Genomic DNA, 55,838 nt, shown 5'->3' with positions numbered 1-55,838 from the left:
AGTATCTCGAACGCTACCTGGGCGACGCCTACAAGGCCGAGTTGCTGCAACTCGTCGCCGATGCCGCGAAGACGGGCGTTCCGGTGATCGGGAGCATCAACTGCGTGGGTTCGGGCGATGCGTGGATCGACTATGCGACGTCGATGCAGGCCGCCGGGGCTTCGGCGCTGGAACTGAACATCTTCCTGCTTCCGACCGACCGCCGGGCTTCGGCCGCGGAGATCGAGCAGCACTATGCGGACATCGTGCGCAAGGTGTGTGCGGCGGTTACGATTCCGGTGTCGGTGAAGCTGCCGATGCGCCTGACGAACGTACTCTCGACGTGCGACACGCTGCTGGCCCGCGGTGCGAAGGGCGTTGTGCTGTTCAACCGCTTTTTCGAGCCGGACATCGACATCGAGAAACTGACGTTCCAGCCGGCGGATCCGTTCAGCCAGCCGACGGAGTTGCGTCACGTGCTGCGCAGCACGGCCCTTTGTTCGCATGCCCTTCCGCAGCTGGACATCTCGGTCTCGACGGGCGTGCACGACGGAGCGGCAGCGGTCAAGGCGCTGCTGTGCGGCGCTTCGGCGGTTCAGCTCTGCACGGCGATCCACAAACACGGCTACGAGGTGATCGGCCAGATCGGGTCGTTCATCGACGAGTGGGCCGCGCGCCACGGCTTCGATACGCTGTCGTCGTTCCGCGGACGCATGGACTACGGCTCTTCGGAAGGCGAATTCTACCAGCGTGTGCAGTACATGAAGTACTTCCCGCACGACGCCGAGTAAAGATTGAAGGCGCGTTGGCGCAATAGATGCAAAGCCCCCGATTCCTGCAAGAAGTCGGGGACTTTCGTTGTGTCCGTGTGATGACGGGCGGCCTTGCGTGCAGCCCGGTGCTATCGTTTTTCAGGCTCCGGGAGGGGCGGTTTCGCGGTTTCGGCATCGAATGCTTCGTCGAAAGCCTTGCGGATCCGTTCCGGGTCGCGGATCACCTCACGCAGGGCTTCCAACCGCCGGGCATTCTCCGATTCGGGAATCCAGAGTTTCAGATAGCCGCCTTCGGCGTATTTGTTGTGCAGGTGTTCGAGGCAGCGCGCGAAATGTCCCTCGCGATCGAGTTCGGGGCAGTGGTCCAGTCCGTACTGCACCGTGCGTCGGATGATCGTCGCCGGATCAATGACCCGGTCGGCTTCGGCAACGATCCGTCCGTAGATCGACCGCGGGGCGTTCTTCGACGAGGCGCGGTGGTCCTCCACCGCCTCGCGCATCGTCCGGATCTGCTCCTCCGAGAACCAGCGGCGCAGTTCGCGGTCCGCAGCGAGGATCCGTCCGGCATCGAGGTGGTGGTTCTCGCGTCCGTTGACCAGTCCCGTGTCGTGGTAGGCCGCGATCGCGTAGACCATGTCGGCGTCGACTTCGTATCGGGCCGCCAGTTCGAGACTGCGGGCGATGACCGTGCGGACGTGTCCGACGTCGTGTGCCCGGTCGAAGTGTTCGTAACGCGGAATGATCTCCCGTTCGATATAGCGTTTGAGTCCCGGATTCATGGGCGCTTGTTCGGAAAAAATCCTCCGGGGAATTCCCGGAGGATTTCGTTGGGATGCTGTTTGCCGCTTCTCCGTACCTTATTTTGCGTAGGCGACGGCGCGGGTTTCGCGGATGACGGTGATCTTCACCTGTCCGGGATAGGTCATCTCGTCCTGGATCTTTTTGGCAATGTCGTGCGAAAGTCCCTCCGACTCCTGGTCCGAGAGTTTGTCGGCGCCGACGATCACGCGCAGCTCGCGCCCGGCCTGGATGGCGTAGGTCTTCACGACGCCGGGGTACGACAGCGCGATGTCCTCCATCTCTTTGAGCCGCTTGATGTAGCTCTCGACGACCTCGCGGCGTGCTCCGGGGCGTGCTCCGGAGATGGCATCGCAGACCTGGATGATCGGCGCGATGAGCGACGACATCTCCACCTCGTCGTGGTGCGCTCCGATGGCGTTGCAGACTTCGGGCTTCTCCTTGTATTTCTCGGCGAGTTTCATGCCGATGATTGCGTGCGGGAGTTCGGGTTCGTCGTCGGGCACCTTGCCGATGTCGTGCAGCAGACCGGCCCGCCGTGCGATCTTGGGGTTGAGTCCCAGCTCGGCGGCCATGATCCCTGCGAGATTTGCCGTTTCGCGGGCGTGTTGCAGAAGGTTCTGTCCGTAGGAGGAGCGGTATTTCATCTTGCCGATGAGCCGGATCATTTCGGGATGTAGTCCGTGGATTCCGAGGTCGATGGCTGTGCGCTTCCCGACCTCGACGATCTCCTCCTCGATCTGCTTCTGGACCTTTGCCACGACCTCCTCGATGCGTGCGGGATGGATGCGGCCGTCGGTGACGAGCTGGTGGAGTGCCAGTCGCGCGATTTCGCGGCGCACGGGGTCGAATCCCGAGAGGATGATCGCCTCGGGGGTGTCGTCGACGATGATCTCGATGCCGGTTGCGGCTTCCAGCGCGCGGATGTTGCGGCCTTCGCGACCGATGATGCGTCCCTTGACCTCGTCGCTCTCGATGTTGAAGACGGTTACGGCATTCTCGATGGCTGTTTCCGTCGCAACGCGCTGGATCGAGGCCACGATGATTCGTTTGGCCTCTTTCGTGGCGGTCATCTTGGCCTCCTCGATGGTTTCGTTGATATAGGCGGCGGCTTCGGTCTTGGCTTCGGCCTTCATGTTCTCCATGAGGATGTTCTTGGCCTCTTCGGCGCTCATTCCGGAGATCTGTTCGAGCCGTACGTTCTGTTCGCGGCGCACCTGGTCGATCTCCTCCTTCTTGTGTTCGAGCAGCTGCAACTGGTTCTGCATGTGTTCCTTGACCCGGTCGTTCTCGCGGATCTTGTTATCCAGTTCGCGTTCCTTGTTCTGGAGGTTCTGTTCGAGCTGTTTGGCGCGCTGTTCGCTCTGGTTGAGTTTCTGGTTGCGTTCGTTGACCTGCCGGTCGTATTCGCTTTTGAGCTGGATGAATTTCTCCTTGGCCTGAAGGATTCTCTCCTTCTTGATCATCTCGGCCTCTGCTTCGGCCTCTTTGAGTGCGGTTTCGCGCCGTTTCCGGATCGAGTTCTTGACCACGAAGTTGGTGACGAGCGCGTAAACCACCACGGCAACCACCGCAGAGATGCAGGCAATAAGAATGGTGGTATACATTGTTTTCTACGGTTTTTTTAATGGTTAATATAATATATCAGAGTATTGTTGTATCAAAAAAAACCGCATAGGATTCCTTATTCTTGTTTGACGAATCTGCAAGATCAGTCATGTGTGGGGTCTCGGACAATCGCAATCTTCCAACGGTGCACCGGAGCGCACTCCCCATTGCGGGTAGTAAGGCCTGATTTTGAAGCGCCACAAGTTGCCCCAATTTAAAAAGTGTTCAGTTTCGCAAAGCTGTAAGGAATCTATGCGGGTAGATTCTGTGTATGTATAAAGAACGTCGATATCGTAACAAGGGGTTCGGGGTGTTTTCGTCTCTCCTTCGTCTCTTCCTTCGTCTCTTCCTTCTCGTCTTCCTTCTCGTCTCCCTCCTTGTCTCTCCCTCGTCTCCTCCTTACTTCCTCTCTCTTGCCCCCCCCCGTCAGGGTTTCAGGGTGTTGAGGTATTCATCTATTTCCGTGCCGATTTTTTCGAGCTGCTTCATATCTTCGCTGTCGATCTCGCGGCTTTGCCTCATTCCGACGTTGGCGATTGCGAACTTCAACGCGGCCATGGCCAGATAGTCCTGGTCGTTCCAGTTCTTGATATGCTGCTGTTTAATCAGCGCGAGGTAGCTGTTTACCTCTCTTTCGGCCAAACGGTATATCTCCTCTTTTCCGCTTTCGATGTTGAAAGGATAGCTTTTACCGGCTATTTTGAGGGTAATTGCCTGTTTCGCCATTTTCGTTCGTTTCGTTTATCTCTGTAACATCCCGTATCCGTCCCGTCGTCGCGACACTTATTTTCCGGAGGGTTCGGAATCTGTCTGCGACGGATTTCCCACGAGTGCGATACATTTGTCGACCTCCCGCATCAGTCGGTTGACGCGCGCCCGTGCCTTGTCCCGATTCGTTCTGCCTCCGGCGAGCCCGTCGACGAGTTGGAGTTTCGCCACTTCGGCTTCGAGGTCCCTGACCTGTTCCTGAAGGGCTCTTTTTTCCCGTTGCAGGGCGTCGCGCTGCTGCGCGAGCTCTGTGCAAAGACCCGACAGCCTTTTGTGGTCGTCGATCAACAGCCTTACGCGGGCTTCGATGTTCGTTATCACACTCTTTTCGGCCATCGTTCCGGAGAAAGAAACGTTTCGCTTTTCAAAGGTACGAAAAAAAGGTGAAAACACAAAATTTATTTTGGAACGACCTCTCCGTAGAGATCGTACTCCTCGGCGGCCGTAACCCGCACGGTGTAAAAATGGCCTTTCAACAGCCGCTTCGGCGCCGCGGGGATGAGGATCTCCTGATCGACCTCCGGGGAGTCGTACTGCGTGCGTCCGACATACCAGTCTCCCTGGCGGGAGTCGATCAGCACACGCTCGATACGTCCGACCCTGCGTGCGTTGTTCTCGGTCGCGATGCGGTTCTGCAAGGCCATGACGCGGTCCACACGCCGCTGCTTGACCTCCTCCGGGACGTCGTCTTTCAGTTTCTCGGCCGAATGGGTCCCCTCCTCCTCGGAGTAGGCGAAGACGCCGAGCCGCTCGAAGCGCACTTCGCGCACGAAGTCGAGCAGCTCCTCGAAATCGGCTTCGCTCTCACCCGGATATCCGACCAGCAGCGTGGTCCGCAGCGCCAGGTCGGGAATCGCCTCCCGCAGCTTGCGGATCAGCTCCATGGCCTCGGCCTTGGTGTGGCGGCGCAGCATGGCTGCGAGCTGGGCGTCGGAGATGTGCTGGAAGGGGATGTCGAGGTATTTGCAGATCTTCGGTTCTGCGGCCATCACCCCGATGAGCTCTTCCGGGAACGCCGCGGGATAGGCGTAGTGCAGCCGGATCCACTCGATCCCGTCGATGCGGCACAGACGCCGCAGGAGCTCGGCAATCTGCCGCTTCCCGTAGAGGTCGAGCCCGTAGTAGGTGGAGTCCTGCGCGATGACGATCAGTTCGCGGACGCCCTGCGCCGCCAGCTTGCGGGCCTCCTCCTCCAACACCTCCATGGGCACCGAGACATGGGGCCCGCGGATGAGCGGGATGGCGCAGTAGCCGCACTTCCAGTTGCATCCCTCGGAGATTTTCAGGTAGGCATAGTGCTTCGGCGTGGTGAGAAGCCGTTCGGTGTCCAGCGCATGGTCCCCGGCAGCCCCGAGCGTCCGGATGATTCCGTCCCAGGTGCGTGCCCCGAAGTATTCGTCGACCTCGGGAATCTCCGTGCGCAGCTCGTCGGCGTAGCGCTCCGAGAGGCATCCGATGACGAACAGATGTTCGATCTTCCCGGCCTTCTTGGCCTCGGCGGCGCGGAGGATCATCTCGACGGACTCCTGCTTGGCATCGCCGATGAACCCGCAGGTGTTGATGACGACGGTCTTGGCGTCGGTTCGGTCGCTGTCGAAGTGGACCTCGTAACCGGCGGCCGCGAGCCGTGCCATGAGGTGCTCGCTGTCGACGGTGTTCTTCGAACAGCCGAGTGTGATGACGTTAATCTTTTTCATCTCCGAACAGGGCGTTTACGAATTCCCGGCGGTCGAAGATGCGCAGCTGGTCGATCCCCTCGCCGATGCCGATGTAGCGGACCGGAATGTGGAACTGGTCGCTGATGCCGATCACCACACCCCCTTTGGCCGTGCCGTCGAGCTTGGTGATCGCGAGCGAGGTGACCTGCGTGGCCTGCGTGAACTGGCGGGCCTGCTCGAAGGCGTTCTGCCCGGTCGAGCCGTCCAGCACGAGCATCACCTCGTGGGGCGCTCCGGGAATCACCTTCGACATGACGTTGCGGATCTTCGTCAGCTCGTTCATCAGGTTGATCTTGTTGTGCAGACGCCCGGCGGTGTCGATCAGCACGACGTCGGCGCCGTTGGCACGGGCCGAGGTCAGCGTGTCGAAGGCAACCGACGCGGGATCGGAACCCATCTGCTGACGGATCATCGTGGCGCCGGCGCGGTCGGCCCAGACCTGCAACTGGTCGATGGCCGCGGCGCGGAATGTGTCGGCGGCGCCGATCCAGACCTTCTTCCCGGCCTTGACGAGCTGTGCGGCGAGCTTCCCGATGGTGGTGGTCTTCCCGGCGCCGTTCACGCCGACGACCATCACCACGTAGGGCTCACCCTCGCGGGCGTCCAGTCCGAAGTGCTCGGCCGATCCGTGGGCCTGTTCGAGCAGTTCGGCAACCTCGCTGCGCAGGATCGACTGCAACTCCGAGGTGTTCATGTATTTGTCGCGTGCGACGCGCTCCTCGATGCGGCGGATGATCTTCACGGTGGTCTCCACGCCGACGTCCGACGTGATGAGAACCTCTTCGAGTTCGTCGAGCACTTCGGCATCGACGGTCGTGCGGCCGGCCACGGCGCGTGCGAGTTTCGAGAAGAGCCCCTGTTTGGTCTTCTCCAATCCGGCGTTGAGCTCCTGTCGCTGCTGCCGGGCCTGCTCCTCGGAGACGGGGGTCTCCTGCTGTTTCTTGCGGAAAATATCGAAAAATGCCATGTGCAAAGAATTAATCTTGGGACAAAGATAACAAGAATGTTTGGAAAAGCGTTATCTTTGCGGAACAACCCGTTTTAAGTGAAATGAAAAAATACATGTTGCTGCTGACGGCCGCCGTTTTCGGGGTTTTGTCGGCCACGGCCCAGGAGTTGATCGTCAAGACGGACTCCACGAAAATCGAAGCCAAGGTGATCGAAATCACGCCGGAGAACGTGCGCTACAAGCGCTTCTCGAATCCCGACGGTCCGACCTATGTCCTGCCCGTTGCGGATATCCACTACATCCGCTATGCCAACGGCGAGATGGAGTACTATACGCGGAGCATCCCGGCTACGCCACTTGTTCCGGCGACTCCGGTTGCCTCGGAACCTGCGGTGCAGATCCCCGACGACCGCTACGTGCTCAAAACGTACGAGATCGGGGAACTTTACGACCGGAACGGCGTGAAGGGTGTCGTGTGCCTGCTGACGGAGGACAAGCAGCACGGACTGGTGATCTCGCTCGACGAGCTTTACCTGCCGTGGAGCGAGTTCCGGAAGCCGGATCTGTGCGTGGTCGGTGCCGATGACCGCACGGACGGCACGGTGAACATGGAGAAGGTGGCACAATATATCGAGGCAAACGACCTTACGTGGAATTCGTTTCCGGCCTTCAAGTGGTGCCGGGAAAAGGGCGAGGGATGGTACCTCCCGGCGATCGACGAACTGCTGACGATCGGTCACAACTACAACGGCGGGACGCGGATCCGGAACGACCGTCAGGCGCGGAACAAGTTCAACGATGCGTTGAAGGGTGCCGGTGGCGAGCGCATGGACCGGATGGTTTACTACTTCTCCTCGACGGAGATGGACGAGAAGAACGCCTATACGTCGCACATGAGCATGGAACCTCCCTACGTGGTCGAGATTCCGAAATACAACAGGTTCCTCGTGCGCGCCGTGCACAAGTTCTGACCGCCGGGGTGCCGCGAACGAAAAAGGCCGGGCTTGCTGATCGCATGCCCGGCCTTTCGTCGTTCGGGAAACGCTCGAAAGTTTTCGATAAGCCGGTGCTGTTTGTCGGTTCGGGTGTCGTTCAGAGGCTCTCGATGAGCCGGCGCAGCTTGCCGATGATGAGCTCCCAGCCATAGTTCTCCCGGACATAGCGCGGGCCTCTCTCCGCCATGGATTGCCGCAACGCCGGATCGGAGAGGAGCCGGTGGAGCTTTTTGCGGAAGTCGCGCCCGTTGTCGTACCAGAGTGCCGCGCCGCTGAACTTGCAGTGGTCCTTCATCACCTCGCAACGGCCGTTCACGAGCATCGGAATCCCGTTGTCGAGCGCTTCGAGCAGCAGCAGCGAGAGACTCTCCACCAGCGATGGATTCACCATGAGCGTCGCATGGCGGATGATCGCCCGTTTCTCTTCGTCGCTGACGCTTCCCGTGACGATGATCTCCGACCGGTCGATCTTTCCGCTGTCGGCGTCGGCGGGCCCGACCAGCACCAGGCGGATCTCTCCGCCGTATTGCTGCTTGTAGCGGAGGAAGTCGGGGATCAGCGATCCGATCTTCTGGGGGTGCATCCGTCCCACATACAGCAGGTAGTCGTCGGGAAGTCCGTACCGGGCCTTGACCTCCTCCCACCGTACGGGCGCGGCCTTTTCGATGCTGCATCCCACGATGCTGTTGGGCGCCAGCGCGGGCCCGAATACCCGCCGGCAGAGCCGCTGCTCGGCCGGGGTGTTGAAGGCGATGTGCCGCACGCGGGTGAAAACCCGGGTGAAGAGGCTGAAATAGAGCGACCGCACGGGATGGGCCGTAGGGATCAGAATGCACCGTTCCGGGGCTTCCAGGGCGGCGGTGAGCGTGGAGGTGAAGTTGAATCCGACGGGCAGGATGGCGGCATACTCCTCCTTGTGCTCGCGGATGAAATCCGCCAGCGTCGGAGCATACTCTTCGTGGGTGGCGAAGAAGCGCCGTTCGGCCTCTTCGTTGAGCGTCCAGAGGGGATGGAGGGCCGCCAGCGGGGTGAGCAGCCGCCATTGGTCGAGCAGGTAGCGAAGCCTCCGGGCCTTGCTGGCCTCGCGGCGCCGTTCGTTGGTGTGCTCCCTGTCGGGTTCCGCACGGAAGCGTCGGACGAGAATTCCGTTTTCCAGCCGCTCACCGGCGGGGAAGTCCTCCTCCGAGGCGGTCGGGTGGCGGAGCGTGGAGGTCAGCACCTCTACCTCGTAATAGGGTTTCAGCCGTTCGGCAAGCATCCGGCAATGGATCTCCGTGCCGCCGAAAATCCCCTCTCCGTACCGGAAGGCGGTGAATGCGATTTTTTTCTTCATACTACTCATTGGAGTTCATCGAACAGCCGGAGCCACTCCGCTCCGATGGCCCGGGGGTCGTACCGCCGGGCTGCGGTCCGGTTTTCCCGGCTCATCGTCTCCTGCCATGCGGAGTCTTCCAGCGCATCGCCCAGCTTGTCTGCATATTCCCGCTGGTCGAACGGCGGGACGACGATTCCGCATACTTGTTTTTTGTATGTATTTTTGTCAGATCGAGTCTATTATTTCACGAAGTTTTCCGATAATGATCTTCCATTCGTAATGATCCTGGACGTATCGTGGGCCTTTTTCCGTCATGGATTGCCGTAATTCGGAATCAAAGAGGAGTCTATGAAGTTTTTTACGGAAATCGCGCCAGTTGTTGTACCAGAGAGCTGCTCCGCTGATCTTGCAGTGATCTTTCATGACCTTGCTTTTCCCGTTGACCAATACCGGAATGCGATTCTGCATGGCTTCGAGCATTAGCAGCGAGAGGCTTTCCAGATGCGAAGGATTGACCATGACGGAAGCATGTCGAATGATGGCACTTTTTTCTGCTTCGCTTACAAATCCCGTTAAAATAACTTCATTGGATGCCGGATGTCTGATCGTCTTGTCGTCAATGCCTCCGACCAATACCAGTTTGACATCTCCGCCGTACTGTTGTTTGTACTTTAAAAATTCAGGAATGATTCGGTTGATCTTTGGACCTGTGACACGTCCCAGATAAAGGACATATCGTTCGGGCAGCATGTAGCGTTTCTTGACTTCTTCCCAGTCTGCGGGTTCAGCCTCTTCAATGCCGCATCCTACCAGACTGCAAGGTGCCATTGAGCGTCCGAAAATTCGTCGGCAGAGTTGCTCTTCGGCTGATGTGTTGAAGGCAATATGCCGTACACGAGTGAACATCGGAACATTGATTCCGTAGTAAAGCGGATTTTCAGGATGTGCCAATGGGATGAGAATGCTCTTTTCAGGAGCGATGGCAGCGCCGAGTATGGTTTGACTGGAATAAAAATTCATGAAGATGAAAGCGTGGTACAGGTCTCGATGTCGACGAATAAAATCAAACATCTCGGGAGTATGGCTTGGTTGCGATTCGATCGTGCGGCGTTCAGCCTCAACGCCGAGGCTCCAATGGGGATGTAATGAGGAGAAAAGACGCAAGATCCCCAAACGATGTAGGCGACTCCGTATCCGACGTGCCAGTTTCCCGTGTTTGTAGTAGTCGTTATGTAATTCAGCGTTGACGGGCCGGGGTTTGAATCGGCGGATCAAGACTCCGTTTTCGGTTGAAGCTCCCTCTTTGAAGTCCTGTGTCGGATCATTGAATATGCGGATGGTTGTCGTGAGGACCTCAACTTCGTAGTAGGGAGTTAAACGCTCGGCCAACATCCGGCAATGTGCTTCGGCGCCACCATTGACATCTTTGCCGTAACGGATAATGATGAAAGCGATTCTCTTCATGTTTTAATCTAAATCCTTAAAGAGTTGGAGCCATTGGGATCCAATTAGTTCCAATTTGTATTCGGACGCCTGTTGATAGCATTTTTCCCGCATTCGGATTTGACATTCCCGGTCAAGCATGGCGGCTTTCAGACGTTTGGCGTATTGCCGTTTGCTGAACGGGGGGACAAGTATGCCAGCCTCTCCGTTGCGGGTGATTGTCCGGATCCCGGCGTAGGAATCGAATGAGACGGGAATAGCTCCGTATTGTTGTCCTTCAGCGAAGCACATGCCGAAGCCTTCGAAGTCTGATGTCAGGCAGACGAAGGTGGCCCGGCGATAGAATGAGGCTACGTCGGATTGGTATCCGGTAAATTCGATGTTTTTGAGTTTTAGCGTTTTTGCAAGTTTATGCAGATTCTCTTTTTCGGGGCCGTCTCCGACCAGGATCAATCTCCAACCGGGTACAGAATCCTCGATCTGGTGCCAGATTTTCAGCAGACGATCTATTCGTTTGTCGCAATGGGAGAATCGTCCGACAAAAAGAACGATCTTTTCCTTCGGGCAATGAGTCGGCTCTTGGGGCGGAAGTAACGGATTGGAAATCGCTGCGAATTTCTTTTGATCGGGATGATGATCGTATTTTTGCAGATCACGAAACAATTGTCGATAATATTCAGGAAAGAGTGTTACAAACCGGTCTGTATTGTGATGTATTTTTGAGTAGAGTTTCAAATATCTTCGTTTTAACTTGTCGGTGAACCGATAGACCGGTTTGCGCAGAAAGATGAACTCCATTCTTCGAATGAATGTCGGATTGGATAATTGACAGCTTTTCAAGTTCCTCAAATCATAGATCTCCCATAAAGGGATGCTGTGCAAACAATAGATTAACCGGGTTTTGCCGATGTGATAAAGTTTTTCAAAGGGGAAAACCGTAGATCCTTGGATCATCAGGACATCGACTTGCTCTTCGTTAAGAGAGTTGCGTAGAAACTCTACGTTTATCGGGAGACATTCGTTGTTGGCATCCGGAAGGATTTTTATTGTAAAATCTTCGAGTTCCTTTGCGGTGAGCAGTTCTCTCTTGAACAGGGATGTATAAATAATGATTCGGAGTCCCTGTGATTTGAAGTAGTGCGCTAAATTCCTGGTAACTGTTTCTGCTCCGCCCTCGGGAAATGGTCTGTTATAGAAAGCGATTGTTCGGATGTCCATGGTAGTCGGTTGACAATAAACTGCAATAAAAATAGTTTTTTTTATCGAAACAGCCAAATTCATTCACACACAAAGGGCACCTCTTGATGAGATGCCCTTTGTATTTAAGAGACGACTCTTAAAATACGTTATTTCTTCTCGTCGAAGAAATCCTTCACCTGGTCGTTTGCAATAACGCCCTCCTTGAACATGTAGGCGCCGGTTTTCTCCGACTTGACCATCTTGATGCACTTGGTGAACTGCTTGCCGGTACCGGTTTTCAGCGTTGCGACTACTTTCTTTGCCATAGGTCTGCTCTAACTATTTGATTTCACGGTGTACGGTGACACGTTTCAGGAACGGGTTGTACTTCTTGCGTTCGAGCCGTTCGGGCGTGTTCTTCTTGTTTTTCGTGGTGATGTAACGGGACATTCCCGCAACTCCGCTCTCTTTCTGTTCGGTGCACTCGAGGATGACCTGAACTCTGTTGCCTTTCTTTGCCATGGATTACTCGTTGATTTTAGTACACGCTTTTGGGAGCGGCAGCTTCGCGCAGGGCGACTGCGAGTCCCTTCTTGTTGATGGTTTTCATGCCGGCGGCCGACACCTTGATGGTGATCCAGCGGCCCTCCTGCTCGGACCAGAAACGCTTGGTTTTCAGATTGGGGCTGAATTTGCGTTTGGTCTTGTGGTGGGAGTGCGAGACGTTGTTGCCCACGACAGCCACCTTGCCTGTGATTTCGCAAACTTTCATTTTGTACTTTGTTTTTTGTTTAAGCCCGTTTGGGGCCTGCAAATATACAACCTTTTCGTCAAAACACAAAGTGCGCCGGCTTTTTTTGTACGCCGGCCGGTGCTATTCGGCGTTGAGCTCGTCTTTGAGCATGCCGATGGCGAAGGCGCTGGCCCGGGAGATGATCTGCCCGCGGTCGGCTCCGCACTGCCGGCATTCGGCGATGGTGCGGTCGGGGGTCGCCACGGCGATCCAGACGGTTCCGACGGGTTTTTCGGGGCTTCCGCCCGTGGGGCCGGCGATTCCCGTGGTGGCGACGGCGAAGTCGGCGTGCGCGATGCGTCGGGCACCTTCGGCCATCTGGCGGGCGACCTGTTCGCTGACGGCGCCGTAACGGGCGATGTCGGCGGCATGGACGCCCAGCACGTCGGCTTTGGACTCGTTGCTGTATGCGACCACGCCGCAGCGGAAGTAGGCCGAAGCCCCGGGCTGGGCGGTGAAACGCGAGGCGATGACGCCGCCGGTGCAGCTTTCGGCCGTGGCGAGGCTCTGCCCGCGTCGGGTAAGGGTTTCGTGGACGAGCTCCTCGACGGAGGCGGTTTCGAACCCGACGATGTACTCGGGGATGAGCTCCCGCAGCGCCTCGAACTGCCGGTCGATTTCGCGGGCGACGCTTTCGCCCTCGACTTCGTAGGCCGACAGCCGCAGCCGCACGGCTCCCGGATTGGGCAGGTAGGCGAGTTTGAGGTAGGGCGGGAGTGCGTTTTCCCAGCTCTCGATGCGCTTGGCAAGCATCGACTCGGCGAGTCCGGCGGTGATCATCGTGCGGTGTACGATCTGCCGCAGGGCGAAATGGGCTTTGAGCCGGGGGATGACCTCGTCCTGCATGAGGTGCTCCATCTCATAGGGGACGCCGGGCAGCGAGACGACGACATGTCCGTCGCATTCGAACCACATGCCGGGGGCCGTTCCGTAGGCGTTGAAGAGCACCGTGCAGGCCTCCGGGACGAGGGCCTGCGAGCGGTTCAGGTCGTTGAATTCGATGCCGCGCGCCGTGAGCATCTTCTCGACGTGTGCGGCGACGGTTTCGTCGTAGCGCATCTCGCTGTGGAAGAGTTCGGCGAGCGTCTTCTTGGTGATGTCGTCCTTCGTGGGGCCGAGTCCGCCGGTGATGATCGTCACCTGGTTGTTCTCCCGGGCGCGGTCGACCGTGTCGATGATCTGCTGGCGGTCGTCGCCGATGGAGATTTTTTCGCGGACGACGATCCCGATTCCGTTCAGGTGCCTGGCGATGGATACCGAGTTGGTGTCGACGATCTGTCCGATGAGGATCTCGTCGCCGATGGTGATGATCGAAGCTTTCATGGGTTTATGATTGTTCTGCGGCGGCTTCGGACGCAGCGGACGGTTTCTCACCGTCCGTTTCGGGGGAGACCGTCGGATCGGTTTCGGGGTGTTGCTCTTCCGCCTGCGGGGGTTCGGCGGTCGGGGCCGGGATTTCGCGGGCCTCGTCCTGCGGCTGTCCGGCGTTGCCCTGCGGCTGGCGGGCGTCGTCGATCAGCGCGCGGCAGATTTCGCCGACGAGCCCGGGGCCTTCGTAGATGTAGCCGGTGTAGAGCTGGACGAGGTCGGCGCCGGCGTCGAGCATGGCGCGCACGTCGTCGGGCGTCATCAGCCCGCCCACGCCGATGATGGGGTAGTTTCCGCCCGAGCGGGCGTGGACCCTGCGGACGATCTCCACGGCCCGGCGGGTCAGGGGGGCTCCTCCGAGGCGTCCGGTCCCGATCTTGTCGAGCGACGTGCGGCTGGTCCGGAGTCCTTCGCGGAGATGCGTGCCGTTCGTGGCGACGATGCCGTCGAGGGGCGTTTCGAGCAGGATGTCGGTCACGCGGTCGATCACCTCGTCGGGCATGTCGGGGGATATTTTGAGCATGATCGGGCGGTACTGGTTCTGCCCGCGGCGGAAGTCGAACAGCGGTTCGAGGATCCGGAGAATGTGTTCGCGGGCGTGGGTCGCTCCCTCCCGGCAGGCATTGTCGCAGCTGATGTTGACGGTGAAGTAGTCCGCATACTGATAGAGGTTGCGGAAGAGTTTCAGATAGTCGGCCGCGGCGTTCTCGACGGGTGTGGCGGTGTTTTTCCCGATGTTGCACCCCACGATAACCCCCTCGTGGGGGCGGCGGAGGTGGCGGATGGCGGTTTCGAGTCCCCGGTTTGCGATTCCGATGCGGCTGATGATCGCCTTGTCCTTCGGGAGCCGGAAGACGCGCGGGCGGGGATTCCCGGGCTGCGGTTGCGGCGTGACGGTTCCGATCTCGACGAATCCGAATCCCATGGCGGCGAGTTCGCGGTAGGCTTCGCCGTTGCGGTCGAATCCGGCGGCGAGCCCCACGGGGTTGCGGAACTTCATGCCGAAGACCTCGCGTTCGAGCGCCGGGTGCTCGACGGCGTAGCTCTTGTGCAGCAGCCAGCGTCCTCCGGGGATGAACCCGATGATGCGCAGAAGCAGCAGGGCGATCCGGTGGGCCCGTTCGATGGGGAGCGAGAAGAGGATGGGCTTTATGATTCTCCGATACATAGTTGCGCGCAAAGGTAATGAAAAAACGGCAAGTTAAAAATATTCCTGCCGATAGTCGTAGCGGTCGCGCAGGGATTCGAACGCGGAGGGCTGCTGTTTCAGACGCCGGCTCTCGGCCTCGATGTCGTATGCGCCGACGATGGTGCGGACAAGCTCCTGCCAGGAGATCGCGTGGGGTTGCGAGGGGGTCACCTCCGGCGGGTACCACCCCTCGACCGGGAGTCCGAACTTCCGGGCGAGGGCCGCGACGGCGAGGGCCGTGGCGTTGGCCTTTCCCTGCAAGGAGTATCCGGCGATGTGGGGCGTGGCGACCAGCGCCCGGCGCAGGAGCTCCGGATTGAGTTCCGGCTCATGTTCCCAGACGTCGAGCGCCCATTCCAACTCACTCCGCAGCAGGGCCTCTCCGTCGACGACCTCTCCGCGCGAGGAGTTGAGGAGTACGGCCCCGGGCTTCATCATGCGGAAGAGTCGCCCGCCGGCCATGTGGCGGGTCGAGTCGTCGAGCGGCGTGTGGAAGGTGAGGATGTCGGCCTGGCGCGCCACCTCTTCGAGGGGCAGGAATCCGCACCGTTCCCGCTCTTCGCGCGGGGGGTCGCAGCAGAGCACGCGGAATCCCCACGCTTCGGCATAGTTTTTGACCAGCGATCCGACGTGTCCCACGCCGACGACGCCCAGGGTCCGCTGTCCGGGCGTCCACCCCTGCCGCCGGGCGAGGAGGGCGAGCACGGCGGCGACCCATTGCAGGACGCCGCGGGCGTTGCATCCGGCGGCCGTGGCTACCTCGATGCCGTTCCGCCGGCACCATGCAAGGTCGATGTGGTCGAATCCGATGGTGGCCGTGGCGATCATCCGCACGCGCGATCCGGCAAGGAGCGTTTCGTCGCAGCGGGTTCGGGTCCGGATCACCAGCGCATCGGCGTCGCGGACGTCCTCTGCGGAGATCTTCCGCCCGGGGCGGCGGCACACTTCGGCGAAGGGTTCCAGAACCCCGTCCAGAAAAGGAATGGCATTATCGGCTACAATCTTCATGATATTCGGAACTTTCCCGCGCTTATCTTCCGGCGGATGCGCAAATATAGGTAAAAATTAGTACCTTTGTCCGTTAAAAGGAGGATATGTTTCAAGAGAACGCTATGGAAGAGCGAACATTCGACCCGGATGGAGTGGGCGTGGCCAACGGAAGCTATTTCGGACTGCCGTTCGAGCCGGAGGAGGCGGAACTGGTGCTGATCTCGGCGCCGTGGGACGTGACGGTCTCCTACGGGGCCGGTACGGCGTATGCGCCGGATGCGATCATCGAGGCCTCCACGCAACTGGATTTCCACGATCCGCTGGCACCCGGCGCCTGGCGTCGGGGCATTGCCACGGCCGACGTGGACTATACCTTGCAGGAGCAGTCGCAGCGCCTTCGCGGCGATGCCGAACGGGTGATCGACCATCTGGAAGGGGGCGGGAACCCGGATGACGATTCGGTCATCCGCAAGATCCGGCGCGTGAACGAAGGCTGCCGGGCGATGAACGCCAACATCGAGGCGCAGGCATCGCGCTGGCTCGATGCGGGTCGGCTCGTGGGCCTCGTGGGCGGCGACCACTCGACCCCCTACGGCCTGCTCCGGGCGCTGGGGGCGCGGCATGCGTCGTTCGGGATCCTGCACGTCGACGCGCACTGCGACCTGCGCGAGGCCTACGAGGGCTTCGAGTATTCGCACGCCTCGATCATGTACAACGTGCTGCGCGATATCCCGCAGGTGACCCGGATCGTGCAGGTCGGGGTCCGGGATTTCAGCGAGGGGGAGGCGCGGCTGGCCGCCGCAACGGAGCGGGTCGTCATGTTCGACGACCTCACGCTGGCCGGGGCTTCGTTCCGGGGCGAGACGTGGGACGCCCAGTGCCGGAAGATCGTCGCGGCGCTCCCCGCGGAGGTCTACGTGAGCTTCGACATCGACGGCCTGACGTTCGACAACTGCCCCCATACGGGGACGCCGGTGACGGGAGGCCTGACCTTCAACGAGGCGGTCTGGCTGCTCAAAACGCTGGCCGACTCCGGACGCCGGATCATCGGATTCGACATGGTGGAGGTGTGCCCCTCCCCGGAGGAGCGGATCGACGCCATTACGGGGGCCCGCATGCTGTGGAAACTCTGCGGACTGACACTTGAATCCAATCAACAATCAAACAAAAAATAGATATGCGACTCTTTTCCATGTACCGCTGGGTTCGCGGTCGACACATGATCGGCCTCCGCGGTCGCAATTTCATCGAAACCCCCTGGGCCGGTGGTGTCGTGCTGGTGGTCTGCGTCATCATCGCGATGCTGCTGGCCAATCTCCCGATCACGAAAACCTACTACCACGACCTGCTCGAAACGGATCTTTCGCTGATGATCCATTCTCCGGAGGGGCTGATCGACTGGATGTTCCCGCGGGGAATGACCGTTGAGACGTTCGTGAACGACTGCCTGATGGTGATCTTCTTCTTCACCGTGGGGCTTGAAATCAAGCGCGAGATCGTCAACGGACAACTCTCGTCGGTCCGCCGGGCGATCCTTCCGGTACTGGCGGCTGCGGGAGGCATGCTGGCTCCGGCGGTCATCTTCACGCTGTTCAACCACGGCACGGGAGCGGCGAACGGATGGGGAATCCCGACGGCGACGGACATCGCCTTCGCCATCGGCATCCTGTCGATCCTGGGCGACCGGGTTCCGATCTCGCTGAAAATTTTTCTCACGGCGCTGGCCGTGGCCGACGATCTGGGTGCGATTCTGGTGATTGCGCTCTTCTACGGCGGGCAGGTGCGGATCGGGCTGCTGGCGCTGGCGCTGCTGATCATGCTCGGGGTCTATTTCATGAACCGGATGGGCGAGAAACGCCTGGCCTGCTACCTCTTCCCCGCAGTTGTGGTGTGGGGGCTGTTCTACTATTCGGGGGTTCATTCGACCATTTCGGGCGTGGCGATGGCGCTGTTGATCCCGATGGAGCCGCGTTACAGCAAGGAGTATTACGTATATAAGATGCGCTGGTTGAAGTCGCTGATGTTGCAGGCCGGGAACGAGGAGCCGTTCCCGAACGAGACGCAGCGTTTCTACCTGCGCAGGATGTCCCATCTGACGGCGAACTCGGTGGGGATGAGCTATCGTCTGGAACACGCCCTGACACCGTATGTCACGTTCCTGATCATGCCGATCTTCGCATTGGCGAACGCCGGAGTGGAGATCGGGTCGCTCGAATACCTCAATATCTTCCACTATTCGCCCGAGATCGGGTCGATCGGCATGGGCGTCTTCTTCGGATTGCTGGTCGGCAAGCCGCTGGGAATCTTTCTGGCGAGCTGGGCTGCGGTCCGTTCGGGCCTTGCGGAGATGCCGGCGGGGGCTTCGTGGCGGATGTTGTTCGGCGTAGCCTGTCTGGGCGGTATCGGTTTCACGATGTCGCTGTTCGTGGACTCGCTGGCCTACACCGATCCGGATCTGGTCGACCGGGGCAAGATCGCCATTCTGATGGGATCGGTGGCTGCCGCTCTTTTCGGGAGTCTGCTGATCCTGCTCTTCTCGAAAAAAAGTCAAGAATCATGAAACGACTCTTCCTATATCTCATTCCGGTCGTGTCGGCGGCCGGAGCCTGCTCGCACGGTTCGGGCGGGGGCGTGAAGCTGAAAACCGATCTGGATTCGGTGGCGTATGTCATCGGGATGAACGTGGGGCTGAATCTGCAACGTATGGACTCGACGCTCAATGCGGAGGCCGTGTGCGAGGGGATCCGGGACGTCTTCCGGGGAAAGACACGGATGACGATGGACGATGCTGAGACCTTCTATTTGAGTTACGTGAACTATGCGCTGCCGGAGAAGGCCCGGGCCTATGAGGAGCAGTTTCTGGAAGATATCGCCCGGTCGAACCGTTCGTATGCGCGAACCTCGTCGGGCGTGACCTATACGGTCGAGGAGGTGGGGGATCAGGACCTGATCCCGACGTCGGACCGGGACAGCGTGGCGCTGCGGTGGGTGATCCGCACGGCGGACGGCGAGGAGGTGACCTCTTCGTACGAACGGGGTGACACGGTGCGCTCGACGCTCCGGAATCTGCGCAGCGGCGTCCGGGAGAGCGTGAAACTGATCGGCCGCGGGGGTAAGATCCTGTCGTGGCTCCCGGCTTCGGAAGCCTATGGCGCCGAGGGAGACAAGGAACTGGGCATCGCGCCGAATTCGACGCTCTACTACGAGATCGAGCTGCTCGAAGTGGACAAATATGCGAATCGTTACCGCCGTCGATAATTTAGTCGATAAAATCGGTCATTCATACAATATTTTACTATCTTTGCGCGTACGAAAAGAAGCAAACATCAAACATATTCAAAAACAACCATGAAAAAACTCTATTTTGCAGCGGCGCTTGCGGGGGCCGCGATGCTCGCTTCCTGCGGGGGCGGCAAGACCGGAGTGTCGATGGGCAGCCTGTCGGAGTTCGACTCGCTGTCGTATGCTCTGGGCGCCAATATCGGCTACGGCATGAGCTATGAGATGAAGGACATTCCGTTCGACTTCAAGGCCATGGATCAGGGTATCAAGGAGGGTGCGCTCGACAAGGCTTCGCAGCCGCACGACGAGTCGCTGAACATGCTCCGCGAGTACTTCATGTCGAAGCGTGCGACGCGGGCGCGTGCCATTGCGGAGAAGCGTGCCGAGGCGGACAGCATCCGTCTGGCGGGCGGCGATTCCACGAAGGTGGAGTATCCGGCAGCCGATCCGGAGATGTTCGAGTCGGAGGAGGAGCGTACGGAGCTTTCGTATGCGTTCGGCAACGACATCGGCTACAACATCGCGCAGAGCGGTATTCCGGTGCAGCTGGTATGGATCTGCGAGGCCATGCAGAACGTGCGCGACAACAACGCCAAGATGAACGAGGATGAGGTGAACAAGTACTTGCAGTACTATTTCATGGTGAAGCGCCCTGCGGAGAATGCCGAGGCTTCGAAGGCCTGGTTGGAGAAGATCGAGAAGAAGTCGGGTGTGAAGAAGACGGAGTCGGGTCTGCTCTACAAGGTGAACAAGATGGGCGACACGACGGTCATGGCAAAGGATGTGCGCGACGTGGTGAAGGTCCACTATACGGGCCGCACGCGTGAGGGCAAGGTCTTCGACACGTCGAAATTCGCCAACCGCACGAAGGAGCAGCAGGAGATGATCAAGAAGCAGCGTCCGGACGACTACGACAAGGACGAGCCGGTCGAGTTCCCGCTGAACCGCGTCATCCCGGGCTGGACCGAAGGCATGCAGCTCGTGGGCAAGGGCGGTACGATCACGCTGTGGATCCCCTCCGACCTGGCATACGGACAGCGTGGTGCCGGTCGTGACATCGGCCCGAACGAGGCCTTGGAGTTCGAGGTTGAGCTGATCGACGTCACTCCGTACGAGGAGCCGGCTCCTGCCGATTCGACGGCTACGGCCGAGACTCCGGCTGTCGAGCCTGCGAAATAGCTCCGGGGCGTAAGGGGGGGGGCTGAAAGGGCTCCGCAATACGAATCCTGTAAATGAAAAATCCCGACGTGCAGCGCGCGTCGGGATTTTTTCGTCCCCTCCCGCCGTCCGGATTTTCCGCCGTCCGGATTTTCCGCCGTCCGGATTTTCCGCCGACCGATTCCGCTCCGCCGACCGATTCCGCCGGTCGGACTCCCCGATAAAAGACAACCCCTTCTCGAAAAGCGAGAAGGGGTTGTCGTGTCGAATTCCGATCCGAAACCGGAGGAGCCGATCGCTCATACCCGATCCGGCAAACCAGCCTTCGGCTCCCGATCCGGGGATCAGAAGGGCAGGTCATCCACCTCCTGCGCAGGCGTGGAGGCATAGGTCGGCTCCTCGACAATCGGGGGCATGTCGGGCATCGGGGCCGCTGCCGGCTCCTGCTGCTTGGGCTGAATGCGCCAGGCCCGGATGTCGGTGTACCAGCGGCCGTTGTACTCTCGCGACTCGATGTTCACCGAGACGTTGTAGGCGGCACCCTCTTTCAGCCGGGCCACGTCGTCGGGCTTGTTGAAGAAGGTGACGCAGATCTTCCGCGTGAACGAACCCTCGTTCATCTCGAATACCACGTCCTGCCGCTGCCACTCGCCGCGGGCCGAGGTCCCCTTCGTGACGGGCATTATCTTGTAAACGGTTCCTTCGAATTCCATAATGATCTGTTGTTTTTTGTTTTTTAACGGTTGATTGCACAAATACGGACCGTTCGGGACGCTTCCCGCTGCGATCTGCGGCAAAGATAGCTATTTTTCGGGGATTTCGGACGGTCGGGAGTCCGAAAATCATGCGGTTCCGGCCGTCTCTTCGCGGAGCCGCCTGCGCTCGATGCGCGCAGCCAGACGGATGCTCAACTCGTAGAGACCGTAAAGGGGCGCGACGACCAGAATCAGACTGAAAATGTCGGGCGGGGTGATGATCGCCGAGATGATGAGCAGTACGACGAAGGCGTGGCGGCGGTAGCGTTTCAGGAAGGCCGCGGAGACCAGCCCCATGCGGGTGAGGAAGTAGATCAGCAGCGGCAGTTCGAAGAGGAAGGCGCAGGCCATCGAGACGAGGATCACGGTCGAGAGATAGTCGCCGATGTCGATCATGTTGGTGATTTCGGGACTGACCTGATAGTTCGCGAAGAAGTTGATCGAGAGGGGCGCCATGATGAAGTACCCGAAGAGAAGTCCGGCGAAGAAGCAGAGCGAGACGCTGGCGACGAACCAGCGGGTCCCGGCAATCTCGCGCGGGGTGAGGGCCGGCCGTACGAACCGCCAGAACTCCCACAGCACGTAGGGCATGGCCAGGGCGATGCCGGCCATGAGCGAGATCTTCATGTGGAGGTTGAACTGCCCGGCCAGCGAGGTGTTGATGACCTGGAAGCGGTCCGATGCGATCTGGAACGCGGCGACGTCGGTGTCGAACGCGGATCCGAACGTGGCGTTGAGCCACGCGGCCAGATGGGCCCATTCGGCACCGATCCACGACAGCATGCGGTTGGTGGGGAAGTCGGCGTTCTTGGGCCCGAAGAGCACGGTGTCGATGATGAGGTGCTTGCAGAGGAACGCCGCGATGCCGACGATCACGATGGCCAACGCCCCGCGCACCAGATGGGGACGGAGGGCGTCGAGGTGCTCGAAGAAGGTCATCTCCGAGGATTCCTGCTCGGCGTGTTTCATGTTGCGGAGGGCCGTGGAAATACCGGACGTGCCGATCGGATGTTATTTTTCCGAATCCTTTTCGACCGTCTCGTGTTTCCGGGCGTTTTTGGGGGCCGGGGTTCTCTCTTCGTCGGAGTAGTCCGTGTTGACGGCATCCTTGAACTCCTTGACGCCGCGGCCGAGGCCGCGCATCAGTTCGGGAATTTTACGACCTCCGAAGAGCAGCAGGATGACCAAAATGATGATGATCCATTCATTTAATCCAATCATGCCACAAGGTATGAACATAATTCTTCTTTTTTAGGTGTTTTTTCGGGGTGCCAGCCTTTGGGGAAATAAACCGTTCCTGACTGGAAGGAGGTCTGCTTGTTTGAGGCTCCTCCCGACAAAGATAGCATTTTATTCGGATAAAACCGCACGAATCCCGGCCGATTCTTGTATCGGTCGGGATTCGCGGCATGAGGTCCGGGGATGCACCGCTCCGGATGCCCCTTCCCGGCCCGGGGTCAGGAGTGGCGGCGGGCCAGCTCGCGTTCGAGGTCGGCGATCGAGCAACCGGTGGCTTCGAGCAGCACGAGCAGGTGGTAGACGAGGTCCGAGGCCTCGTAGATCATGGCGTCGCGGTTCCCGGCCACGGCTTCGATGACCGTCTCGACGGCCTCTTCGCCGACCTTTTGGGCGATCTTGTTGACGCCGCGCGTGAAGAGTTTCGAGGTATAGGAGCCTTCGGGCATCTCGGCGTGGCGGCCCTGGATGACGCCTTGCAGGTAGCGGATGAAGCCTTCGGTCTCGGGTACGGCCTCTCCGAAACAGGTTTTCGATCCGGTGTGGCAGGTGGGGCCGTGAGGGATGACGCGCACGAGCAGCGTGTCGGCGTCGCAGTCGGCAGCCACCGAGACGATGTCGAGCCAGTGGCCGCTGGTTTCGCCTTTGGTCCAGAGGCACTGCCGCGAGCGGCTGTAAAAGGTGACGCGGCCTTCGGCGAGGCTCTTCTCGTAGGCTTCGCGGTTCATGTACCCGAGCATGAGCACTTGCAGCGTGCGGGCGTCCTGGATGACGGCGGGAACGAGCCCGTCGGGGAGTTTTTCGAGGTTGAGTTCCGCGAACGGAACAGCTTGAATCTTCATGGCCTTCGTGATTTTATGTTTTTGTATCTGTTCGTTTCAAAGTCGGACGGGGATGCCCCGCCTGTCCAACTCGCGTTTCAGGACGGGGATCGGGATCTCGTCGTAATGGAAGATGCTGGCGGCCAGCGCGGCGTCGGCGCGTCCGCGGGTGAGGACCTCGGCGATGTGGCCGACGCTTCCGGCGCCGCCCGAGGCGATGATCGGCACGGGCAGTTCGGCCAGTTGCGCGAAGGTCTCGCACGGGTATCCGTTCTTCGTGCCGTCGTGGTCCATCGAGGTGAAGAGGATCTCGCCGGCGCCGCGTTCGACGGCCTCCCGGGCCCATGTGAAGAGTTCGCGGTCGGTGGGGCGCTTGCCGCCGTGGGTCGTCACGACCCAGCGGCCGTCGACCTGCCGCGCGTCGATCGCCGCCACGACGAACTGCGAACCGTAGCGGGCGGCGATGGCGTCGATCAGCGCGGGGTTGCGCACCGCGGCGCTGTTGACCGTCACCTTGTCGGCCCCGGCGTCGAGCAGCCGCCCGGCATCCTCCACCGACGAGATGCCGCCCCCGACGGTGAACGGGATGTCGATGCGTGCGGCGATGCGGGTGACCAGTTCGGTGAAGGTCCGGCGCCCCTCCTCCGAGGCGCTGATATCGAGATAAACCAGTTCGTCGGCGCCCTGTGCGGCGTATTTCGCCCCCAGCTCCACGGGGTCGCCGACCTGCCGCAGCCCCTCGAAGTGGATTCCCTTGACGGTCTGGCCGTCACGGATGTCCAGGCAGGGTATTATCCGTTTCGCAAGCATCGTCCGAGTTCTTCAAGGGTGATACGTCCTTCGTAGAGCGCCTTGCCGACGATGACGCTCCGCAGCCCCCGTTCGTCGAGCCGGCGGATGTCGTCCAGCGACGAAATCCCCCCGCTGACGGTGATCTCGACCGTCGGGAATCGCTGTTGCAGCGCGGCGTAGAACGCCGCCGAGGGGCCGCAGAGCATGCCGTCGCGTGAAATGTCGGTGCAGATAACCTGCGCAACGCCCTGCGGCTGAAATTGTCCGATCAGCTCCTCGGCCGTTGTCGGGGCGGTTTCGAGCCACCCCTGCACGGCGACCTTTCCGTCGCGGATGTCGGCGCCGAGGATCAGCCGTTCGGGTCCGAACTCCGTGAGCCACCGGGCGAAAAGCTCCGGCTGCCGCACGGCGATGCTGCCGCAGATGGCCCGCCGCGCCCCGGCGTTGAAGACGCTTTGGAGCGCCTCGCGGCTCTTGATGCCGCCGCCATACTGCACTTCGAGCGAGGTGCGCGTCGCCACGCGTTCCAGCACCCGGAGGTTCCGCGGTTCGGAGGCCTTCGCGCCGTCGAGGTCGACCATGTGCAGGCGCCGGATCCCCGCCTCCTCGAAGCGCAGGGCCGCTTCGAGCGGGTCGCGGTAGTAGGTCTTCCGGCTGGCATAGTCGCCCTGCGTCAGCCGCACGCATTGTCCGTCGATCAGGTCCGTAGCGGGTATGATGGTGATGTTCATGGTTGGAGGTATTTGATCAATTCGTTTTTATCTTGTTCCCGTTTTTAGCGTATTCCCGGGTGAAGCCTCTGTGCCGTCCCGTTCTCGCCGCCTTCGGCGTCGTTTCCAAATCTGACCCCACTCCAAACCCCTCCCTCGGGAGGGGCTTATGGGAATGCTTCGGCCCGAATGGTTCAGCGCAGCGTCAGGAAGTTCCGAATGATGGCCGCTCCCGCCGCGCCGCTCTTCTCGGGGTGGAACTGCGTGCCGTAGAAGTTGTCGTGCACTAACGCCGCGCTGAACGGCCGTCCGTACTCCGTCGTGGCGGCCGTCGCCGTGCAGAGGTCCGCCGCATAGGAGTGCACGTAGTAGACGTAGCTCTCCTCCGGAAGCCCCGAGAAGAGCGGCGTGCGCAATGCCGTGACCGTATTCCATCCCACATGGGGCACTTTCAGCCGGGATGCGGCCGGCGTGCCCTCCGGAGCGGCGGTGCGGCTGTCCGCATCGGGACGTTCCGGATGCCCGCCGCAAACAGATGCAAATTCCGGATCGGCGTCGAGGCGGCGCACCCGCGTGGGGAAGATCCCCAGGCATTCGGCGTCGCCCTCCTCGCTCGAAAGGCACATGAGCTGCATCCCGATGCAGATCCCCAGAACGGGGCACGTGAGCGCCGGGATCACGCTGTCCAGACCCCGCTCCCGCAGCTTCGCCATGGCGCTTGACGCTTCGCCCACACCCGGGAGGATCACCCGGTCGGCGGCGCGCAGCACGGCCGGGGCGGCTGTGAGCGTGAACTCCGCTCCGGCCCGCCGGAGCGCATCGGCAACCGAGCGCAGGTTGCCCGTATCGTAATCGACAACGGCTATCATAGGACTCCTTTGCTGCTGGGTATGTCGTATCCGAAGCCTTGCCGCTGTACGGCCATGCGAAGCGCCCGGGCGAAGGCCTTGAAGATCGCTTCGGCCTTGTGGTGGTCGTTCTCGCCGCGGGCCGCGATTTGCAGGTTGCACCGTGCGGCGCAGCACAGCGACTGGAAGAAGTGGCGGAACAGCTCCGTCGGGACGTCGCCCACCCGCTCGCGGCGGAACTCCGCCTCCCACTCGAAGTCGATCCGCCCGCCGAAGTCGAGCAGCACCAGCGCCCGGCAGTCGTCCATCGGCAGCGCGAAACCGTAGCGTGCGATTCCGGCCTTCGAGCCCAGCGCCCGGTCGATGGCTTCGCCCAGCGTGATGGCCACGTCCTCCACGGTGTGGTGTTCGTCGACGTCGAGGTCGCCGTGCGCCTCCACCGCCAGCGAAACCCCGCCGTGGTGGGCGATCTGCGAAAGCATGTGGTCCAGAAAGCGCAGTCCCGTCGCGATGCGGTCGTTGAAGTCGCCCCGCCCGTCGAGGTCCAGCTGCACGCGGATCTGCGTCTCGCGCGTCTCGCGCCGCACCTCCACGCGCCGCTTCCCGCGGCGGATGAACTCCGCGATCTCCGACCACGAGTCGGTCGCCAGCACGCAGGCGTCCGCGACCCCCGCCTCCTCCGCCATCCGCCGGCCTTCGGCCGCCGGACGGAGCAGGATCCCCCGTGCCCCGAGGTTGCGCGCCAGCAGAATGTCCGTCACGCGGTCGCCGATGACGTAACTGGCCGACAGGTCGTAACTCCCGTCGAGGTAGCGGGAAAACATCCCCGTGCGGGGTTTGCGCGTCGGGGCGTTGTCGCGTTCGAAGGTGCGGTCGATGAGGGCGTCGTCGAAGCGGATGCCCTCGCCGCCGAGCGTCGCGAGCATCTTTTCGTGTGCCGGCCGGAAGTTCTCCTCGGGGAACGACGGCGTCCCCAGGCCGTCCTGGTTCGTGGCCAGCACCAGCTCGAAATCCAGCCCCGCGAGGGCTTTCAGTCCCGAGATCGCCCCGGGAACAAAGGTCAGTTTTTCGAGGCTGTCGATCTGTTCGTCGGCAGGCTCCGCGAGGATCGTGCCGTCGCGGTCGATGAAGAGGGCTTTTTTCATGGGCTTCATGGGCGGAAGGTTTGGACGGTTTGCAGCATGCGGTCGTTCTCTTCGGGACGGCCGATGGTGATGCGCAGGCATCCCTCGCATCCGGGGATGCGCGAGCGGTTGCGGACGATCACCCCCGCGGCGATCAGTGCGTCGTAGAGCCGGTCGGGCGCCGCGGTGCGTACCAGCAGGAAGTTCGCGTCGGAAGGGTAGACCCGCTCGACGGTGGGGCAGGTTGCGAGGGCCCGGGCCATGCGGCTGCGTTCGGAGCGCAGCTCGGCGACCTGCGGCGCGATGTCGGCCGAAAGGCGTTCGGCGACCGTCTGCTGCGTCGGGCCGTTGATGTTGTAGGGGTATTTCACCCGCGCGAAGAGCTCCGCAACGGGCTCCGCGGCGAAGGCCATGCCGAGACGGATGCCCGCCATGCCCCACGCCTTGGAGAAGGTTTGCAGGATGATCAGGTTCGGGAATTCGTCGAGGCGCGGCAGGAAACCCGGCCCTGCGGCGAAGTCGATGTAGGCTTCGTCCAGCACCACCATGCCGTCGAATGCCCGTACCAGCCGTTCGATCTCTCCGGTCGGGAAAGCGTTGCCCGTGGGGTTGTTCGGCGAGCAGAGCCACAGCAGTTTCGTGCGTTCGTCGGCGGCCGCCAGCAGGGCGTCGGTTGGCAGTGAAAAATCAGCGCCGAGCGCCACTTCGCGCAGCTCCACGTCGTTCGTGTCGGCCGCCACGCGGTACATGCCGTAGGTCGGGGCGATCGACACGGCGTTGTCGACGCCCGGCCGGCAGAAGATCCGGTAGGCCAGGTCGATCGCCTCGTCGCTGCCGTTCCCGAGGAATATCTGCCCTTCGCGCACGCCTTTCAGCGCGGCGATCCGGCGTTTCAGATCCCGCTGGTGCGGGTCCGGGTAGCGGTTCAGCCCGTTGTCGTAGGGGCTCTCGTTGGCGTCGAGCCACGTCGTGATCGCCCCGCCGGCGTATTCGTCGCGTGCCGTGGAGTAGGGTTTCAGGGCCCGGATGTTCGGGCGTACCAGTTCTTCAAGGGGTCTCATGGGTCGTTGGTCTGCTATGTTGCGTTTTGCAGTCGGTTATTCGTCGGAGGGAGCTGGGGCGGAGGATGCGTGCAGGCGGATGCGCACCGCGGCGGCGTGGGCGTCCAGCCCCTCGGCTTCGGCCATCGTCCCGATCGTCGGGGCAAGGCCTTCGAGCCCAGCGCGCGTCAGCTCCTGGAAGGTGATCTTCCGCAGGAACGAGTCCGTATTCACGCCGCTGTATGCCCGGGCCCAGCCGCCCGTCGGCAGCGTGTGGTTCGTCCCCGAGGCGTAGTCCCCGGCGCTTTCGGGCGACCACGGCCCGATGAAGACACTCCCGGCATCGGTGATCTGTGCGGCCGCCTCCCACGGATCCTCCATCGAGAGGATCAGGTGTTCCGGGGCGTAGGCGTTCGAGAAGGCGATACGGTCGGCACGCTCCGCGAGGACGATGATCCGGCTCTGTTGCAGCGACTCGCGGATGATCTCCCCGCGGCGGCGCTCCCGCAGCTGCTCCGCGACGGCCCGCTGCGTCGCCAGCGCAAACTCCATCGAGGCGCAGACCAGCACCGCCTGGCTGTCGCCCCCGTGTTCGGCCTGCGAGAGCAGGTCCGCGGCCGCAAAGGCCGGCGAAGCGCCGTCGTCGGCCAGCACCAGCACCTCCGAAGGCCCGGCCGGAAGGTCCACCGCCACGTCGTTCGCGCCGACCAGCTGTTTGGCCTTCGTGACGTAGCGGTTCCCCGGTCCGAAGATCTTGTCCACGCGCGGGATGCTCTCCGTGCCGTAGGCCATCGCCGCCACGGCCTGCGCTCCGCCCACGGCGAAGACGCGGTCCACGCCGCAGAGCTGCGCGGCGTAGCGGATCTCCGGGGCGATCGTTCCGTCGAGGCGCGCCGGCGTGCAGAGGATCACCTCCCGGCAGCCCGCCGCCCGTGCCGGGACGGCCAGCATCAGCACCGTCGAGAAGAGCGGCGCCTTCCCGCCCGGGATGTAGAGCCCCACGCGGCGGATCGGAACCGCACGCTGGATGCACGTTACGCCCGGCTGTGTCTCGCACCGCACCTCGAGCGGAAGTTGCGCCCGGTGGAAGGCCTCGATATTCGCTTTTGCCGCGGTCAAGGCCTCCTTCAACCCGGCGGAGAGCTCCTTCTCCGCGGCCCGCAGCTCTCCGGCCGGGACCTCGAAGCGGTCGGGCGTGCGCCCTTCGATGCGTTGCGTGAGGGCGCGCAGCGCCCGGTCCCCGCCCGTGCGCACCTCGGCGAGGATCGCCGCAACCTGTGCGGTGATCTCCTCCTCGCGGCGCGTGAAGCGTTCGGTCAGCCGACCCCACTCGGAGCGGGGCGGATGGTTGTAGATGGTGAGTCGTTCCATGTTCGGTTGCCGTTTAGCGGATCATGTTTTCGAGATTCAGGATCAGGATGCCCTCGGCGCCGATCCCTTTCAGCTGCTCGATGCGCTCCCAGAGCTGCTCCTGCGCAATCACGGCGTGGATCGAGCACCACCCCTCCTGCGCCAGCGGCAGGACTGTCGGACTCCGCATTCCCGGAAGGATCCGGATCGCCTCCTGCAACCGCTCCTTCGGGAGGTTCATCAGCACGTATTTCATCCCGCGGCTTTCCAGAATCGAGTTGAAACGGAAGGTCAGCTGCGCCGTCTCGCGCCGTTTCTCCGCATCGAGATCCGGGTTGGCGATCAGCACCGCCTCCGAGAAGAAGACCTTCTCAACCTCCACCAGTCCGTTCGAGATGAGCGTCCCGCCCGACGACACGATGTCGAAAATCGCATCCGACATCCCCACCGCTGGGGCGATCTCCACCGATCCCTCGATGCGGTGGATCTCCGCCTCGATCTCCCGCTCGGCGAAGTACCGCGTCAGGATGTTCGGGTAGGAGGTCGCAATGCGCCTGCCCCGGAAATACTCCGGGCCTTCGTATGCCGTGCCCTTCGGGACGGCCAGCGAGATGCGGCACCCCCCGAACCCGAGGTCCATGAGCTGATCCACGCGGAAACCCTTCTCCGCCACCTCGTTCAGCCCCACGATCCCCAGATCGGCAACACCCATTGCAACCGCCTGCGGAATGTCGTCGTCCCGAAGGTAAAGCACCTCCAACGGAAAACCTTCGGCCTGCGAGATCAGTTTCCGCTTGCTCTCGGCTACCCGGATGCCTGCCTCCGCAAGCAGACCCGTACTCTGTTCGTTCAGTCGGCCCTTGGCCTGAATCGCTATTCTCAACATATCGTTTCTGTTTTTGGTTGTCGTTCCCTTCGCGGAAACTCTCCCCTGCGGCTGTGCCAAACAAAAAGCCCACCCCGCAAGGGGTGAGCTTCATGTCTGTCGGTATTTTTTATCGTTTCGGTCCGGATTCCGTTTTCGGCCCGGCCTCTTTTCCTGACCCCTTCCATACATGATCGTCTACCCCTCGGTAAAGTGGCAGTGATGATGATGGATATGGAGGAAAATCGTCATACGTTCGGTTCGTTGGGGACAAATATAATCTTTTTTCGCCGAAAAACAAAATCTTTGGCGGAAAAATCGTCGCCCGGAGGCCGTGTCGGCCCGTTCTGCATGGATTACAGATCGTCCGATCCGGAGGCGGCACGCTCTTTCGGCGCGGGGAGTTGCAGTTTTTAAGAGTTTTTAGTATCTTTACCGCCAGATTGTTGCCCGATGCCGGAGGCCCAGGCGGCCCGCTGCCGCCCGACCCGCACTTCCGGATCGTAACCGATGTTGCTTCGGTGCTGCTGCAACCGTTTGTCGTATAACCCGTTAAATTGATCCGAACCATGTGCGACGATCCCATTCTCTCGATTGCGACCCGCCTGCGCGGGCTGCGCGAAGTCCTCGAACTCTCCGAACAGGAGGTGGCCGACAGCTGCCATATCTCCCTCGAACAGTATCGCGAACTCGAAAGCGGGAAGACCGATATTTCGGTCAACCTCCTGCAAACCATTTCGCGCCACTACGGCATCAGCCTCGATGTGCTGATGTTCGGCGAGGAGCCCCGCATGAACTCCTACTTCATCACCCGCGCCGGGAAGGGCATCTCCGTCGAGCGCCGAAAGGCCTACAAGTATGAGGCCCTCGCCGCCGGTTTCCGCGACCGCCGGATCGACCCCTTCATCGTAACCGTCGAACCGACCCCCGACGACGCCCCGATGCACCTCAATACCCACCCCGGACAGGAGATGAACTACGTGCTCGAAGGGCGGCTGTTGATCGGACTCAACGGGAAGGAGATCGAACTCAACCCCGGCGACAGCCTCTACTTCGATTCCAGCCTGCCGCACGGCATGAAGGCCCTCGACGGCAAAACGGTCCGGTTCCTGGCCATTATATTATAAATATATAAGTATGGTAGAACGTTTTCTTGCTCAAACCGGGTTCTCCTCCCAGGAGGAGTTCCGGGAGCACCTCCATATCCGGGTGCCCGAACGCTTTAATTTCGCCTACGACGTGGTCGATGCCTATGCCGCCGAGCAGCCCGACAAGAAGGCTCTGCTCTGGACCGACGACAAGGACCGCGAAATCCAGTTCACCTTCGCCGACCTCAAACGCGAAAGCGACCGCACGGCCTCCTTCTTCCGGAGCCTCGGGATCGGGAAGGGAGACCCCGTGATGCTGATCCTCAAACGCCGCTACGAGTTCTGGTTCTCGATGCTGGCCCTCCACAAGCTGGGCGCCGTGGCGATTCCGGCTACCCACCTGCTGACGAAAAAGGATGTCGTCTACCGCTGCAACATGGCGTCGATCAAGGCCATCGTCGTGGCCGGCGAGAAGGTCATCACCGACCATGTCGCCGCCGCCATGCCCGAAAGCCCCACGGTCAGGGCCCTCGTCAGCGTCGGGCCCGAGGTCCCCGAAGGATTCCTCGACTTCCACCGCGGAATCGAGACCGCCGCGCCCTTCGTGCGCCCCGAACACGCGAACGATAACGACGACATCATGCTCATGTACTTCACGTCGGGAACCACCGGCGAGCCCAAGATGGTTGCCCACGACTTCACCTATCCGTTGGGGCACATCGTCACGGCCAAGTACTGGCACAACCTCCACGAGGGGAGCCTTCACCTGACGATCGCCGACACGGGATGGGCCAAGGCCGCCTGGGGCAAGATCTACGGCCAGTGGTTCGCCGGCGCCAACATCTTCGTCTACGACCACGAGAAGTTCACCCCCGCGGAGATCCTCCACAAGATCGGGCAGTACCGCATCACGTCGCTCTGTGCCCCTCCGACGATCTACCGCTTCCTGATCCGCGAGGACCTCTCGAAGTTCGACCTCTCGTCGCTGGAATACTGCACGACGGCCGGTGAGGCGCTGAACGGTTCCGTCTACGACACCTTCCTCAAACAGACCGGGATCCGCCTCATGGAGGGCTTCGGGCAGACCGAGACCACCCTCACGCTGGGAACCTTCCCCTGGATGGAGCCCAAGCCGGGGAGCATGGGCGTGCCCAATCCGCAGTACCGCATCGACCTGCTGACTCCCGACGGCCGCTCGGCCGAGGACGGCGAGCAGGGGCAGATCGTCATCCGCACCGACGGCGGAAAGCCCGTCGGCCTGTTCAAGGAGTACTACCTCGACGAGGCGCGCACGGACGAGACCTGGCACGACGGCGTCTACTACACGGGGGATGTGGCCTGGCGCGACGAGGACGGCTATTACTGGTTCGTGGGGCGTGCCGACGACGTGATCAAGAGCTCGGGATACCGCATCGGGCCGTTCGAGGTCGAGAGTGCGCTGATGACCCATCCGGCCGTGGTGGAGTGCGCCATCACGGGGGTGCCGGACGAGATCCGCGGGCAGGTCGTCAAGGCGACGATCGTCCTGTCGGCCGCCTACCGGGACCGCGCCGATGCCGCGCTGATCAAGGAGTTGCAGGACCATGTGAAGCGCATCACGGCGCCGTACAAGTATCCGCGTGTGATCGAGTTCGTCGAGTCGCTGCCCAAGACCATCAGCGGCAAGATCCGCCGTAAGGAGATCCGCAACGACGATGCCGCCAAAAAGGCCTGACGGGGCGACTCCGGCCTTGCAGCTCTTTTTTGTGGGTTGCGCAGGGTGCAGCGTTAAAACGAAGTATTGAATTTGTAAAGGGAGAGGCTTTGCCGATGGGATTCCAATATACTCCCATCGGCAAAGCCTCTCCCCGATTAATAAGAAGCTATTTAGGAGTCACATCCGATGGCCTGATCATAGTCTTGATCTTCTTTTTGTTGCAGTCTTTTAATGACGTTGGTCAGTGTTTGTTCAAACGGATTCTCGCCTGCTTGATATTCTTTCTTCAATACAAAGTGAAATTTGTGACGGGTAAAAGGCCAAAACCAGCAAACTCTCCTTACATTTAATGTTTTGTCTATCTCCCAACCTGATTCAGCCAACATGTTGAGCACCTCTCCGAGATTCTTTTTCCCGAGATAGACGGGTCTGTTGTTGAAAATCAAGGTCGTTTTCAAATGCATGGCCCCACCTCGCTGGTAAAGATCCAGATAGGCTGTTTTGTTTTGGGCGGAGATGCTCCCTGCAATCGCCATAGCGGCCAATAAGGCAATCAATTTTTTCATGGCTGTGAAGTTTAGGCTGTCGTCCCGGCACTTGTACGACGGTTCATGTTGTTTGATTTACAGAAGCAGAAAGCGTGGTGCCGCACGCTTATTCAATGATTGCAGGTCGTAGGAAACCTTGAAGATAAAATAAGCAACAGCCCCACGCCTATACCCACGAATGGATATGACGCGGCAAGATGTCCGCCTATTCTCTCTTCTGCCGAATTTCCTACGTTCGCAATCAGAGAACAAGCAACACTTTCCGTGTTTGTCGTATGTCCTACAAAGATAGGCAAACAAACTGAAAAGAAAAATATCTTTCCGGTTTCTTGGGGATTTTGCCGTTAAAACGGGTTTATGCAGCAGCCCCCCCCCGCTCAAATCCGCTCAAACCCGCGGTGGCGGGGTAAAAGAAAAAAGACCCGCATCGCTGCAAGTCTTGATTCTCCGTGGGCCCAGAGGGGCATGATCCCACGACCTTCGGATTATGAGTCCGCTGCTCTGACCGACTGAGCTATGGGCCCCGACTGCCGCACTTCCGTGCGGCTTCGTGAGCGCAAAGATAAGAAAACAATCCGTATTCCGCAACCCCGAAATCCCGGGGAGCGTGAAAAAATTCTCCGCACCCCTTGTTTCTTGAAAATTAATTCGTACCTTTGTCCCCGCCAAAAGCATTAATCACAAAACACAAAAGCAAATGAAAAAGGGTATTCATCCGGAAAATTATCGTTTGGTGGCCTTCAAGGACATGTCCAACGACCACGTGTTTTTGTGTCGGTCCGCCGTTTCGACAAAAGAGACCATCGAAGTGAACGGCGAAACCTATCCCGTGTACAAGATGGAAATCTCCAACACCTCCCACCCGTTCTATACGGGCAAGATGAAGTTGGTCGACACCGCCGGTCGCGTCGATAAGTTCATGAGCCGATACGCAAAGCGCTACGACAAGAAGAACGCCAACAAGTAATCGGGAGCTTTTTCCGAATTTGGCTGAAACGGGCCGCAACCGGAGGTTGCGGCCCGTCTTGCGCTTTCCCCCCCCCGGATGCTGCGCCTCCGGTGAATTTTTTTCACCCCTGTGCGGAAAATCGTTACAAGATTTTCGTTTTATTTCTATATTTGCCCCCGCAGGCAAACGGAAAATGTAAAATCTTAACTGTCAAAACCATGAAAACAACCGTTCATGCGTTGATTCTGGCTGCGGCCGCCCTTGCCGCAGCCCTCTTCTCCTCCTGTGTCAGCAAACAGGTCGCCGTGCAGGCCGAGGGCCAGCGCGATTCGCTGGCCGTCGTCGTCAGCCAGAAGGATTCGCTCATCAATGCCGTCTTCGCCGACATCAACGCCATCTCGGAAAACCTCACCCTGATCAAATCCCGCGAAAACCTAATCACCGTCGCCGGCGAAACCGAAGGCGTCCGCCGTCCCGTCGAGGAGATCAACAACGACATCGCCGCCATCGACCGCCTGTTGAAGGAGAACCGCGAGAAAATCGCAGCCCTGCAACACTCCGCAGCTCTGCTGCGCAAGGCAAATCTCCGGATCGAGGGGCTCGAAAAGATGATCGCCGACATGAACGGCCGACTCTCCGAAAAATCGGCCGAAATCGACCGGCTTCGTGAAAACCTCGCCCAGATGGGTATAGAAGTGCAGTCCCTGACCGAGGAGGTCGCCCAACAATCCGCACAGGTCGAGAGCCTCAACAGCGAAAAACTCGAACTCCAAAACCAACTCCATACCGTTTATTATATCGTCGGCTCCGAAAAGGAACTCCGCGATGCGCAGATCATCAACAAGCAGGGATTCATCGGCCGCACGCTCACCGTCGGCGCTACGGCCAACCTCGACAGCTTTACGATGGCCGATTCGCGGCTGTTGTCCGAAATCCCCGTCGGCCATAAGCGGGTGACGGTCGTCTCCTCGCATCCCGAAGACTCCTATCAGCTGGTCGTCGATGCCGATAAAAATGTCGAGAAATTGCTCATCACCGATCCGGCCCGCTTTTGGGAGACCTCCAAAACATTGATCGTGAGCTATAAATAATAGGTCCGAATCCCTTTCGGATCCTTCGTCCCGACTTTCCGTCGGGACTTTTTTTGTTCCTTTTCGCGCCTTTTTGCTTGCTTTTCGAGTCTTATTTTATTACCTTTGTGAAAATATTAACAATATTGGACTTATGGATTTTCAAACCAAACCGCGGTTTGAGGAGTCGGTTTTGATGGAGGATTGTACTGCGGATTGTAGTAGTTGTCCTACATTTCCAGCACCTTTCCGGCGGATCGGAGACTCCTCGAATTGCAGATTCTCGAAAAAACAACTCGCGGCAGGAGAAAACTTCTCTTTCCCGGCAGACCATGTGGTACGTATGCTCTTCGTGTTCTCCGGATCCCTGCGCCTCAAATGCGGCTCCGATACCGTAAGACTCGTCACCTCGAAACAGTGCGTCTGTCTGGCCTGCAACGAAGCCTTCGAGGCAACGGCACAGGATGACGATACGCGCGTCGTCTCTCTCGCCCTCGTCCACCGGATCGAACTCTGCGAACAGGATTTTTTCGCCAAGAACATCTCCTTCGGAGATTCGATACCCTCGGAGCCGATCCCCGTTCTGGCCACGCACCCGTTCATCGAGCAGCTGCTCGACCTCTTCTTCAATATCCCCCGGCTGACCGAATGCCCGCGCTTCCACCGGATGAAGGCCGCCGAACTCTTCATGATGATCAAGGTGCTCTATACTCCCACCGAACACGCCTATTTCTTCCAGTCGATGATCCGCCCCCAGGACAATTTCCGCGTCTTCGTCACCAATAACTACGAGCGTGCACAAGGGGTGACCGAACTCGCCGCATTGGCCGGAATGAGCCTCTCGGTCTTCAAACGCCGCTTCGCCGAACACTTCAACGACAGCGTCTACCACTGGATGATGCAGCAGAAGGCCCAGAAAATCTATGCCGACATCCGCGACGGCGAAAACAGCACACGCTCGCTGATGAACAAGTACGGGTTCCGCCATTATACGCAGTTCAGCCGCTTCTGCAAAAACTATTTGCAGGCAACGCCCGCACAACTGATCTCCTCGTTCCGGAAAAAATGAAAGTCCGGCGGGGGGTTACCCTTCTTACTCCGCAGACCGTGGGTCTTCCCGCACGGCCTGCGGAGTGGATTTTTGGGAGGGGCCGGGATTTCGTGCGGATTTCCGGCCGGGGGCGGGGCGGATCTCTGCGGAACTCCGTGATAAGGCCCGGGCGAGATGTCGGGCCGGATCTTCGTTCGGGGGTGCGGCGCGGGGCGGATGGCGCCTTTCGGGGCTTCCGAAAGGCGCCATCCGGAGGAGATTCCCGTGAGCCTTCCGGAGCCTGCCCGGCTCAAAAGAAGGCCCGACTCGCTCTTCGACGACAGACTTCCGCCCCGATGATGATATTTTTCGCACGAGTTGTTGCGTTATCCAAAACTTTTCCTATCTTTGCACCCGATTTCGCCCCCGAACTTGCTCCGTGCGGGCGTCGTTCTTTGAGAAGAGTGAAAAAATTAAAAAATTGTCCCCGATTATTTGGTGGATACGTTTTTTATGCCTACTTTTGCAATCCAAAACGGTGAATTCTGCCGATGTAGCTCAGTTGGCCAGAGCAGCTGATTTGTAATCAGCTGGTCGTGGGTTCGAATCCCTCCATCGGCTCGAATGCCGAGACGGCGGACCCGATACCCCGGACAACGTCTCTTCGGCGCTCTCGCGGAATCTCCCCGGCTCCCCTGCGATGCCGGCACCGTATATGGGAAGTTACCAGAGTGGCCAAATGGGGCAGACTGTAAATCTGCTGGCGTACGCCTTCGGTGGTTCGAATCCATCACTTCCCACTGAAATCCGTTCGGAATGCAAAAGTCCGGCGCATCCGGTCTCCGGATGCGGCTCCGGGTCACTCCGACAACGGTATTTTTGCGGAAGTAGCTCAGTTGATAGAGCATCAGCCTTCCAAGCTGAGGGTCGCGAGTTTGAGCCTCGTCTTCCGCTCCAACGCAGCAGCGTGTGATGCAAAGACTCCGGCCTTCAAGCCGGAGATTTGTGTCGCCCGCTTGTTCTGCGGAATGAATTTTAAAACTTGGCAATTTTTAACAATACTTTAAATAACTTAATACTATGGCAAAAGAAAAATTCGACCGGTCGAAACCGCACGTAAACATCGGTACCATCGGTCACGTTGACCACGGTAAGACCACCCTTACCGCAGCTATCACCACCGTGCTGGCTAAACAGGGTCTCTCGGAACTCCGTTCCTTCGACTCCATCGACAACGCTCCCGAAGAGAAAGAGCGCGGTATCACGATCAACACCGCCCACGTCGAATACCAGACCGCCAACCGCCACTACGCTCACGTAGACTGCCCGGGACACGCCGACTATGTGAAGAACATGGTTACCGGTGCCGCACAGATGGACGGTGCCATTCTGGTCGTTGCCGCTACCGACGGCCCGATGCCCCAGACCAACGAGCACGTGCTGCTCGCCCGTCAGGTGAACGTGCCGAAGATCGTCGTCTTCCTGAACAAGTGCGACATGGTGGACGATGCCGAAATGCTCGACCTCGTGGAGATGGAGGTTCGCGACCTGCTTTCGAAATACGACTACGACGGCGACAACGCTCCCGTCATCCGCGGCTCGGCCCTCGGCGCCCTCAATGGCGAGGCCAAGTGGGAGGAGAAGGTCATGGAGCTCATGGATGCCGTAGACTCCTACATCCCCCTGCCGCAGCGCGACAACGAGAAGCCCTTCCTGATGCCTATCGAGGACGTCTTCTCGATCACCGGCCGTGGTACCGTCGTTACGGGCCGTATCGAAACCGGTATCATCCACGTCGGTGACCCCGTAGAGATCATCGGTCTGGAAGAGAAGACCCTGACTTCGACCTGCACCGGCGTCGAGATGTTCCGCAAGCTCCTCGACGAGGGTGAGGCCGGCGACAACGTAGGTCTGCTCCTCCGCGGTATCGACAAGAAGGAGGTTAAGCGCGGTATGGTCGTTGCCAAACCCGGTTCGATCACCCCGCACACCGAGTTCGAGGCCGAGGTCTACATCCTGAAAAAAGAGGAGGGTGGCCGTCACACGCCGTTCCACAACAACTATCGTCCCCAGTTCTATCTGCGTACGATGGACGTAACGGGTGAGGTTCACCTGCCCGCAGGCGTCGACATGGTGATGCCCGGCGACCACGTGACCATCACCGTGAAGCTGATCTACCCGGTTGCCCTGAACGAGGGTCTGCGTTTCGCAATCCGTGAGGGCGGTCGTACGGTAGGTGCCGGTCAGATCCTCAAAATCGTGAAATAAGGATCTTTCCCGATAATTCCCGAGGCGGTGTCCCGCACCGCCTCTTTTTAGGAGCATAGTTCAAGGGTAGAATAGCGGTCTCCAAAACCGTTGATGGGAGTTCGAATCTCTCTGCTCCTGCCAGAATAAACGATTAGGTTATGTTCAACTACTTCAAAGAGTCCTACAACGAGCTTGTCAACAAGGTGACGTGGCCCACGTTCCCGCAGCTCCAAAGCTCTACGATCGTCGTGATGGTGGCTTCGGTCATCTTCGCCGTGGTCGTTCTGGCTATGGACCTGACTTTCGAGAACCTCATGGCCGTCATCTACAAGACCCTGGGTAATCTTGGCCGTTAATTGTCTGTCGTAAGAAATGAGCGAGATTAAGAAACAGTGGTATGTGGTCCGTGCTATCGGCGGTAAGGAGGCGAAGGTCAAAGAGTATATCGAAGCCGAAGTCCGCCATAACCATCTTGAGGACTATATCTCCCAGGTGCTGATCCCGACCGAAAAGGTCTATACCATCCGTAACGGCAAGAAAGTCTCCAAGGAGAAGGTTTCCTATCCCGGTTACGTCCTGGTCGAGGCCGCTTTCGTAGGACAAATCCCCATTCTGATTCGGAATACTCCCAATGTGCTGGGTTTCCTCGGCGATACCAAAGAGGACAGCCGCAAGATGATCGCAACGCCTCTCCGTCCACAGGAGGTCGCGAGAATCCTCGGCCGTGTCGACGAAATGAATGCCATGGAGGAGGAGAACGAAATACCATTCTTTGTCGGCGAGACCGTAAAGGTTACGGACGGTCCTTTCTCGAGCTTCCAAGGTACTATCGAGGCAGTCGACAACGAGCGCAAGAAACTCACGGTATCGGTGAAGATATTCGGGCGCAAAACTCCTATGGAGTTGGGTTTCACACAAGTTGAAAAAGAATAATTAACCAAGGAAAACTATGGCAAAAGAGGTTGCTGCATTTATTAAATTGCAGATCAAAGGTGGTGCCGCAAATCCTTCGCCCCCGGTTGGTCCCGCGTTGGGTTCCAAGGGAGTCAATATCATGGACTTCTGCAAGCAATTCAACGCTCGCACCCAGGACAAGGCCGGCAAGGTTCTTCCGGTCATCATCACGGTTTACAGCGACAAGTCTTTCGATTTCGTTGTAAAACAGCCGCCCGTAGCTATCCAGCTCAAGGAAGCAGCAAAAGTACAGAGCGGCTCCGCACAGCCTAACCGCAACAAGGTCGGTCAGGTTACGTGGGAGCAGATCCGTGAGATCGCACAGGACAAAATGTCCGACATGAACTGCTTCACGCTGGAATCCGCTATGCGAATGGTAGCCGGTACTGCGCGCAGTATGGGTATCAATGTCGTCGGAGAATTTCCTAACTTGTAATCGCAGAAGAAGATGAGTAAGTTGACAAAGAATCAAAAGATCGCCTACGCCAAGGTGGAAGCCGGTAAGGCTTACAAACTTTCGGAGGCTGCCGCTCTTCTGAAGGAAATTACGTTCACGAAATTCGACGCTTCCGTTGATATCGACGTACGTCTGGGCGTAGACCCCCGCAAGGCCAATCAGATGGTCCGCGGCGTCGTTACGCTCCCCCACGGTACGGGTAAGACCGTCCGCGTCCTGGTGCTCTGCACCCCCGAGAAGGAGGCCGAGGCAAAAGCTGCCGGTGCCGATTTCGTCGGACTGGACGAATTCGTCGACAAGATCAAGGGCGGTTGGACCGACGTCGATGTGATCATCTGTACTCCCAACGTGATGGGCAAAGTCGGTGCCCTGGGCCGTATCCTCGGTCCCCGTGGCCTGATGCCGAACCCCAAGACCGGTACGGTGACCATGGAGGTCGGAAAAGCCGTTACGGAGGTCAAGGCCGGTAAGATCGACTTCAAGGTCGACAAGTTCGGTATCATCCACACGACGGTCGGCAAGATCTCGTTCTCTCCGGAGCAGATCGTCGACAACGCCCGGGAGGTGCTCGGCACCATCATCAAACTCAAACCGGCTGCTGCCAAAGGTTCTTATGTGAAGAGTATCTACCTCTCGACCACCATGAGCCCCGGCGTGCAGATTGATGCCAAATCAGTAGAAACCAAATAACAGGAGGATAACAGAGATGACTAAGGAAGAAAAACTGGTTGTAATCAACAGCCTCGCCGAGCAGCTCCAGGCCTATCCTCACTTCTATATCGCCGATATCGCTTCGCTCAACGCCGAGCAGACCGCTGCCCTGCGCCGCAAGTGCTTCGAAAGCGATGTCAAACTGGTGGTCGTCAAGAACACCCTGCTGGGCAAAGCCCTCGAAAAGGTGGAGAAAGCCGACGCTGATCTGGTAAAAGTATTGGAGGGTCCTACCTCGATCATGTTCGCGAACGTGGCCAAAGCCCCGGCCGTGCTGATCAAGGAGTTCCGCAAGAAGTCCGACAAACCCGTCCTCAAGGCCGCTTTCGCCGAGGGATGCATCTATGTCGGCGACAATCAGCTGGACGCCCTCTGCAACATCAAGAGCAAGGAGGAACTCATCGCAGACGTTATCGCGCTGTTGCAGTCCCCGGCCAAGAATGTTATTTCTGCATTGCAGGCTAATGCAGGCCAAAAGATTGCGGGCCTCGTGAAGACGCTCGAATCCAGAAACAACTAATTTCACAAACAAGAATCAAAAACAAATTAATAAGCTTACAACTATGGCAGACGTAAAGAAACTCGCTGAAGAACTGGTAAACCTGAAGGTTACCGAGGTTAACGAACTCGCTCAGATCCTCAAGGAGGAGTATGGCATTGAGCCGGCTGCTGCCGCTGTTGCCGTTGCAGCTCCCGCTGCCGGTGCCGGTGAGGCCGCTGCTGCCGAGAAATCGACCTTCGACGTGATCCTGAAGAACGCCGGCCAGGCTAAACTCCAGGTCATCAAGGCCGTGAAGGATATCGCAGGTCTCTCGCTCGGTGATGCAAAGGCTCTCGTAGACGGTGCTCCCAAGGCCGTGAAAGAGGGTGTTTCCAAGGAGGAGGCCGAGCAGATCAAAGGCCAGCTCGAGGAGGCAGGTGCAGAAGTTGAGCTCAAGTAGCATTGCTGCTTGAGCTCGACAGATGACGAACAGGTATAGGGCTTACCCAGTGTAGGCTCTATGCCTTTTCTTGGTCTAAGGATCGGAAGTGCCGAGTCGGAGCTGTGTCCGTTCCTTGGATGTTGAAATGCTCCCGGGGCGTCATGCCCTCCACACGGGAGCATTGACGGGATGGTAACCCGCTTATTTGGGTTCGGTAACCCATTACAAGTCAATTAATTTGGATTCTACGATGTCCGCACCAAAAACACAACAGAGAATCAGCTTCTCCTCCATCAAGAACCGGGTGCCTTATCCCGATCTGCTGGAGGTGCAGCTCAAATCATTCCGGGACTTTTTCCAGATGGACACGACGGCCGAAAACCGTAAGAACGAGGGACTTTACAAGGTCTTTCAGGAAAATTTCCCCATTACGGATACCCGGAACAACTTCGTTCTGGAGTTTATCGACTATTATATAGATCCACCCAGATACTCCATCGAGGAGTGTCTCGAACGGGGACTTACGTACAGCGTCCCCTTGAAGGCCAAGCTGAAACTCTACTGCACGGACGATGAACACGAGGATTTCGGGGTCGTGGTGCAGGACGTCTATTTCGGGACGATCCCCTACATGACCGAACGCGGTACGTTCGTCATCAACGGCGCCGAGCGCGTCATCGTCTCCCAGCTGCACCGTTCGCCCGGCGTCTTCTTCGGTCAGAGCATGCACACGAACGGTACGAAACTCTACTCGGCACGTATCATCCCCTTCAAGGGTTCGTGGATCGAGTTCGCGACGGACATCAACAACGTCATGTATGCCTACATCGACCGCAAGAAGAAGCTGCCCGTCACCACGCTGCTGCGCGCCATCGGTTATGAGGCCGACCAGCAGATCCTCGAAATCTTCGACCTCGCCGACGAGGTCAAGGTCTCGAAGGCTACGCTCAAAAAGGCCGTAGGCCGCAAACTCGCCGCCCGTGTGCTTTCGACCTGGGTCGAGGACTTCGTCGACGAGGATACCGGAGAGGTCGTCTCCATCGAGCGTAACAACGTCATCGTCGATCGTGAAACCGTCCTCGAAGAGGAGCACATCGACCAGATCATCGAAAGCGGCGCCAAGACCATCCTCCTCCACAAGGAGAACCAGTCGGGCATCGACTTCTCGATCATCTACAATACGCTGCAAAAGGACCCCTGCAACTCCGAAAAGGAGGCTGTGGTTTACATATACAGGCAGTTGCGCGCTTCGGAGCCGCCCGATGAGGCCACGGCCCGCGATGTCATCGAGAAGCTCTTCTTCTCCGACAAGCGCTACGACCTGGGCGACGTGGGCCGCTACCGCATCAACAAGAAGCTGGATCTGGACATCGATCCGGCCATCCGCACGTTGACGCGCGAGGACATCATCGCCATCATCAAGTACCTGATCCAGCTGATCAACTCCAAGGCCGACGTCGACGATATCGACCACCTGTCGAACCGCCGCGTGCGCACCGTCGGAGAGCAGCTCTCGAACCAGTTCTCGGTCGGCTTCGTGCGCATGGCACGGACCATCCGCGAACGCATGAACGTGCGCGACAACGAGGTCTTCACCCCGGTGGACCTGATCAACGCCAAGACCCTCTCGTCGGTGATCAACTCCTTCTTCGGGACCTCGCAGCTCTCGCAGTTCATGGACCAGATCAACCCGCTGGCCGAAATCACCCACAAGCGCCGTCTTTCGGCCCTCGGCCCCGGCGGTCTGTCGCGTGACCGCGCCGGTTTCGAGGTTCGCGACGTGCACTACACCCACTACGGACGTCTCTGCCCGATCGAGTCGCCGGAAGGCCCGAACATCGGTCTGATCTCCTCGCTGTGCGTCTATGCGAAGATCTCTCCGATGGGATTCATCGAGACCCCGTACCGCACCGTCGAGAACGGAAAGGTCGATCTCGACAACTCGCACATCCGCTACTACTCGGCCGAAGAGGAGGAGGGCAAGATCGTGGCGCAGTCGAACGTTCCGCTCGGCGACGACGGCTCGTTCCTGGAGCCCGACCGCGTCAAGGCGCGTGAGGGTGCCGACTTCCCCGTGGTGACCGCCGATGAGGTCAACCTCATGGACGTGGCGCCGAACCAGATCGCCTCGATCGCCGCCAGCCTGATCCCCTTCCTGGAGCACGACGACGCAAACCGTGCCCTGATGGGTTCGAACATGATGCGCCAGGCCGTGCCCCTGGTGACCTCGGAAGCCCCGATCGTCGGCACGGGTATCGAGAAGGACATGATCTCCGACAGCCGCATCCAGATCGTCGCCGAGGGCGACGGCGAAGTCGTATTCGCGGATGCCACGAAGATCCAGATCAAGTACGAGCGCACGGAGGACGAGATCCTCGCGTCGTTCGATCCCGAAATCACGACCTACGAGCTGCCCCGTTACCGCCGCACGAACCAGAACACCTCGGTGACGCTGAAACCGACGGTCCTCACGGGCGACCACGTGACCAAGGGTCAGATCCTGACCGAAGGCTACTCGACGCAGCACGGCGAACTGGCCCTGGGCCGCAACCTGAAAGTGGCCTTCATGCCCTGGAAGGGTTACAACTTCGAGGACGCCATCGTGATCTCGGAGCGCATCCAGCGTGAGGATATCTTCACCTCGGTGCACGTCGACGAGTACATCATGGAGGTGCGCGACACGAAGCGCGGCGTCGAGGAGCTGACCTCGGACATCCCCAACGTCTCGGAGGACGCCACGAAGGACCTCGATGCCAACGGTATCGTCCGCATCGGGGCCAACATCCACCCGGGGGACATCCTCATCGGCAAGATCACCCCGAAGGGCGAGAGCGATCCGTCGCCCGAGGAGAAGCTCCTGCGTGCGATCTTCGGCGACAAGGCCGGCGACGTGAAGGACGCTTCGCTGAAAGCCCAGCCGTCGCTGCACGGCGTGGTGATCGACACCAAGCTGTACAGCCGCGCCAACAAGGAGGGCAAGAAGAGCAAGAGCGCCGAAAAGGCACAGCTCGAAAAACTCGACGAGAAGTTCGCCGCCGAGATCGCCGAACTCACCAAGCGTCTGGTCGGCAAACTCTGGACGCTGCTCCAGGGCAAGACCACTACGGGAATTACGGACTACTTCGGTGTGGAACTCTATCCCGCCGGCACGAAGTTCTCGCAGAAGATGCTCGAAGAGATCGCCCGCAAGTCGGCCGACGAGAAGACCGGCGTCGAGATGGGTTATCTCAACCTCGGATCCTGCAACTGGACCGGCGACGCGCATGTCGACGGGCTGATCGAGGCTACGGTCAACAACTACACCATCGAGTGGAAGAAGGCCGACGCCGCCATCAAGCGCGAGAAGTACAACCTCACCAACGGCGACGAACTCCCGCAGACGGGCGTCATCCAGATGGCCAAGGTCTACATCGCCAAGAAACGCAAGCTGAAAGTCGGTGACAAGATGGCCGGACGGCACGGCAACAAGGGTATCGTGGCCAAGGTGGTGCGCGACGAGGACATGCCGTTCCTCGAGGATGGAACGATCGTCGACATCTGTCTGAACCCGCTGGGCGTGCCTTCGCGTATGAACCTCGGGCAGATCTACGAGACCGTCCTCGGCTGGGCCGGACGCGAACTCGGGCTGAAATTCGCCACCCCGATCTTCGACGGCGCCTCGCTCGACCAGATCAACGAGTACACCGCGCAGGCCGGGCTCCCGCACAGCGGCCGCACGTACCTCTACGACGGCGGTACGGGCGAGAAGTTCGACCAGCCCGCAACCGTCGGCGTGATCTACATGCTCAAACTCGGCCACATGATCGACGACAAGATGCACGCCCGTTCGATCGGCCCGTACTCGCTCATCACGCAGCAGCCCCTCGGCGGTAAGGCCCAGTTCGGCGGTCAGCGTTTCGGTGAGATGGAGGTCTGGGCCCTCGAAGGATTCGGTGCCGCCAACATCCTGCAGGAGATCCTGACGATCAAGTCCGACGACGTCATGGGACGCGCCAAGGCCTATGAGGCCATCGTCAAGGGCGAAAACCTCCCCAAACCCGGTATCCCCGAGGCCATGAACGTCCTGCTGCACGAGCTGCGCGGTCTGGCACTCTCGGTGAAACTCGAATAAGGTGTGTTCAAGAGGACAAGATAAACGAAAACAGATATGTCAATTACCAAAGACAATAAACTGAACAACGGGTACAGCCGGATCTCGATCGGCCTGGCTTCTCCGGAGGAGATCCTGGCCCAGTCGAGCGGCGAGGTCCTGAAACCCGAGACCATCAACTACCGCACCTACAAGCCCGAACGCGACGGCTTGTTCTGCGAGCGGATTTTCGGCCCGGTGAAGGATTACGAGTGCCACTGCGGCAAGTACAAGCGCATCCGCTACAAGGGGATCGTCTGCGACCGATGCGGTGTCGAGGTGACCGAAAAGAAGGTCCGCCGCGAACGCATGGGACACATCTCCCTCGTGGTGCCGGTGGTGCACATCTGGTATTTCCGCTCGCTGCCGTCGAAGATCGGATACCTGCTCGGGATCCCCTCCAAGAAGCTCGAAGCTATCATCTACTACGAGCGTTACGTCGTCATCAACCCCGGTGCCGCATCGGAACAGGGCATCGAGCGTCTGGCCACGCTCTCCGAGAAGGAGTATCTCGACGTGCTGGCTGCCCTCCCGAAGGGAAACCAGGCCCTCGACGACTCGGATCCCAACAAGTTCGTCGCGCAGATGGGTGCCGAGGCCATCTACACGCTGCTGAAACAGGTCGACCTCGACTCGATGTCCTACGCCCTGCGTCACAAGGCCTCGACCGAGACCTCGCAGCAGCGTAAGTCCGAAGCCTTGAAGTGCCTGAACGTCATCGAGTCGTTCCGCGCTTCGCAGGGCAAGAACAAACCCGAATGGATGGTGTTGAGCGTCATTCCGGTGATCCCGCCCGAGCTGCGCCCGCTGGTGCCGCTGGACGGCGGCCGTTTCGCCACGTCGGACCTGAACGACCTCTACCGCCGCGTCATCATCCGCAACAACCGTCTGAAACGGCTCATCGAGATCAAGGCCCCGGAGGTCATCCTCCGCAACGAGAAGCGCATGTTGCAGGAGGCCGTCGACTCGCTGTTCGACAACTCGCGCAAGTCGAACGCCGTGAAGAACGAATCGAACCGCCCGCTCAAATCGCTCTCCGACTCGCTCAAAGGAAAGCAGGGACGTTTCCGTCAGAACCTGCTCGGTAAGCGTGTCGACTACTCGGCCCGTTCGGTCATCGTCGTCGGCCCCGAGTTGAAGATGCACGAGATGGGTATCCCGAAGGACATGGCCGCCGAACTGTACAAGCCGTTCGTCATCCGCAAGCTCATCGAGCGCGGCATCGTCAAGACGGTGAAGTCGGCCAAGAAGATCATCGACCGCAAGGATCCCGTCATCTGGGGCATTCTCGAAAACGTCATCAAGGGTCACCCCGTGCTGATGAACCGTGCCCCGACGCTGCACCGTCTGGGTATTCAGGCCTTCCAGCCCAAGCTGATCGAGGGCAAGGCCATGCAGCTCCACCCGCTGGCCTGTACGGCCTTCAACGCCGACTTCGACGGTGACCAGATGGCCGTGCACCTCCCGCTGGGCAATGCCGCCATTCTGGAAGCCCAGCTGCTGATGCTCGGGTCGCACAACGTCCTCAACCCCGCCAACGGAGCCCCGATCACCGTGCCCTCGCAGGACATGGTCCTCGGACTCTACTACATCACCAAACCCCGCAAGGGCGTCAAGGGCGAGGGGCAGGTCTTCTACGGCCCGGAGGAGGCGATCATCGCCTACAACGAGAAGCGCGCCGATCTGCACGCCATCGTGAAGTGCCTGGTCGACGACATCGACGAGCAGGGCAACCCCGTGCGCGTGTTGAAGGAGACCACCATCGGCCGCATCCTCTTCAACCAGGTCGTACCGAAGGAGGTCGGATACATCAACGAGGTCCTCACGAAGCGTTCGCTGCGTGACATCATCGCCGTCGTGATGAAGAAGGCCGGTGCCGACAAGGTGGCCAACTTCCTCGACGACATCAAGGACATGGGATACCGGATGGCATTCCAGGGCGGTCTGTCGTTCAACCTCGATGCCGTGATCATCCCCCAGGAGAAGGAGAAACTCGTGCAGGAGGGATACGACCGGTCGGACGCCATCATGGAGGACTACAACATGGGTCTGATCACCAACAACGAGCGTTACAACCAGATCATCGACGTCTGGACGAACATCAACTCGAAACTGACCAAAGCCGTGATCGACACGCTGGTCAAGGACGACGACGGTTTCAACCCGGTCTACATGATGCTCGACTCCGGAGCCCGCGGTTCGAAGGAGCAGATCCGTCAGTTGAGCGGTATGCGCGGTCTGATGGCCAAGCCGCAGAAGTCGGGTGTCGAAGGCGGCCAGCAGGTCATCGAGAACCCGATCCTCTCGAACTTCAAGGAGGGACTTTCGGTGTTGGAGTACTTCATCTCCACGCACGGTGCCCGCAAGGGTCTGGCCGATACCGCCTTGAAGACGGCCGACGCCGGTTATCTGACCCGCCGTCTGGTCGACGTCGCACAGGACGTCATCATCAACGAGGAGGACTGCGGCACGCTGCGCGGTCTGACCGCTACGGCCATCAAACGCAACGACGATGTCGTGCAGACGCTTTACGACCGCATCCTCGGACGTGTGGCCCTGAACGACGTGATCCACCCGCTGACGGGCGAGGTGATGTGCAAGGCCGGTGAGGAGATCACCGAGTCGATCGCCGAGGCCATCGAGAAGTCGCCGCTCGAATCCGTCGAGATCCGTTCGGTGCTCACCTGCGAGTCGCGTCGCGGCGTCTGCGCCAAGTGCTACGGCCGCAACCTCGCAACGGCCCGCATGGTCCAGAAGGGCGAAGTCGTCGGCGTCATCGCCGCACAGTCCATCGGCGAGCCGGGTACGCAGCTGACGCTCCGTACGTTCCACGTCGGTGGCGTGGCCGGCGGTACGGCCGTCGAGACCAACGTCATCTCGAAGTACGAGGGCCGTCTGGAAATCGACGAACTGCGCACCGTCAAGGGCAAGAACGCCGCCGGCGAGGCGATCGACATCGTCATCTCGCGTCAGTCGGAGTTCCGCATCGTCGATCCCAAGACCGAGATCGTTCTCTATACGCACAACCTGCCCTACGGCGCCACGCTCTTCATGGCGGACGGTGCCGAGGTCAAGAAGGGCGACCTGATCTGCGAGTGGGACCCCTACAACGCCGTGATCATTTCGGAGTACGAGGGACGCGCCGTCTACGAGAACATCATCGAGGGCGTCACCTACCGCGACGAGCGCGACGAGCAGACCGGTCTCTCGGAGAAGGTCGTCATCGAGTCCAAGGACAAGACCAAGAACCCCGTCATCAAGATCCAGAACAAGGAGGGCGAGGAGGTCAAGCAGTACAACCTGCCCGTCTCGGCGCACATCGTCATCAAGGACAATGCCCGAATCAAGGCCGGCGATATCCTGATCAAGATCCCGCGCGCCGTCGGCAAGTCCGGAGGCGACATCACCGGAGGTCTGCCGCGTGTCACGGAGCTCTTCGAGGCCCGCAACCCGTCGAACCCCGCCATTGTCTCGGAGATCGACGGCGAGGTGACCTTCGGCAAGATCAAGCGCGGTAACCGCGAGATCATCATCACCTCGAAGCAGGGCGATGTGAAGCGTTACCTCGTGCCGCTGTCGCGCCAGATCATCGTGCAGGAGAACGACTACGTGAAGGCCGGAAGCCCGCTCTCGGACGGCGCCATCACGCCGAGCGACATCCTCAACATCCTCGGTCCGACGAAGGTGCAGGAGTACATCGTCAACGAGGTCCAGGAGGTCTACCGCATGCAGGGCGTGAAGATCAACGACAAACACTTCGAGGTGATCGTCCGCCAGATGATGTCGAAGGTCAAGATCGAGGATCCGGGAGACACCCGCTTCTTCGAGGACCAGATCGTCGACAAGTGGGAGTTCATGGATGTCAACGACGAACTCTACGACAAGGTCGTCGTAACGGACGCCGGCGACTCCACGGCGCTGCAACCCGGACAGATCGTCTCGCTGCGCAAACTCCGCGACGAGAATTCGAGCCTCAAACGCCGCGATCTGCGCCCCGTACAGGTGCGTGACATCGTGCCGGCAACCTCGACCCAGGTCTTGCAGGGTATTACCCGCGCTGCACTCCAAACTTCGAGCTTCATCTCGGCCGCTTCGTTCCAGGAGACCACCAAGGTCCTCAACGAGGCTGCCATCCAGGCGAAGGTCGACCCGCTGGAAAACCTGAAGGAGAACGTCATCTGCGGACACCTGATCCCCGGCGGTACGGGTCTGCGCGAGTACGACGATCTCGTGGTCGGTGCCAAGTCCGATCTGGAGAAGCTCCAGATGGCTCAGTAACGGCCGTGACTGGAGGCAGGCTCTCCAGCGGAGAGCGCTTCCGGTTTCTGCCCGCATGAAAAAATCCCCTCTCGATTCGAGAGGGGATTTTTTGTGTGGTTAAGGTTACGAAACAAGGATGGTGGTGGACGGACCATGCGAAAAGGCCCGGTTTCAGGAACCGATTCGGAGGGTGGGATGCCGTGGGGTCGTGGATGAGGGCCAGGCTGAAGGACCCGGGTCGGCGCGATAGGAGGGTGGGGCGGTTTAACGACGGAGCCAGAGAGCCAGGCGTGGGGCACATCCGGTGAACAGAACGACAAGCGGCCAAAGGTTGCCGTGGCTCATGTCGTAGTTGTGGAGCAGCGCGGAGAGGTCGGCTCCCTGTGCAATGCCCGCACCCGTTTCGAAAGCAACGGTCAGTACAAACCACAACAGGCCGATTCGCCAGGCGGGGATCGGATGGCCTTGTGTGCCCAGACGCGGGATAAACAGCCAGGAGAGCAGCAGGATGATGCCCATCAGCAACAGCCCGCTGACGGGCAGGGCAACGGATTCGCCCAGCATGGGACGGAGCACGCCTTCCCGCAAGGCGCCGTTGAGAATCGCGCACGGAACGATGGCCAGCCAGACGGCTGCCGATTTCAGAAGCACCTTTCCGTTCCGGGCCTCCATTATTTGCGGTCGTAACGCTTGGCAAGACCCCCTTCGGCCGTCTCCCGGTAGAGACTCGGCAGGTTGTGGCCCGTCTCGTTCATCACCTCCACGACCTTGTCGTAGGAGACCAGATGCGCACCGTCCGACAGCGTCGCGTAGATGTTCGCATCCAGCGCCCGGGCCGCCGCGATGGCATTGCGCTCGATACACGGAACCTGAACCAGCCCGCAGACCGGATCGCAGGTCAGACCCAGGTGGTGTTCCAACCCCATTTCGGCGGCGTACTCGATCTGCGACGGCGTCCCGCCGAAGAGCTGGCACGCCGCGGCGGCCGCCATGGCGCACGCCACGCCGACCTCGCCCTGGCACCCCACCTCGGCCCCCGAAATCGAGGAGTTCGTCTTCGCCACGTTGCCGAAAAGCCCTGCCGTAGCCAGCGCCCGCAGCAGCCGGATGCGCAGAAAGTCCCGCGAGGTGGCCAGGTGATAGAGAACCGCCGGAACCACACCGCTCGATCCGCACGTCGGAGCCGTGACGACGATGCCGCCCGAGGCATTCTCCTCGGAGGTCGCCAGTGCGTAGGCGTAGATCTTCGCACGCGAGGCCAGCGTCCCGGTGTAGCTCTTCGACTTCACGAAATAGGTCGATGCTTTCCGCGCCACCTTCAAACCGCCCGGCAGCACCCCGTCGTTGTTCAGCCCCCGCTGGATCGTCTCGCACATCGAAGTCCAGATCGTATCGAGGTAGTCCCAGATCTCGGGCCCTTCGCAGTCGTTCACATACTCCCAGTAGGTCTTCCCTTCGCGGTAGCACCACTCCTTGATCTCGGCGATCGTCGACATCGGGTAGATGCTCCGCGGAACCTCCAACCGCGATGTCTCGTTGGCCAGCGCTCCGCCGCCGATGCTGTAAATCGTCCACGAATCGACCGGCTCACTCCCTTTCAGCCCTTCGAACAGCATCCCGTTGGGGTGGAAGGGGAGGGTGATCTCCGGCTTCCAGACAATCTCCGTCGGGGCGACGGGTTCCAGCACCGAGCGGATTGCCACGTCCGTGAGGTGGCCCCTGCCCGTCGCGGCCAGCGATCCGTAGAGCGTGACGCGGTAGGCGTCGACCTCCCGGCAGCGCTCCGCAAAGCGTTCCGCCGCCCGTTTCGGACCCATCGTGTGGCTGCTCGACGGTCCGTTACCGATCTTGTAGAGTTCTTTCAGCGATTCCATATTCGTTCGTTTTCCTTCTCTTCTGTTCCTTGCCGCGGGGTAGAGCGATCTGTCGCGGCGCAGGGAACGCCCGCTCCGCATTCAAAAAAAGGGTGGCTTTCACCCCCCCCCTTGTGTAGCCCCACCGCGACTCGAACGCGAATTTAGGGTTTAGGAAACCCTCGTTCTATCCCTTGAACTATGAGGCCGAAATATTTGCGGAGCACTTCCTGCAAAGCGCTCCGCAAATATAGTAATTTTTTGCAAACTTTCAGAAACTGATCCGCATGCCGAACGAAACCACGTGTGCGTGGAGCTTGTAGTTCCGCGTGAAGACCTCTTCGAGCTGGCCGCTCGAATAGCCGTAGATCGGGTAGGAGCCCGTACGCTCGGGATCCGCCGACGAAACGTAGCAGTATGCAAGGTCGAGTGACAAACTCCGCGCCAGCCGGAACGACGCACCCAGCGAGTAGGCGATCTTCGTCATCGACGGCGTCTCGGGGTTCAGGTAGTTGCTGTCCACGGGGCTCTCGTCGAAGTAGATACCCGCGCGGGCCGTCAGCCAGTTCAGCGCCTGATACTCGGCTCCGAAGCGTGCCGACAACGTGTTCGAGTAGTTCTTCACCGAGTAGATGTCCTTGATCCCCAGCTCCGTCTCGTTGAATGCGACGTTCAGATCCTTGTAGGCCGACCAGCCGATCCATTGCAGGTCGACGGCCATCTGCCATTTGGCGTTCGGGCGGTACGACACGCCCCACGTCACGGTCGTCGGCAACGGCAGCTCGGTGTGGAACGTCCCCTTGTCGAGAGCCGGAATCAGTTGCGTATTGCTGCTTAGCTGTCCGAGCTGTTCGATCAGCGCCGCAGCTTCCGGAGCGATGTTCATGACGGCGCGGCCGCGGTCCACCTTCATGTTCATCCGCGAGCGGTAGCTCATCGCCAGCGACCACTGGTCGTTGATGTCCCACAGAATACCGGCATTCACGCCTACGGCTACATTGGCATTGCCCGAGAGCTTGGCCGACACGATCGATTGATCCATCGTATTCTCCAGATAGCCTTTTCCCTGCTGGAGCATTTGCAGCGTAGCCTGAGCCTGGGCAAGCTCCTCGCCCGTGAGGGCTCCGCTGCCGATTGCGGCGGTCAGTTGGGTGATCTTTGGATCGAGCATTCTGGTAATCAGTCCCTGGCGGGTCGCCTGCGAGAGCAGCGAACGCGACAGGTCGAAGTTGCCCCACGTGATCATCAGACCCGCACCGATCGACAGGCGGTCGCAGATCTTGAACGAAACCGTCGGCTGTACCGTATAGGCCGCCAGGTTGATCTCCTGGATCAGGTGTGCTCCCGACCAGTTGCTGCCCCAGTTCATCGACGAGCCGTCCGGCGTGTAGAAGCCCAGACCCACCGACCAGCGTTTCGACGGCTTGTAGTTGATGTACATGTGCAGCGGCGTCGACATCTTGTTGTCGGAGGTCTCCTGCAAGTCGCTTTTGTAACCATTGGCGGCCGTGGGAAGCGTCGAGGCCGTAACCGACGAAAGGATGCCCGTGGCGCCGAGCGAGATGTCGAATTTCGACTCCTGGAATGCGGCAGCGGCCGGGTTGAAGTAGATGGATTCGGACCCCAGTTTCATCGCGGTTCCGACGTTGGCCATTCCGGCCTGACGGGCCGAAAAGTTGTTCACCTGATACCCTTCGGCGAATGCCCCGGCGGTCATGCCTGCGGCTGCCAATGCAAGGAGAATTTTTTTCATAATCAAAAGTTTGGTTTATACCTGGCGGGTCTCACGACACGCAAAATCGGGGGCAAAAGTATAAAAACTATCCCCGCGGGCCAAACTTTTTGGTCTGAAATTCGTAAAAATTGGAATATATGGCATAGTTTTGGACGATTTGGCGAATTGCTCCCGCAATAAAAAACGGCTTCCCTGTTCGGAAGCCGTTTCTATATCGGTTGTGGGGAGGCGGATGTCGCCTGGGGGCATTGGGGTTTTGCCAGTCGGGGGATTCGGCTGTGGCCGGTCGGGAGCGGTCCGCTGCTATGATCCGGTGTGCCGTCGGGGTTGGTCGATCCGGCGTGTCCGACCCCCCCCCGCTATGCCCGGTTGTTGTAGGCTTCGAGCGCCTTGCTCAAAATGAACAGGGCCCGTTCGAGATCCTCCTTTTTCAGCACATAGGCGATCCGCACCTCGTTGCGGCCGCAGCCCGGATCGGAGTAGAAGCCCGACGCCGGAGCCATCATCACCGTCTCGCCCTCGTATTCGAAGTGTTCCAGACACCAGGCGCAGAACTTGTCGCTGTCATCCACCGGCAGCCGTGCCACCGTGTAGAATGCTCCCATCGGGATCGGAGAGTAGACGCCCGGAATGCGGTTCAGACCGTCGATCAGACACTTCCGGCGTTCGATGTACTCCTCGTAGACCTCCGTGCTGTACGACCGCGGGGCGTCGATCGACGCTTCGGCCACGATCTGCCCGATCAGCGGCGGCGAGAGGCGCGCCTGGCAGAACTTCATCACCGCGTCGCGCAGCTTCCGGTTCTTGGTGATCAGCGCCCCGATGCGGATGCCGCACTCCGAGTAGCGTTTCGACACCGAGTCGATCAGCACGACGTTCTGCTCGATCCCTTCGAGATGGCACGCCGAGATGTAGGGCGAACCCGTATAGATGAATTCGCGGTAGACCTCGTCCGAGAAGAGGAACAGGTCGTATTTCTTGACCAGATCGCGGATCTGGTTCATCTCCCGCCGCGTATAGAGGTAACCCGTCGGGTTGTTGGGGTTGCAGATCAGGATGCCGCGCGTGCGTTCGTTGATCAGTTTCTCGAACTCCTCGATCGGGGGCAGCGCGAAGCCGTTCTCGATCGACGACACCACCGGGCGGATCACCGCTCCGGCCGAGATCGCGAAGGCCATGTAGTTGGCATAGGCCGGTTCGGGGACGATGATCTCGTCGCCCGGATTCAAACACGTCATGAAGGCGAACAGAACCGCTTCGGAACCGCCCGTGGTGACGATGATCTCCTCGGGCGTGAGTTTGATCTGGTACTGGTCGTAGTAGGAGACCAGCTTCTCACGCAGCGAACGATAGCCGTCGCTGGGGCTGTATTCCAATACTTTGCGGTCGATGCGTTTCAGCGCGTCGAGTCCTACCTGCGGGGTCGGGAGGTCGGGTTGTCCGATGTTCAGGTGGTAGATCTTGATCCCTCGTGCCCGGGCGGCATCGGCCAGCGGCACGAGTTTGCGTATCGGGGAGGCCGGCATCTGCTCGGCCCGAAGTGAAATCTGCGGCATTTCTGTTTTTTCTTTTTGCTGGGAGGTCATTCGATCTCCACCGTCGGACGGAACTTGATGACCTTCCGCGGCGGAATCTTTACGGCGGCACCCGTTCGGGGGTTGCGGCCCACGCGCTCGGCCTTCTGTTGCACGCTGAACGTCCCGAGCCCCGTCAGCGTCAGCCGTTCGCCCTCACGGAGCGATTGAACCGTGACCCGGATCATGGCATCGACAGCCTTGCGGGCTTCGACTTTCGTGAGGTGTGCGTCGAGGGCGATGGCCTCGACAAACTGGGCTTTGTTCATGACGTGGTGCGTGATGGGAGTAACCTAACCTGTTGACAAAGATACGGAAATTTTGAATAAAGCGAAAAATTCCCCTGTTTTTTTGACATTCGAGGTCCGGTACGGCGTTGAAATTCCGGAGAAGATTTGGCGGAATGGAAAATCGGTGCTACTTTTGTCTCCGGAAAGTTGGCGGAGTGGTCGATCGCGGCGGTCTTGAAAACCGTTGAACCGCAAGGTTCCGGGGGTTCGAATCCCTCACTTTCCGCCGGCACGCAGCACAATGCGCGGGATGACAAACGACGGATCTTCGGATCCGTCGTTTTCGTTGTTTTCCGGAGGTCCTTCGAAATGAATTTCGGGCACCTCCGGAAAACATCTTCCGGCAGATTGCCGTAGTCATCCCTTGCAGCGCGTCGGACCGGGTTCTCACGGGTCGGGGGTTGCGGGGTTACAGGCGTTTATTTTCAGCGGTAACCCCGCGAGGGCTTCGCCCTTCGAATCCCTCACTTTCCGC

The 55,838-nt window shown here is 59.8% G+C and carries 52 protein-coding genes and 7 tRNA genes (1 of these 59 running past the window's edge); 25 read left to right on the top strand and 34 right to left on the bottom strand.

What is annotated here, in order from left to right:
* On the top strand, positions 1-770 hold the 3' portion of the coding sequence (locus B5G16_RS08175) for a dihydroorotate dehydrogenase-like protein (RefSeq protein ID WP_087263122.1). Its footprint begins 199 nt before the window's first position; 770 of the gene's 969 nt are visible here — the last part of the coding sequence; its start codon lies off the left edge, out of view; its stop codon occupies positions 768-770.
* A 110-nt stretch (positions 771-880) separates the two neighbouring features.
* On the opposite strand, the gene B5G16_RS08170 is transcribed toward B5G16_RS08175, so the two are convergent.
* The 6 genes from B5G16_RS08170 to ftsY form a co-directional block, all read right to left on the bottom strand.
* A complete protein-coding gene (locus tag B5G16_RS08170) occupies positions 881-1,531 on the bottom strand; it encodes an HD domain-containing protein (protein ID WP_087263120.1) in 651 nt (216 codons plus the stop codon).
* Between the two features lie 78 nt (positions 1,532-1,609).
* The gene (rny, locus tag B5G16_RS08165) at positions 1,610-3,157 is read right to left on the bottom strand and encodes a ribonuclease Y (protein WP_087263118.1); all 1,548 of its coding nucleotides are present in this window, start codon (positions 3,155-3,157) and stop codon (positions 1,610-1,612) included.
* Positions 3,158-3,584: 427 nt separating this feature from the next.
* Positions 3,585-3,884, bottom strand: a complete 300-nt coding sequence (locus B5G16_RS08160; protein WP_087263116.1) for a cell division protein ZapA — start codon at positions 3,882-3,884, stop codon at positions 3,585-3,587.
* Positions 3,885-3,941: 57 nt separating this feature from the next.
* Positions 3,942-4,262, bottom strand: a complete 321-nt coding sequence (locus B5G16_RS08155) for a hypothetical protein (RefSeq protein WP_087263114.1) — start codon at positions 4,260-4,262, stop codon at positions 3,942-3,944.
* 62 nt (positions 4,263-4,324) lie between these two features.
* Entirely contained in the window at positions 4,325-5,623 is a 1,299-nt protein-coding gene (gene rimO, locus B5G16_RS08150) for a 30S ribosomal protein S12 methylthiotransferase RimO (protein ID WP_087263112.1), read from the bottom strand.
* Positions 5,610-6,611: a signal recognition particle-docking protein FtsY gene (gene ftsY / locus B5G16_RS08145; protein ID WP_087263207.1), complete on the bottom strand. Its 1,002-nt coding sequence runs from the start codon at positions 6,609-6,611 to the stop codon at positions 5,610-5,612. Before ftsY ends, rimO begins: the two co-directional genes overlap by 14 nt.
* Before the next feature lie 83 nt (positions 6,612-6,694).
* On the opposite strand from ftsY, the gene B5G16_RS08140 reads away from it, so the two are divergent.
* Positions 6,695-7,564, top strand: coding sequence for a hypothetical protein (locus B5G16_RS08140; protein WP_087263110.1), 870 nt, complete (start codon positions 6,695-6,697; stop codon positions 7,562-7,564).
* A gap of 121 nt (positions 7,565-7,685) precedes the next feature.
* Here B5G16_RS08140 and B5G16_RS08135 read toward each other — a convergent pair whose 3' ends face one another.
* From B5G16_RS08135 to B5G16_RS08095, 9 genes are all read right to left on the bottom strand, one after another.
* On the bottom strand, positions 7,686-8,921 hold the full coding sequence (locus B5G16_RS08135; protein WP_087263109.1) for a glycosyltransferase: 1,236 nt from the start codon (positions 8,919-8,921) through the stop codon (positions 7,686-7,688).
* Positions 8,922-9,128: 207 nt separating this feature from the next.
* The gene (locus tag B5G16_RS08130) at positions 9,129-10,367 is read right to left on the bottom strand and encodes a glycosyltransferase family 4 protein (RefSeq protein WP_087263107.1); all 1,239 of its coding nucleotides are present in this window, start codon (positions 10,365-10,367) and stop codon (positions 9,129-9,131) included.
* Between the two features lie 3 nt (positions 10,368-10,370).
* Positions 10,371-11,564, bottom strand: a complete 1,194-nt coding sequence (locus B5G16_RS08125; RefSeq protein WP_087263204.1) for a glycosyltransferase — start codon at positions 11,562-11,564, stop codon at positions 10,371-10,373.
* Positions 11,565-11,692: 128 nt separating this feature from the next.
* Positions 11,693-11,851 carry a DUF4295 domain-containing protein gene (locus B5G16_RS08120; protein ID WP_087263105.1) on the bottom strand — a complete coding sequence of 53 codons (159 nt, stop codon included), beginning with the start codon at positions 11,849-11,851 and terminating at the stop codon, positions 11,693-11,695.
* 13 nt (positions 11,852-11,864) lie between these two features.
* Positions 11,865-12,047, bottom strand: a complete 183-nt coding sequence (gene rpmG / locus B5G16_RS08115; RefSeq protein WP_087263103.1) for a 50S ribosomal protein L33 — start codon at positions 12,045-12,047, stop codon at positions 11,865-11,867.
* A 16-nt stretch (positions 12,048-12,063) separates the two neighbouring features.
* On the bottom strand, positions 12,064-12,297 hold the full coding sequence (gene rpmB, locus B5G16_RS08110) for a 50S ribosomal protein L28 (RefSeq protein ID WP_087263102.1): 234 nt from the start codon (positions 12,295-12,297) through the stop codon (positions 12,064-12,066).
* Positions 12,298-12,399: 102 nt separating this feature from the next.
* Positions 12,400-13,641, bottom strand: coding sequence for a competence/damage-inducible protein A (locus B5G16_RS08105; protein ID WP_087263099.1), 1,242 nt, complete (start codon positions 13,639-13,641; stop codon positions 12,400-12,402).
* A gap of 4 nt (positions 13,642-13,645) precedes the next feature.
* Positions 13,646-14,854, bottom strand: a complete 1,209-nt coding sequence (locus tag B5G16_RS08100) for a quinone-dependent dihydroorotate dehydrogenase (protein WP_087263097.1) — start codon at positions 14,852-14,854, stop codon at positions 13,646-13,648.
* A gap of 33 nt (positions 14,855-14,887) precedes the next feature.
* Positions 14,888-15,883 (bottom strand): 4-phosphoerythronate dehydrogenase, encoded by a 996-nt coding sequence (locus tag B5G16_RS08095; RefSeq protein WP_087263095.1) that lies wholly within the window; start codon positions 15,881-15,883, stop codon positions 14,888-14,890.
* Between the two features lie 104 nt (positions 15,884-15,987).
* On the opposite strand from B5G16_RS08095, the gene B5G16_RS08090 reads away from it, so the two are divergent.
* The 4 genes from B5G16_RS08090 to B5G16_RS08075 all read left to right on the top strand — a co-directional run bounded on the left by B5G16_RS08090 (position 15,988) and on the right by B5G16_RS08075 (position 20,326).
* Positions 15,988-17,040, top strand: a complete 1,053-nt coding sequence (locus tag B5G16_RS08090; protein ID WP_087263201.1) for an agmatinase family protein — start codon at positions 15,988-15,990, stop codon at positions 17,038-17,040.
* A gap of 2 nt (positions 17,041-17,042) precedes the next feature.
* Positions 17,043-18,425 carry a Na+/H+ antiporter NhaA gene (gene nhaA / locus B5G16_RS08085; RefSeq protein ID WP_239406038.1) on the top strand — a complete coding sequence of 461 codons (1,383 nt, stop codon included), beginning with the start codon at positions 17,043-17,045 and terminating at the stop codon, positions 18,423-18,425.
* Positions 18,422-19,123 carry an FKBP-type peptidyl-prolyl cis-trans isomerase N-terminal domain-containing protein gene (locus tag B5G16_RS08080; protein WP_087263091.1) on the top strand — a complete coding sequence of 234 codons (702 nt, stop codon included), beginning with the start codon at positions 18,422-18,424 and terminating at the stop codon, positions 19,121-19,123. Before nhaA ends, B5G16_RS08080 begins: the two co-directional genes overlap by 4 nt.
* 90 nt (positions 19,124-19,213) lie before the next feature.
* On the top strand, positions 19,214-20,326 hold the full coding sequence (locus B5G16_RS08075; RefSeq protein WP_087263089.1) for an FKBP-type peptidyl-prolyl cis-trans isomerase N-terminal domain-containing protein: 1,113 nt from the start codon (positions 19,214-19,216) through the stop codon (positions 20,324-20,326).
* Between the two features lie 323 nt (positions 20,327-20,649).
* On the opposite strand, the gene B5G16_RS08070 is transcribed toward B5G16_RS08075, so the two are convergent.
* The 11 genes from B5G16_RS08070 to hisG form a co-directional block, all read right to left on the bottom strand.
* The gene (locus B5G16_RS08070) at positions 20,650-21,018 is read right to left on the bottom strand and encodes a DUF3127 domain-containing protein (protein ID WP_087263199.1); all 369 of its coding nucleotides are present in this window, start codon (positions 21,016-21,018) and stop codon (positions 20,650-20,652) included.
* A gap of 129 nt (positions 21,019-21,147) precedes the next feature.
* A complete protein-coding gene (gene tatC, locus B5G16_RS08065; protein WP_239406037.1) occupies positions 21,148-22,029 on the bottom strand; it encodes a twin-arginine translocase subunit TatC in 882 nt (293 codons plus the stop codon).
* A gap of 42 nt (positions 22,030-22,071) precedes the next feature.
* Positions 22,072-22,299: a Sec-independent protein translocase subunit TatA/TatB gene (locus B5G16_RS08060; protein ID WP_087263087.1), complete on the bottom strand. Its 228-nt coding sequence runs from the start codon at positions 22,297-22,299 to the stop codon at positions 22,072-22,074.
* A 218-nt stretch (positions 22,300-22,517) separates the two neighbouring features.
* On the bottom strand, positions 22,518-23,138 hold the full coding sequence (gene hisIE / locus B5G16_RS08055; RefSeq protein WP_087263085.1) for a bifunctional phosphoribosyl-AMP cyclohydrolase/phosphoribosyl-ATP diphosphatase HisIE: 621 nt from the start codon (positions 23,136-23,138) through the stop codon (positions 22,518-22,520).
* A gap of 36 nt (positions 23,139-23,174) precedes the next feature.
* A complete protein-coding gene (hisF, locus tag B5G16_RS08050; protein ID WP_087263082.1) occupies positions 23,175-23,927 on the bottom strand; it encodes an imidazole glycerol phosphate synthase subunit HisF in 753 nt (250 codons plus the stop codon).
* Positions 23,909-24,640 carry a 1-(5-phosphoribosyl)-5-[(5-phosphoribosylamino)methylideneamino]imidazole-4-carboxamide isomerase gene (gene hisA / locus B5G16_RS08045; protein ID WP_087263080.1) on the bottom strand — a complete coding sequence of 244 codons (732 nt, stop codon included), beginning with the start codon at positions 24,638-24,640 and terminating at the stop codon, positions 23,909-23,911. The genes hisF and hisA overlap by 19 nt, the downstream gene beginning before the upstream one ends.
* Positions 24,641-24,813: 173 nt before the next feature.
* The gene (locus tag B5G16_RS08040; RefSeq protein WP_087263078.1) at positions 24,814-25,488 is read right to left on the bottom strand and encodes an imidazole glycerol phosphate synthase subunit HisH; all 675 of its coding nucleotides are present in this window, start codon (positions 25,486-25,488) and stop codon (positions 24,814-24,816) included.
* Entirely contained in the window at positions 25,485-26,612 is a 1,128-nt protein-coding gene (hisB, locus tag B5G16_RS08035; protein ID WP_087263195.1) for a bifunctional histidinol-phosphatase/imidazoleglycerol-phosphate dehydratase HisB, read from the bottom strand. The genes B5G16_RS08040 and hisB overlap by 4 nt, the downstream gene beginning before the upstream one ends.
* A gap of 5 nt (positions 26,613-26,617) precedes the next feature.
* A complete protein-coding gene (gene hisC / locus B5G16_RS08030; protein ID WP_087263074.1) occupies positions 26,618-27,652 on the bottom strand; it encodes a histidinol-phosphate transaminase in 1,035 nt (344 codons plus the stop codon).
* 36 nt (positions 27,653-27,688) lie between these two features.
* The gene (hisD, locus tag B5G16_RS08025) at positions 27,689-29,002 is read right to left on the bottom strand and encodes a histidinol dehydrogenase (RefSeq protein ID WP_087263072.1); all 1,314 of its coding nucleotides are present in this window, start codon (positions 29,000-29,002) and stop codon (positions 27,689-27,691) included.
* A 13-nt stretch (positions 29,003-29,015) separates the two neighbouring features.
* Complete coding sequence (gene hisG, locus B5G16_RS08020; protein WP_087263071.1) at positions 29,016-29,867, bottom strand: ATP phosphoribosyltransferase; 852 nt, start codon at positions 29,865-29,867, stop codon at positions 29,016-29,018.
* 548 nt (positions 29,868-30,415) lie between these two features.
* On the opposite strand from hisG, the gene B5G16_RS08015 reads away from it, so the two are divergent.
* On the top strand, positions 30,416-30,973 hold the full coding sequence (locus B5G16_RS08015) for a helix-turn-helix domain-containing protein (protein WP_087263070.1): 558 nt from the start codon (positions 30,416-30,418) through the stop codon (positions 30,971-30,973).
* A gap of 10 nt (positions 30,974-30,983) precedes the next feature.
* The gene (locus B5G16_RS08010; protein WP_087263069.1) at positions 30,984-32,648 is read left to right on the top strand and encodes an AMP-binding protein; all 1,665 of its coding nucleotides are present in this window, start codon (positions 30,984-30,986) and stop codon (positions 32,646-32,648) included.
* 152 nt (positions 32,649-32,800) lie between these two features.
* Here B5G16_RS08010 and B5G16_RS08005 read toward each other — a convergent pair whose 3' ends face one another.
* Entirely contained in the window at positions 32,801-33,196 is a 396-nt protein-coding gene (locus B5G16_RS08005; RefSeq protein ID WP_143260848.1) for a hypothetical protein, read from the bottom strand.
* 432 nt (positions 33,197-33,628) lie between these two features.
* Positions 33,629-33,702: transfer RNA gene (locus B5G16_RS08000), tRNA-Ile, on the bottom strand.
* 173 nt (positions 33,703-33,875) lie between these two features.
* Here B5G16_RS08000 and B5G16_RS07995 point away from each other — a divergent pair.
* The 16 genes from B5G16_RS07995 to rpoC all read left to right on the top strand — a co-directional run bounded on the left by B5G16_RS07995 (position 33,876) and on the right by rpoC (position 49,929).
* Entirely contained in the window at positions 33,876-34,145 is a 270-nt protein-coding gene (locus tag B5G16_RS07995; protein WP_087263064.1) for a type B 50S ribosomal protein L31, read from the top strand.
* A gap of 200 nt (positions 34,146-34,345) precedes the next feature.
* Positions 34,346-35,218: a Cbp1 family collagen-binding glycoprotein adhesin gene (locus B5G16_RS07990; RefSeq protein ID WP_087263060.1), complete on the top strand. Its 873-nt coding sequence runs from the start codon at positions 34,346-34,348 to the stop codon at positions 35,216-35,218.
* Positions 35,219-35,540: 322 nt separating this feature from the next.
* Positions 35,541-36,266 carry a helix-turn-helix transcriptional regulator gene (locus tag B5G16_RS07985; RefSeq protein ID WP_239406036.1) on the top strand — a complete coding sequence of 242 codons (726 nt, stop codon included), beginning with the start codon at positions 35,541-35,543 and terminating at the stop codon, positions 36,264-36,266.
* 508 nt (positions 36,267-36,774) lie between these two features.
* Positions 36,775-36,848: transfer RNA gene (locus B5G16_RS07980), tRNA-Thr, on the top strand.
* Positions 36,849-36,944: 96 nt separating this feature from the next.
* Positions 36,945-37,027, top strand: a tRNA-Tyr gene (locus B5G16_RS07975).
* Between the two features lie 81 nt (positions 37,028-37,108).
* Positions 37,109-37,184: transfer RNA gene (locus B5G16_RS07970), tRNA-Gly, on the top strand.
* A 123-nt stretch (positions 37,185-37,307) separates the two neighbouring features.
* Positions 37,308-38,495, top strand: coding sequence for an elongation factor Tu (gene tuf, locus B5G16_RS07965; RefSeq protein ID WP_087263056.1), 1,188 nt, complete (start codon positions 37,308-37,310; stop codon positions 38,493-38,495).
* Between the two features lie 49 nt (positions 38,496-38,544).
* Positions 38,545-38,618, top strand: a tRNA-Trp gene (locus B5G16_RS07960).
* Between the two features lie 17 nt (positions 38,619-38,635).
* Entirely contained in the window at positions 38,636-38,833 is a 198-nt protein-coding gene (gene secE, locus B5G16_RS07955; RefSeq protein WP_087263052.1) for a preprotein translocase subunit SecE, read from the top strand.
* Positions 38,834-38,849: 16 nt separating this feature from the next.
* Positions 38,850-39,410, top strand: coding sequence for a transcription termination/antitermination protein NusG (gene nusG / locus B5G16_RS07950; protein ID WP_087263051.1), 561 nt, complete (start codon positions 38,850-38,852; stop codon positions 39,408-39,410).
* A 16-nt stretch (positions 39,411-39,426) separates the two neighbouring features.
* The gene (rplK, locus tag B5G16_RS07945; RefSeq protein WP_087263049.1) at positions 39,427-39,867 is read left to right on the top strand and encodes a 50S ribosomal protein L11; all 441 of its coding nucleotides are present in this window, start codon (positions 39,427-39,429) and stop codon (positions 39,865-39,867) included.
* A gap of 12 nt (positions 39,868-39,879) precedes the next feature.
* The gene (gene rplA, locus B5G16_RS07940) at positions 39,880-40,578 is read left to right on the top strand and encodes a 50S ribosomal protein L1 (RefSeq protein WP_087263047.1); all 699 of its coding nucleotides are present in this window, start codon (positions 39,880-39,882) and stop codon (positions 40,576-40,578) included.
* A 16-nt stretch (positions 40,579-40,594) separates the two neighbouring features.
* Positions 40,595-41,119, top strand: coding sequence for a 50S ribosomal protein L10 (gene rplJ, locus B5G16_RS07935; protein WP_087263045.1), 525 nt, complete (start codon positions 40,595-40,597; stop codon positions 41,117-41,119).
* Between the two features lie 43 nt (positions 41,120-41,162).
* Entirely contained in the window at positions 41,163-41,540 is a 378-nt protein-coding gene (gene rplL / locus B5G16_RS07930) for a 50S ribosomal protein L7/L12 (RefSeq protein ID WP_087263043.1), read from the top strand.
* Between the two features lie 232 nt (positions 41,541-41,772).
* The gene (gene rpoB, locus B5G16_RS07925; RefSeq protein WP_087263041.1) at positions 41,773-45,633 is read left to right on the top strand and encodes a DNA-directed RNA polymerase subunit beta; all 3,861 of its coding nucleotides are present in this window, start codon (positions 41,773-41,775) and stop codon (positions 45,631-45,633) included.
* 36 nt (positions 45,634-45,669) lie between these two features.
* Positions 45,670-49,929: a DNA-directed RNA polymerase subunit beta' gene (gene rpoC, locus B5G16_RS07920; RefSeq protein ID WP_087263039.1), complete on the top strand. Its 4,260-nt coding sequence runs from the start codon at positions 45,670-45,672 to the stop codon at positions 49,927-49,929.
* A 246-nt stretch (positions 49,930-50,175) separates the two neighbouring features.
* On the opposite strand, the gene B5G16_RS07915 is transcribed toward rpoC, so the two are convergent.
* From B5G16_RS07915 to B5G16_RS07890, 6 genes are all read right to left on the bottom strand, one after another.
* Positions 50,176-50,583, bottom strand: coding sequence for a hypothetical protein (locus tag B5G16_RS07915; RefSeq protein ID WP_087263037.1), 408 nt, complete (start codon positions 50,581-50,583; stop codon positions 50,176-50,178).
* Positions 50,583-51,785, bottom strand: a complete 1,203-nt coding sequence (locus B5G16_RS07910; protein ID WP_087263035.1) for an L-serine ammonia-lyase, iron-sulfur-dependent, subunit alpha — start codon at positions 51,783-51,785, stop codon at positions 50,583-50,585. The genes B5G16_RS07915 and B5G16_RS07910 overlap by 1 nt, the downstream gene beginning before the upstream one ends.
* A gap of 116 nt (positions 51,786-51,901) precedes the next feature.
* A tRNA-Arg gene (locus B5G16_RS07905) sits at positions 51,902-51,973 on the bottom strand.
* Between the two features lie 62 nt (positions 51,974-52,035).
* Positions 52,036-53,517: an OmpP1/FadL family transporter gene (locus B5G16_RS07900; RefSeq protein WP_087263033.1), complete on the bottom strand. Its 1,482-nt coding sequence runs from the start codon at positions 53,515-53,517 to the stop codon at positions 52,036-52,038.
* 341 nt (positions 53,518-53,858) lie between these two features.
* Positions 53,859-55,055, bottom strand: coding sequence for a pyridoxal phosphate-dependent aminotransferase (locus B5G16_RS07895; protein WP_087263031.1), 1,197 nt, complete (start codon positions 55,053-55,055; stop codon positions 53,859-53,861).
* A gap of 26 nt (positions 55,056-55,081) precedes the next feature.
* Positions 55,082-55,342 carry an HU family DNA-binding protein gene (locus tag B5G16_RS07890; RefSeq protein ID WP_087263028.1) on the bottom strand — a complete coding sequence of 87 codons (261 nt, stop codon included), beginning with the start codon at positions 55,340-55,342 and terminating at the stop codon, positions 55,082-55,084.
* A 162-nt stretch (positions 55,343-55,504) separates the two neighbouring features.
* Between B5G16_RS07890 and B5G16_RS07885 the strand changes: the two genes are divergently transcribed.
* Positions 55,505-55,589, top strand: a tRNA-Ser gene (locus tag B5G16_RS07885).
* The last annotated feature ends 249 nt before the right edge of the window (positions 55,590-55,838 follow it).

It is taken from the genome of Alistipes sp. An66 (genome assembly GCF_002161445.1).
Classification (GTDB): Bacteria; Bacteroidota; Bacteroidia; order Bacteroidales; family Rikenellaceae; genus Alistipes; species Alistipes cottocaccae.
This window is presented reverse-complemented; position numbering and strand designations above follow the sequence as displayed.

What these genes read in the sequence shown, in the direction of transcription:
- B5G16_RS08090 (WP_087263201.1), top strand. Translation starts at nt 15,988, where the DNA reads ATGGAAGAGCGAACATTCGACCCGGATGGAGTGGGCGTGGCCAACGGA.
- rpmB (WP_087263102.1), bottom strand. Translation starts at nt 12,297, where the DNA reads ATGAAAGTTTGCGAAATCACAGGCAAGGTGGCTGTCGTGGGCAACAAC.
- rpmG (WP_087263103.1), bottom strand. Translation starts at nt 12,047, where the DNA reads ATGGCAAAGAAAGGCAACAGAGTTCAGGTCATCCTCGAGTGCACCGAA.
- B5G16_RS08125 (WP_087263204.1), bottom strand. Translation starts at nt 11,564, where the DNA reads ATGGACATCCGAACAATCGCTTTCTATAACAGACCATTTCCCGAGGGC.
- B5G16_RS08155 (WP_087263114.1), bottom strand. Translation starts at nt 4,262, where the DNA reads ATGGCCGAAAAGAGTGTGATAACGAACATCGAAGCCCGCGTAAGGCTG.
- B5G16_RS08080 (WP_087263091.1), top strand. Translation starts at nt 18,422, where the DNA reads ATGAAACGACTCTTCCTATATCTCATTCCGGTCGTGTCGGCGGCCGGA.
- rimO (WP_087263112.1), bottom strand. Translation starts at nt 5,623, where the DNA reads ATGAAAAAGATTAACGTCATCACACTCGGCTGTTCGAAGAACACCGTC.
- B5G16_RS08095 (WP_087263095.1), bottom strand. Translation starts at nt 15,883, where the DNA reads ATGAAGATTGTAGCCGATAATGCCATTCCTTTTCTGGACGGGGTTCTG.
- B5G16_RS08075 (WP_087263089.1), top strand. Translation starts at nt 19,214, where the DNA reads ATGAAAAAACTCTATTTTGCAGCGGCGCTTGCGGGGGCCGCGATGCTC.
- rplJ (WP_087263045.1), top strand. Translation starts at nt 40,595, where the DNA reads ATGACTAAGGAAGAAAAACTGGTTGTAATCAACAGCCTCGCCGAGCAG.
- hisB (WP_087263195.1), bottom strand. Translation starts at nt 26,612, where the DNA reads ATGAAAAAAGCCCTCTTCATCGACCGCGACGGCACGATCCTCGCGGAG.
- rpoB (WP_087263041.1), top strand. Translation starts at nt 41,773, where the DNA reads ATGTCCGCACCAAAAACACAACAGAGAATCAGCTTCTCCTCCATCAAG.
- B5G16_RS07915 (WP_087263037.1), bottom strand. Translation starts at nt 50,583, where the DNA reads ATGGAGGCCCGGAACGGAAAGGTGCTTCTGAAATCGGCAGCCGTCTGG.
- B5G16_RS07890 (WP_087263028.1), bottom strand. Translation starts at nt 55,342, where the DNA reads ATGAACAAAGCCCAGTTTGTCGAGGCCATCGCCCTCGACGCACACCTC.
- B5G16_RS07910 (WP_087263035.1), bottom strand. Translation starts at nt 51,785, where the DNA reads ATGGAATCGCTGAAAGAACTCTACAAGATCGGTAACGGACCGTCGAGC.
- B5G16_RS08170 (WP_087263120.1), bottom strand. Translation starts at nt 1,531, where the DNA reads ATGAATCCGGGACTCAAACGCTATATCGAACGGGAGATCATTCCGCGT.
- secE (WP_087263052.1), top strand. Translation starts at nt 38,636, where the DNA reads ATGTTCAACTACTTCAAAGAGTCCTACAACGAGCTTGTCAACAAGGTG.
- B5G16_RS07900 (WP_087263033.1), bottom strand. Translation starts at nt 53,517, where the DNA reads ATGAAAAAAATTCTCCTTGCATTGGCAGCCGCAGGCATGACCGCCGGG.
- hisC (WP_087263074.1), bottom strand. Translation starts at nt 27,652, where the DNA reads ATGAGACCCCTTGAAGAACTGGTACGCCCGAACATCCGGGCCCTGAAA.
- nhaA (WP_239406038.1), top strand. Translation starts at nt 17,043, where the DNA reads ATGCGACTCTTTTCCATGTACCGCTGGGTTCGCGGTCGACACATGATC.
- rplK (WP_087263049.1), top strand. Translation starts at nt 39,427, where the DNA reads ATGGCAAAAGAGGTTGCTGCATTTATTAAATTGCAGATCAAAGGTGGT.
- hisIE (WP_087263085.1), bottom strand. Translation starts at nt 23,138, where the DNA reads ATGAAGATTCAAGCTGTTCCGTTCGCGGAACTCAACCTCGAAAAACTC.
- B5G16_RS08040 (WP_087263078.1), bottom strand. Translation starts at nt 25,488, where the DNA reads ATGATAGCCGTTGTCGATTACGATACGGGCAACCTGCGCTCGGTTGCC.
- B5G16_RS08005 (WP_143260848.1), bottom strand. Translation starts at nt 33,196, where the DNA reads ATGAAAAAATTGATTGCCTTATTGGCCGCTATGGCGATTGCAGGGAGC.
- tatC (WP_239406037.1), bottom strand. Translation starts at nt 22,029, where the DNA reads ATGAAACACGCCGAGCAGGAATCCTCGGAGATGACCTTCTTCGAGCAC.
- B5G16_RS07895 (WP_087263031.1), bottom strand. Translation starts at nt 55,055, where the DNA reads ATGCCGCAGATTTCACTTCGGGCCGAGCAGATGCCGGCCTCCCCGATA.
- ftsY (WP_087263207.1), bottom strand. Translation starts at nt 6,611, where the DNA reads ATGGCATTTTTCGATATTTTCCGCAAGAAACAGCAGGAGACCCCCGTC.
- B5G16_RS07995 (WP_087263064.1), top strand. Translation starts at nt 33,876, where the DNA reads ATGAAAAAGGGTATTCATCCGGAAAATTATCGTTTGGTGGCCTTCAAG.
- B5G16_RS08070 (WP_087263199.1), bottom strand. Translation starts at nt 21,018, where the DNA reads ATGGAATTCGAAGGAACCGTTTACAAGATAATGCCCGTCACGAAGGGG.
- B5G16_RS08105 (WP_087263099.1), bottom strand. Translation starts at nt 13,641, where the DNA reads ATGAAAGCTTCGATCATCACCATCGGCGACGAGATCCTCATCGGACAG.
- rplA (WP_087263047.1), top strand. Translation starts at nt 39,880, where the DNA reads ATGAGTAAGTTGACAAAGAATCAAAAGATCGCCTACGCCAAGGTGGAA.
- hisA (WP_087263080.1), bottom strand. Translation starts at nt 24,640, where the DNA reads ATGAACATCACCATCATACCCGCTACGGACCTGATCGACGGACAATGC.
- B5G16_RS08120 (WP_087263105.1), bottom strand. Translation starts at nt 11,851, where the DNA reads ATGGCAAAGAAAGTAGTCGCAACGCTGAAAACCGGTACCGGCAAGCAG.
- B5G16_RS08015 (WP_087263070.1), top strand. Translation starts at nt 30,416, where the DNA reads ATGTGCGACGATCCCATTCTCTCGATTGCGACCCGCCTGCGCGGGCTG.
- nusG (WP_087263051.1), top strand. Translation starts at nt 38,850, where the DNA reads ATGAGCGAGATTAAGAAACAGTGGTATGTGGTCCGTGCTATCGGCGGT.
- hisD (WP_087263072.1), bottom strand. Translation starts at nt 29,002, where the DNA reads ATGGAACGACTCACCATCTACAACCATCCGCCCCGCTCCGAGTGGGGT.
- B5G16_RS08140 (WP_087263110.1), top strand. Translation starts at nt 6,695, where the DNA reads ATGAAAAAATACATGTTGCTGCTGACGGCCGCCGTTTTCGGGGTTTTG.
- B5G16_RS08160 (WP_087263116.1), bottom strand. Translation starts at nt 3,884, where the DNA reads ATGGCGAAACAGGCAATTACCCTCAAAATAGCCGGTAAAAGCTATCCT.
- rpoC (WP_087263039.1), top strand. Translation starts at nt 45,670, where the DNA reads ATGTCAATTACCAAAGACAATAAACTGAACAACGGGTACAGCCGGATC.
- B5G16_RS08135 (WP_087263109.1), bottom strand. Translation starts at nt 8,921, where the DNA reads ATGAAGAAAAAAATCGCATTCACCGCCTTCCGGTACGGAGAGGGGATT.
- B5G16_RS08130 (WP_087263107.1), bottom strand. Translation starts at nt 10,367, where the DNA reads ATGAAGAGAATCGCTTTCATCATTATCCGTTACGGCAAAGATGTCAAT.
- hisF (WP_087263082.1), bottom strand. Translation starts at nt 23,927, where the DNA reads ATGCTTGCGAAACGGATAATACCCTGCCTGGACATCCGTGACGGCCAG.
- B5G16_RS07990 (WP_087263060.1), top strand. Translation starts at nt 34,346, where the DNA reads ATGAAAACAACCGTTCATGCGTTGATTCTGGCTGCGGCCGCCCTTGCC.
- hisG (WP_087263071.1), bottom strand. Translation starts at nt 29,867, where the DNA reads ATGTTGAGAATAGCGATTCAGGCCAAGGGCCGACTGAACGAACAGAGT.
- rny (WP_087263118.1), bottom strand. Translation starts at nt 3,157, where the DNA reads ATGTATACCACCATTCTTATTGCCTGCATCTCTGCGGTGGTTGCCGTG.
- rplL (WP_087263043.1), top strand. Translation starts at nt 41,163, where the DNA reads ATGGCAGACGTAAAGAAACTCGCTGAAGAACTGGTAAACCTGAAGGTT.
- B5G16_RS07985 (WP_239406036.1), top strand. Translation starts at nt 35,541, where the DNA reads ATGCTCTTCGTGTTCTCCGGATCCCTGCGCCTCAAATGCGGCTCCGAT.
- B5G16_RS08060 (WP_087263087.1), bottom strand. Translation starts at nt 22,299, where the DNA reads ATGTTCATACCTTGTGGCATGATTGGATTAAATGAATGGATCATCATC.
- B5G16_RS08010 (WP_087263069.1), top strand. Translation starts at nt 30,984, where the DNA reads ATGGTAGAACGTTTTCTTGCTCAAACCGGGTTCTCCTCCCAGGAGGAG.
- tuf (WP_087263056.1), top strand. Translation starts at nt 37,308, where the DNA reads ATGGCAAAAGAAAAATTCGACCGGTCGAAACCGCACGTAAACATCGGT.
- B5G16_RS08100 (WP_087263097.1), bottom strand. Translation starts at nt 14,854, where the DNA reads ATGTATCGGAGAATCATAAAGCCCATCCTCTTCTCGCTCCCCATCGAA.